Origin of the sequence: Paenibacillus sp. FSL R5-0407, assembly GCF_038009185.1 — a bacterium.
Classification (GTDB): Bacteria; Bacillota; Bacilli; order Paenibacillales; family Paenibacillaceae; genus Fontibacillus; species Fontibacillus vini.
Map to the genome: position 1 here is coordinate 1702574 of NZ_JBBPAX010000001.1, position 56773 is coordinate 1759346.

The 56773-nt window shown below is 46.0% G+C and carries 62 protein-coding genes and 4 tRNA genes (2 of these 66 cut by a window edge); 25 read left to right on the forward strand and 41 right to left on the reverse strand.

Annotation, left to right across the window (positions count from 1 at the left end):
* The 5 genes from NYE70_RS08300 to NYE70_RS08320 form a co-directional block, all read right to left on the reverse strand.
* Positions 1-408, reverse strand: partial view of a CoA-binding protein gene (locus NYE70_RS08300; protein WP_211019720.1) — the 5' portion only. It extends 18 nt beyond the left edge of the window; 408 of the gene's 426 nt are visible here — the first part of the coding sequence; its start codon is at positions 406-408; its stop codon lies off the left edge, out of view.
* Between the two features lie 24 nt (positions 409-432).
* Positions 433-1725 (reverse strand): 3-phosphoshikimate 1-carboxyvinyltransferase, encoded by a 1293-nt coding sequence (gene aroA, locus NYE70_RS08305; protein WP_213653919.1) that lies wholly within the window; start codon positions 1723-1725, stop codon positions 433-435.
* A 33-nt stretch (positions 1726-1758) separates the two neighbouring features.
* Complete coding sequence (locus tag NYE70_RS08310) at positions 1759-2271, reverse strand: shikimate kinase (protein WP_247681490.1); 513 nt, start codon at positions 2269-2271, stop codon at positions 1759-1761.
* 219 nt (positions 2272-2490) lie between these two features.
* The gene (gene gndA, locus NYE70_RS08315) at positions 2491-3900 is read right to left on the reverse strand and encodes an NADP-dependent phosphogluconate dehydrogenase (protein WP_211019723.1); all 1410 of its coding nucleotides are present in this window, start codon (positions 3898-3900) and stop codon (positions 2491-2493) included.
* 158 nt (positions 3901-4058) lie between these two features.
* Positions 4059-4655 (reverse strand): hypothetical protein, encoded by a 597-nt coding sequence (locus tag NYE70_RS08320; protein ID WP_341045640.1) that lies wholly within the window; start codon positions 4653-4655, stop codon positions 4059-4061.
* Between the two features lie 292 nt (positions 4656-4947).
* On the opposite strand from NYE70_RS08320, the gene NYE70_RS08325 reads away from it, so the two are divergent.
* The gene (locus NYE70_RS08325; protein ID WP_341045641.1) at positions 4948-5571 is read left to right on the forward strand and encodes a YktB family protein; all 624 of its coding nucleotides are present in this window, start codon (positions 4948-4950) and stop codon (positions 5569-5571) included.
* Positions 5572-6364: 793 nt separating this feature from the next.
* On the opposite strand, the gene NYE70_RS08330 is transcribed toward NYE70_RS08325, so the two are convergent.
* Entirely contained in the window at positions 6365-7651 is a 1287-nt protein-coding gene (locus NYE70_RS08330) for an MFS transporter (RefSeq protein ID WP_213653915.1), read from the reverse strand.
* A 189-nt stretch (positions 7652-7840) separates the two neighbouring features.
* Between NYE70_RS08330 and NYE70_RS08335 the strand changes: the two genes are divergently transcribed.
* Positions 7841-9316 carry an aminotransferase class I/II-fold pyridoxal phosphate-dependent enzyme gene (locus NYE70_RS08335; protein WP_211019728.1) on the forward strand — a complete coding sequence of 492 codons (1476 nt, stop codon included), beginning with the start codon at positions 7841-7843 and terminating at the stop codon, positions 9314-9316.
* 70 nt (positions 9317-9386) lie between these two features.
* Here NYE70_RS08335 and NYE70_RS08340 read toward each other — a convergent pair whose 3' ends face one another.
* Both NYE70_RS08340 and NYE70_RS08345 read right to left on the reverse strand, forming a co-directional pair.
* Positions 9387-9710 carry a DUF1292 domain-containing protein gene (locus tag NYE70_RS08340; RefSeq protein WP_211019729.1) on the reverse strand — a complete coding sequence of 108 codons (324 nt, stop codon included), beginning with the start codon at positions 9708-9710 and terminating at the stop codon, positions 9387-9389.
* A gap of 108 nt (positions 9711-9818) precedes the next feature.
* Positions 9819-10373: a copper amine oxidase gene (locus tag NYE70_RS08345; RefSeq protein ID WP_211019730.1), complete on the reverse strand. Its 555-nt coding sequence runs from the start codon at positions 10371-10373 to the stop codon at positions 9819-9821.
* 181 nt (positions 10374-10554) lie between these two features.
* Here NYE70_RS08345 and NYE70_RS08350 point away from each other — a divergent pair, with 181 nt between their 5' ends.
* Positions 10555-11292 carry an MBL fold metallo-hydrolase gene (locus NYE70_RS08350; protein ID WP_211019731.1) on the forward strand — a complete coding sequence of 246 codons (738 nt, stop codon included), beginning with the start codon at positions 10555-10557 and terminating at the stop codon, positions 11290-11292.
* A gap of 69 nt (positions 11293-11361) precedes the next feature.
* On the opposite strand, the gene NYE70_RS08355 is transcribed toward NYE70_RS08350, so the two are convergent.
* The 7 genes from NYE70_RS08355 to NYE70_RS08385 all read right to left on the reverse strand — a co-directional run bounded on the left by NYE70_RS08355 (position 11362) and on the right by NYE70_RS08385 (position 16285).
* Positions 11362-11604, reverse strand: a complete 243-nt coding sequence (locus NYE70_RS08355; protein WP_341045642.1) for a DUF3892 domain-containing protein — start codon at positions 11602-11604, stop codon at positions 11362-11364.
* Between the two features lie 80 nt (positions 11605-11684).
* Complete coding sequence (locus tag NYE70_RS08360; protein WP_341045643.1) at positions 11685-12134, reverse strand: GNAT family N-acetyltransferase; 450 nt, start codon at positions 12132-12134, stop codon at positions 11685-11687.
* Between the two features lie 275 nt (positions 12135-12409).
* Complete coding sequence (locus NYE70_RS08365; protein ID WP_341045646.1) at positions 12410-12661, reverse strand: hypothetical protein; 252 nt, start codon at positions 12659-12661, stop codon at positions 12410-12412.
* Between the two features lie 84 nt (positions 12662-12745).
* Entirely contained in the window at positions 12746-14041 is a 1296-nt protein-coding gene (locus NYE70_RS08370) for a glycosyltransferase family 2 protein (protein WP_341045648.1), read from the reverse strand.
* On the reverse strand, positions 14034-14177 hold the full coding sequence (locus NYE70_RS08375; protein ID WP_211019736.1) for a hypothetical protein: 144 nt from the start codon (positions 14175-14177) through the stop codon (positions 14034-14036). Before NYE70_RS08375 ends, NYE70_RS08370 begins: the two co-directional genes overlap by 8 nt.
* 32 nt (positions 14178-14209) lie before the next feature.
* Complete coding sequence (locus NYE70_RS08380) at positions 14210-15085, reverse strand: diguanylate cyclase domain-containing protein (RefSeq protein ID WP_244861392.1); 876 nt, start codon at positions 15083-15085, stop codon at positions 14210-14212.
* Between the two features lie 75 nt (positions 15086-15160).
* Positions 15161-16285, reverse strand: a complete 1125-nt coding sequence (locus NYE70_RS08385; protein ID WP_341045653.1) for a glycosyl hydrolase — start codon at positions 16283-16285, stop codon at positions 15161-15163.
* A gap of 185 nt (positions 16286-16470) precedes the next feature.
* On the opposite strand from NYE70_RS08385, the gene NYE70_RS08390 reads away from it, so the two are divergent.
* From NYE70_RS08390 to NYE70_RS08410, 5 genes are all read left to right on the forward strand, one after another.
* Positions 16471-16821: a PH domain-containing protein gene (locus NYE70_RS08390; RefSeq protein ID WP_213653913.1), complete on the forward strand. Its 351-nt coding sequence runs from the start codon at positions 16471-16473 to the stop codon at positions 16819-16821.
* Between the two features lie 302 nt (positions 16822-17123).
* Positions 17124-17552 (forward strand): ferritin-like domain-containing protein, encoded by a 429-nt coding sequence (locus NYE70_RS08395; RefSeq protein ID WP_213653912.1) that lies wholly within the window; start codon positions 17124-17126, stop codon positions 17550-17552.
* 189 nt (positions 17553-17741) lie between these two features.
* Positions 17742-17954, forward strand: a complete 213-nt coding sequence (locus NYE70_RS08400) for a hypothetical protein (RefSeq protein ID WP_341045654.1) — start codon at positions 17742-17744, stop codon at positions 17952-17954.
* 280 nt (positions 17955-18234) lie between these two features.
* Positions 18235-18603 (forward strand): hypothetical protein, encoded by a 369-nt coding sequence (locus tag NYE70_RS08405; protein ID WP_341045655.1) that lies wholly within the window; start codon positions 18235-18237, stop codon positions 18601-18603.
* Between the two features lie 368 nt (positions 18604-18971).
* Positions 18972-19604, forward strand: a complete 633-nt coding sequence (locus NYE70_RS08410; RefSeq protein WP_341045656.1) for a SurA N-terminal domain-containing protein — start codon at positions 18972-18974, stop codon at positions 19602-19604.
* Positions 19605-19725: 121 nt separating this feature from the next.
* Here NYE70_RS08410 and NYE70_RS08415 read toward each other — a convergent pair whose 3' ends face one another.
* Entirely contained in the window at positions 19726-20334 is a 609-nt protein-coding gene (locus NYE70_RS08415; RefSeq protein WP_341045658.1) for a hypothetical protein, read from the reverse strand.
* A 660-nt stretch (positions 20335-20994) separates the two neighbouring features.
* Here NYE70_RS08415 and NYE70_RS08420 point away from each other — a divergent pair.
* The 3 genes from NYE70_RS08420 (at position 20995) to NYE70_RS08430 (ending at position 24669) form a co-directional block, all read left to right on the forward strand.
* On the forward strand, positions 20995-23079 hold the full coding sequence (locus tag NYE70_RS08420; protein WP_341045659.1) for a hypothetical protein: 2085 nt from the start codon (positions 20995-20997) through the stop codon (positions 23077-23079).
* Between the two features lie 281 nt (positions 23080-23360).
* A complete protein-coding gene (locus NYE70_RS08425) occupies positions 23361-23603 on the forward strand; it encodes a hypothetical protein (protein ID WP_341045661.1) in 243 nt (80 codons plus the stop codon).
* A gap of 64 nt (positions 23604-23667) precedes the next feature.
* Positions 23668-24669 carry a hypothetical protein gene (locus NYE70_RS08430; RefSeq protein WP_341045663.1) on the forward strand — a complete coding sequence of 334 codons (1002 nt, stop codon included), beginning with the start codon at positions 23668-23670 and terminating at the stop codon, positions 24667-24669.
* 351 nt (positions 24670-25020) lie between these two features.
* On the opposite strand, the gene NYE70_RS08435 is transcribed toward NYE70_RS08430, so the two are convergent.
* Together NYE70_RS08435 and NYE70_RS08440 are read right to left on the reverse strand one after the other, a co-directional pair.
* Positions 25021-26583, reverse strand: coding sequence for an ATP-binding protein (locus NYE70_RS08435; protein WP_341045664.1), 1563 nt, complete (start codon positions 26581-26583; stop codon positions 25021-25023).
* Between the two features lie 190 nt (positions 26584-26773).
* A complete protein-coding gene (locus NYE70_RS08440) occupies positions 26774-27982 on the reverse strand; it encodes a hypothetical protein (protein ID WP_341045665.1) in 1209 nt (402 codons plus the stop codon).
* A gap of 233 nt (positions 27983-28215) precedes the next feature.
* Between NYE70_RS08440 and NYE70_RS08445 the strand changes: the two genes are divergently transcribed.
* On the forward strand, positions 28216-29328 hold the full coding sequence (locus NYE70_RS08445; RefSeq protein ID WP_341045666.1) for a site-specific integrase: 1113 nt from the start codon (positions 28216-28218) through the stop codon (positions 29326-29328).
* A 108-nt stretch (positions 29329-29436) separates the two neighbouring features.
* On the opposite strand, the gene NYE70_RS08450 is transcribed toward NYE70_RS08445, so the two are convergent.
* Positions 29437-29509, reverse strand: a tRNA-Val gene (locus tag NYE70_RS08450).
* A gap of 175 nt (positions 29510-29684) precedes the next feature.
* Here NYE70_RS08450 and NYE70_RS08455 point away from each other — a divergent pair.
* From NYE70_RS08455 to NYE70_RS08465, 3 genes are all read left to right on the forward strand, one after another.
* The gene (locus NYE70_RS08455; protein ID WP_341045667.1) at positions 29685-30455 is read left to right on the forward strand and encodes a polysaccharide deacetylase family protein; all 771 of its coding nucleotides are present in this window, start codon (positions 29685-29687) and stop codon (positions 30453-30455) included.
* Positions 30456-30584: 129 nt separating this feature from the next.
* Complete coding sequence (locus NYE70_RS08460; RefSeq protein WP_341045668.1) at positions 30585-30950, forward strand: YidH family protein; 366 nt, start codon at positions 30585-30587, stop codon at positions 30948-30950.
* Positions 30951-31058: 108 nt separating this feature from the next.
* A complete protein-coding gene (locus NYE70_RS08465; RefSeq protein ID WP_341045669.1) occupies positions 31059-31262 on the forward strand; it encodes a hypothetical protein in 204 nt (67 codons plus the stop codon).
* Between the two features lie 48 nt (positions 31263-31310).
* Here the strand turns inward: NYE70_RS08465 and NYE70_RS08470 are convergent, their stop codons facing one another.
* Positions 31311-32063 (reverse strand): glucose 1-dehydrogenase, encoded by a 753-nt coding sequence (locus tag NYE70_RS08470; RefSeq protein ID WP_341045670.1) that lies wholly within the window; start codon positions 32061-32063, stop codon positions 31311-31313.
* Between the two features lie 230 nt (positions 32064-32293).
* Here NYE70_RS08470 and NYE70_RS08475 point away from each other — a divergent pair, with 230 nt between their 5' ends.
* A complete protein-coding gene (locus tag NYE70_RS08475) occupies positions 32294-32833 on the forward strand; it encodes a DoxX family membrane protein (RefSeq protein ID WP_213653883.1) in 540 nt (179 codons plus the stop codon).
* A gap of 88 nt (positions 32834-32921) precedes the next feature.
* Here NYE70_RS08475 and NYE70_RS08480 read toward each other — a convergent pair whose 3' ends face one another.
* Both NYE70_RS08480 and NYE70_RS08485 read right to left on the reverse strand, forming a co-directional pair.
* Positions 32922-33533: a phosphatase PAP2 family protein gene (locus NYE70_RS08480; protein WP_341045672.1), complete on the reverse strand. Its 612-nt coding sequence runs from the start codon at positions 33531-33533 to the stop codon at positions 32922-32924.
* Between the two features lie 51 nt (positions 33534-33584).
* Complete coding sequence (locus tag NYE70_RS08485; RefSeq protein WP_341045673.1) at positions 33585-34286, reverse strand: PIG-L deacetylase family protein; 702 nt, start codon at positions 34284-34286, stop codon at positions 33585-33587.
* A gap of 121 nt (positions 34287-34407) precedes the next feature.
* On the opposite strand from NYE70_RS08485, the gene trhO reads away from it, so the two are divergent.
* Together trhO and NYE70_RS08495 are read left to right on the forward strand one after the other, a co-directional pair.
* Positions 34408-35301: an oxygen-dependent tRNA uridine(34) hydroxylase TrhO gene (gene trhO / locus NYE70_RS08490; RefSeq protein ID WP_211019748.1), complete on the forward strand. Its 894-nt coding sequence runs from the start codon at positions 34408-34410 to the stop codon at positions 35299-35301.
* Positions 35302-35328: 27 nt separating this feature from the next.
* A complete protein-coding gene (locus NYE70_RS08495; RefSeq protein WP_341045675.1) occupies positions 35329-35958 on the forward strand; it encodes a helix-turn-helix transcriptional regulator in 630 nt (209 codons plus the stop codon).
* A gap of 80 nt (positions 35959-36038) precedes the next feature.
* On the opposite strand, the gene NYE70_RS08500 is transcribed toward NYE70_RS08495, so the two are convergent.
* On the reverse strand, positions 36039-36287 hold the full coding sequence (locus tag NYE70_RS08500; RefSeq protein ID WP_341047550.1) for a DUF1450 domain-containing protein: 249 nt from the start codon (positions 36285-36287) through the stop codon (positions 36039-36041).
* 195 nt (positions 36288-36482) lie between these two features.
* Here NYE70_RS08500 and NYE70_RS08505 point away from each other — a divergent pair, with 195 nt between their 5' ends.
* Complete coding sequence (locus tag NYE70_RS08505) at positions 36483-37100, forward strand: superoxide dismutase (protein ID WP_211019750.1); 618 nt, start codon at positions 36483-36485, stop codon at positions 37098-37100.
* A gap of 75 nt (positions 37101-37175) precedes the next feature.
* On the opposite strand, the gene NYE70_RS08510 is transcribed toward NYE70_RS08505, so the two are convergent.
* Positions 37176-38204 (reverse strand): LacI family DNA-binding transcriptional regulator, encoded by a 1029-nt coding sequence (locus NYE70_RS08510; protein WP_341045676.1) that lies wholly within the window; start codon positions 38202-38204, stop codon positions 37176-37178.
* Between the two features lie 123 nt (positions 38205-38327).
* Here NYE70_RS08510 and NYE70_RS08515 point away from each other — a divergent pair, with 123 nt between their 5' ends.
* Together NYE70_RS08515 and manA are read left to right on the forward strand one after the other, a co-directional pair.
* Entirely contained in the window at positions 38328-39245 is a 918-nt protein-coding gene (locus NYE70_RS08515) for an ROK family protein (RefSeq protein ID WP_341045677.1), read from the forward strand.
* 20 nt (positions 39246-39265) lie between these two features.
* Positions 39266-40216, forward strand: a complete 951-nt coding sequence (manA, locus tag NYE70_RS08520) for a mannose-6-phosphate isomerase, class I (protein WP_341045678.1) — start codon at positions 39266-39268, stop codon at positions 40214-40216.
* Between the two features lie 90 nt (positions 40217-40306).
* On the opposite strand, the gene NYE70_RS08525 is transcribed toward manA, so the two are convergent.
* The 6 genes from NYE70_RS08525 to NYE70_RS08550 form a co-directional block, all read right to left on the reverse strand.
* On the reverse strand, positions 40307-40825 hold the full coding sequence (locus NYE70_RS08525; RefSeq protein WP_213653875.1) for a DinB family protein: 519 nt from the start codon (positions 40823-40825) through the stop codon (positions 40307-40309).
* Between the two features lie 27 nt (positions 40826-40852).
* Positions 40853-41065 carry a DUF3006 domain-containing protein gene (locus NYE70_RS08530; protein ID WP_290407980.1) on the reverse strand — a complete coding sequence of 71 codons (213 nt, stop codon included), beginning with the start codon at positions 41063-41065 and terminating at the stop codon, positions 40853-40855.
* Positions 41066-41072: 7 nt separating this feature from the next.
* Positions 41073-41846, reverse strand: coding sequence for a ComEC/Rec2 family competence protein (locus NYE70_RS08535; RefSeq protein ID WP_341045679.1), 774 nt, complete (start codon positions 41844-41846; stop codon positions 41073-41075).
* Between the two features lie 276 nt (positions 41847-42122).
* Positions 42123-44363, reverse strand: coding sequence for an Ig-like domain-containing protein (locus NYE70_RS08540; RefSeq protein WP_341045680.1), 2241 nt, complete (start codon positions 44361-44363; stop codon positions 42123-42125).
* A 131-nt stretch (positions 44364-44494) separates the two neighbouring features.
* Entirely contained in the window at positions 44495-45169 is a 675-nt protein-coding gene (locus NYE70_RS08545) for a uracil-DNA glycosylase (RefSeq protein ID WP_211020211.1), read from the reverse strand.
* 162 nt (positions 45170-45331) lie between these two features.
* Positions 45332-45417, reverse strand: a tRNA-Leu gene (locus tag NYE70_RS08550).
* A gap of 132 nt (positions 45418-45549) precedes the next feature.
* Here NYE70_RS08550 and NYE70_RS08555 point away from each other — a divergent pair.
* On the forward strand, positions 45550-45705 hold the full coding sequence (locus tag NYE70_RS08555; protein WP_341045681.1) for a hypothetical protein: 156 nt from the start codon (positions 45550-45552) through the stop codon (positions 45703-45705).
* 84 nt (positions 45706-45789) lie between these two features.
* Here NYE70_RS08555 and NYE70_RS08560 read toward each other — a convergent pair whose 3' ends face one another.
* Positions 45790-46047: a WGxxGxxG family protein gene (locus tag NYE70_RS08560; RefSeq protein WP_341045682.1), complete on the reverse strand. Its 258-nt coding sequence runs from the start codon at positions 46045-46047 to the stop codon at positions 45790-45792.
* Between the two features lie 147 nt (positions 46048-46194).
* On the opposite strand from NYE70_RS08560, the gene NYE70_RS08565 reads away from it, so the two are divergent.
* Complete coding sequence (locus NYE70_RS08565) at positions 46195-46986, forward strand: PhzF family phenazine biosynthesis protein (protein ID WP_341045683.1); 792 nt, start codon at positions 46195-46197, stop codon at positions 46984-46986.
* On the opposite strand, the gene NYE70_RS08570 is transcribed toward NYE70_RS08565, so the two are convergent.
* Together NYE70_RS08570 and NYE70_RS08575 are read right to left on the reverse strand one after the other, a co-directional pair.
* Complete coding sequence (locus tag NYE70_RS08570) at positions 46983-47204, reverse strand: phage holin (protein ID WP_341045684.1); 222 nt, start codon at positions 47202-47204, stop codon at positions 46983-46985. The genes NYE70_RS08565 and NYE70_RS08570 overlap by 4 nt on opposite strands.
* A 128-nt stretch (positions 47205-47332) precedes the next feature.
* Positions 47333-47785: an ASCH domain-containing protein gene (locus NYE70_RS08575; RefSeq protein ID WP_341045685.1), complete on the reverse strand. Its 453-nt coding sequence runs from the start codon at positions 47783-47785 to the stop codon at positions 47333-47335.
* A gap of 112 nt (positions 47786-47897) precedes the next feature.
* On the opposite strand from NYE70_RS08575, the gene NYE70_RS08580 reads away from it, so the two are divergent.
* On the forward strand, positions 47898-48236 hold the full coding sequence (locus NYE70_RS08580) for a L,D-transpeptidase (protein WP_213653865.1): 339 nt from the start codon (positions 47898-47900) through the stop codon (positions 48234-48236).
* A 108-nt stretch (positions 48237-48344) separates the two neighbouring features.
* Entirely contained in the window at positions 48345-49016 is a 672-nt protein-coding gene (locus NYE70_RS08585; protein WP_341045686.1) for an SOS response-associated peptidase, read from the forward strand.
* 87 nt (positions 49017-49103) lie between these two features.
* Here the strand turns inward: NYE70_RS08585 and NYE70_RS08590 are convergent.
* From NYE70_RS08590 to NYE70_RS08625, 8 genes are all read right to left on the reverse strand, one after another.
* Positions 49104-49177: transfer RNA gene (locus NYE70_RS08590), tRNA-Ile, on the reverse strand.
* Positions 49178-49199: 22 nt separating this feature from the next.
* Positions 49200-49273, reverse strand: a tRNA-Met gene (locus NYE70_RS08595).
* Between the two features lie 56 nt (positions 49274-49329).
* Positions 49330-49494, reverse strand: coding sequence for a hypothetical protein (locus NYE70_RS08600; protein WP_211019763.1), 165 nt, complete (start codon positions 49492-49494; stop codon positions 49330-49332).
* A 103-nt stretch (positions 49495-49597) separates the two neighbouring features.
* Positions 49598-51103 (reverse strand): ABC transporter substrate-binding protein, encoded by a 1506-nt coding sequence (locus NYE70_RS08605; RefSeq protein ID WP_211019764.1) that lies wholly within the window; start codon positions 51101-51103, stop codon positions 49598-49600.
* Positions 51100-51993, reverse strand: coding sequence for an ABC transporter ATP-binding protein (locus NYE70_RS08610; protein ID WP_211020215.1), 894 nt, complete (start codon positions 51991-51993; stop codon positions 51100-51102). The genes NYE70_RS08605 and NYE70_RS08610 overlap by 4 nt, the downstream gene beginning before the upstream one ends.
* Positions 51994-52054: 61 nt before the next feature.
* Positions 52055-54967: an ABC transporter permease gene (locus NYE70_RS08615; protein ID WP_211019765.1), complete on the reverse strand. Its 2913-nt coding sequence runs from the start codon at positions 54965-54967 to the stop codon at positions 52055-52057.
* Positions 54967-56064 (reverse strand): efflux RND transporter periplasmic adaptor subunit, encoded by a 1098-nt coding sequence (locus NYE70_RS08620; protein WP_211019766.1) that lies wholly within the window; start codon positions 56062-56064, stop codon positions 54967-54969. The genes NYE70_RS08615 and NYE70_RS08620 overlap by 1 nt, the downstream gene beginning before the upstream one ends.
* A protein-coding gene (locus tag NYE70_RS08625; RefSeq protein ID WP_211019767.1) for an ABC transporter ATP-binding protein crosses the window boundary here: on the reverse strand, positions 56027-56773 show its 3' portion. The gene runs 90 nt beyond the window's last position; 747 of the gene's 837 nt are visible here — the last part of the coding sequence; its start codon lies beyond the right edge, outside the window; the stop codon is at positions 56027-56029. Before NYE70_RS08625 ends, NYE70_RS08620 begins: the two co-directional genes overlap by 38 nt.

Consider the following 56773-nt stretch of genomic DNA (forward strand, 5'->3'; position numbering starts at 1 on the left):
AATACTGTCTTCCACCTTGATGCAGCGGTCCATGATGACCGTTAAACCGCCTTGGGAAGCAATCTCATAAGCCTCGTCGCTCTCGATGCCAAGCTGAAGCCAGAGCACGTTGGCTCCGATCTCCACCGCTTCGCGGGCCACCTCCGGCGTATATTCGCTTCGGCGGAACACATTGACGATATCCACCGGCTCGGGGATGTCCTTCAAAGCGGCATAGACCTTCTCGCCGAGAATTTCGCCGCTGGCTGCCGGGTTGACCGGAATGATCCGGTAACCGTTGTTCTGGAGCGCCTGGGCTACCATATAAGAAGTCCGGTCACTTTTATCGGATAAACCGACGACAGCGATATTGCCCGCATTTTGCAAAATACCCTTGATTTCCTCACGGCTCGGATTTTCAAATGCCATTTGGGATCACACCTTTCTTTACCGTTATTTTACCCACTCGACCGAAGCGCCAAGCGCAGTCAAGTGATCGAAATATTGCGGATAAGATTTGGCTACATGATGCGCGTCCTTGATAAGGAGCGGTTCCTTGCAGCGTAGACCGACGACGGTCAAAGCCATGATCACCCGGTGATCGTAGTGAGCGTTGATCGTCGCTCCGCCTTCGAGGCCCGAAGGACGGCCATGAACGATGATTTCCGATTGGCGCTCTTCCACCTGGGCGCCCGCCTTTTTCAACTCATTGAGATAGTCTGTAATGCGGTCGCATTCCTTATACCGTAAATTTTCCACGTTGTAGAATCTTGAGGTGCCGTCAGCAAATACGGCTGCAGCCACCATAGCCAGCACCGCATCGGTCGCGGCATCGCCGTCGAACTCAACCGGGCGAAGCCGCCCGTTGCCGAGCACATGGACCGTGCCGTCCTTATGGCTAAGCGGAACGTCCATCATTTGCAGCACATCGACAATGGCACGTTCCCCTTGTTTGCTGCGTTCCATCAGGCGGTGCACCTTCACATCGGATTTCGTAACGGCTGCCGCGGCGAGAATAGCCGCCGAGCCGGGATAATCCCCCTGAACCGTATAGTTCTTGGCCTGGTAAGCTTGCCGTCCCGGAACCCGGAAGCTCATATAATCGCTGGCGGCGTCGATCTTAATACCCGCCTGCTCAAGCACTTCCAGCGTCTGCCCGATGACGACCTTCGATTTCAAGTCGCCAAGCACTTCAATCTCGCTGTCTTCCTCAAGCAGCGGGGTCAGAAATAACAAGGCGCTCAAATATTGCGAACTGACTTCGCCGGACACTTTAATCTTCCCGCCTTTAGGATTGCCGCCGCGGATGGTGATCGGCAGCCGGCCTTCTTGATGCTCAATCTCCACGCCCATCGATTCCAGCGCCTCGATCAAGTCGCTGTGCGGACGTTTACCGAGGGAGTCCGGATAGGTGTTTACAAAGGTCACATCCGGGCAAAGCGCTGCAATCGCCATCAAAAACCGCAGCACCGCTCCCGCGTTGCCAACGTTCAGTTCCTTCACATCCCGCGGGTTCTTGCCGAAGCCGGTGATGACGATCTTCTCGTCATCTTCCTGCAATACTGCGCCGAGATCCTGAATACACCGGCGCATCGCATCGCTGTCCTCGCTGTGGGCGGGGTAGTACACCGTGCTTGTACCTTCCGCCAGAGCGGCTACCAGCAGATAGCGGGTCGTATAGTTTTTGGAGGACAGCGCTCCGATTTCTCCTTTTAGTTCCGCAGTGGGCCTAACGATCATATCCATATGTATATCCCCTTTGTATGTGTTGTTGATTGATTAACCGCGGTAATGCATTAAAATCTCCGCAGACACTTCTTCCGCACTTTTGCCGGAAGTATCGATGGTTACATGTGCAAAGTCATAAGCATGCTTCCGTTCTTCCAGCAGCGCCGTGACGCGTTGTCTGGCCCCGCCGGCAAGCAGCGGTCTTCCCTTATCTTCTCCGACCCTGGCAACGATTTCGTCCACTGTAGCCGCAAGCGCGACAACCCAGCCGTATTTCAGCATTTCCCCGCAATTGCTTTCCCGAAGCACCGCTCCGCCACCTGTGGCCAGGATCGATCCCGGAACTTTAAGCGCTTCAACCAGAACAGCCGATTCCAGCTCGCGGAAATAGGACTCGCCCTTCTCTTCAAACAACTCGGGAATGGAGCAGCCCGCCTTCTCCGCAATCATTGCGTCCAAATCCAGCATACGGTATCCCGTCTCTGCGGCAAGATGTGCCCCGACCGTAGATTTCCCGGTCCCCATCATCCCGATCAGTACGATAACATCGCTTTTTTTTGTCAAATTTTCACCTACTTTGTTTCCTGATCCCATGGTTCTCAAATTAACTTTTTCATATCATAACACAGGCTGGTAACTTTGGCACTTCTCCCCTGAAAAATATCACTTTTCTAAGACTCCGCAACCTGCCCCTATGAAAAAAGAGCGCCGCAGCAAACGGAATGTCCGTTGCCTTGGCGCCCTTGTTCGAGCCGTTCAATACATGATTCCAAAGTTTGGTTCTTAGAACCATTGGTGATGGAATACGCCTTCTTTGTCCACACGTTTAAAGGTATGAGCTCCGAAGTAGTCGCGCTGCGCCTGAAGCAGGTTGGCAGGCAGACGTTCCGTACGGTAGCTGTCGTAGTAGGACAATGCGCTGGAGAAGCCTGGAACCGGAATTCCGTTCTCAACAGCGGCTGCAACCACTTTGCGCCATGCATCCTGGTAGCTTTCCACGACATTTTTGAAGTACGAGTCCAGAAGCAGGTTTTTGAGAGCAGGATCACGGTCATACGCTTCTTTGATGTTATGCAGGAACTGCGAACGGATAATGCAGCCGCCGCGGAAAATCATAGCGATATTGCCGTATTTCAAGTCCCAGCCGTACTCATCCGAAGCGGAGCGCATTTGTGCGAAGCCTTGGGCATAGGACACGATTTTACTTGCGAACAGCGCTTTACGCACGTTCTCGATAAATTCCGCTTTGTCGCCGCTGAACGATTTCTTAGCCGGGCCGCTCAAAATTTTGCTGGCCGCCACGCGCTCTTCCTTCATCGCGGACAAGAAGCGGGAGAATACGGATTCCGTAATCATGGACAACGGAACGCCGAGATCGAGGGCGCTTTGGCTTGTCCATTTGCCGGTGCCTTTTTGTCCGGCTGCGTCGAGGATCACGTCAACCATAGGTTTGCCTGTTTCTTCGTCATATTGCGAGAAGATGTCGGCGGTAATTTCGATGAGGTAGCTGTCCAGCTCGCCTTTGTTCCAGTCAGTGAAAATTTCATGCAATTCTTTGGCGTCCACGCCAAGCACGTCTTTCAACAGATGGTAAGCTTCGCCGATCAACTGCATGTCGCCGTATTCGATGCCGTTGTGAACCATCTTCACATAGTGTCCGGCACCGTCCGGTCCGATATATGTACAGCAAGGATCGCCGTTTACTTTGGCGGAAATCGCCGTCAAAATCGGCTCTACCAATTTATAAGCACTCTCTTGTCCGCCCGGCATAATTGCAGGGCCTTTAAGCGCGCCTTCTTCGCCGCCCGATACGCCTGTACCGATGAAACGGAAGCCCTTGGCTTCAAGTTCTTTGCTGCGACGTTGAGTGTCAGGGAAATAAGCGTTACCGCCGTCGATAATGATGTCGCCTTGATCCAGATAAGGAAGCAAGCTCTCAATGGTCGCGTCGGTCGCGGAACCGGCTTGTACCATGATCAAAATTTTGCGTGGCGTTTCCAGGGATTGCACAAACTCTTCTACCGAGAAAGTACCGACAAGATTTTTGCCTTTGGCTTCGTTCTCAAGTAGGTCATGCGTTTTTTGCGGGGAGCGGTTGAATACCGAAACGGTAAAGCCTCTGCTTTCGATATTGAGGGCCAAATTTTTGCCCATAACGGCCAGGCCGATAACGCCAATCTGTTGTTTTGACATGGTCTCCATCCTTTGCAAACTTTATTTTTATCAATAATATCATTTTAACTCTTTTGAGTACAGAAGTGAACCCCTTGAACCCGGTACCCACAAAACAACCCCCCATAAATCAGGGGGCCTTACAATGATTTATATCCTAGTTTGCGTTAAAAAGAAGGCTACCATTCAAGCCGGATCAATTTGATCCGCAGTTTGCGAAGCTTCTCTTTGCAAATCTCGGCCAGTTCTTTGTCTCCCTTTTGCAGCGCCTCGTATAGCATCTCCAACTCCCGGTCGAGCTCCTGCTGCAAGCTTTCAAGCTGCTGCTCCGCCGATTGTGAGGCGAACATTTCCGCCATTTTTCCCGTATCGAGAACAGGGCCTTTCTGAAAAATCACACGATGCTCCATACCGTTGATCTCTACCAGCCTGATCACTTCGCCGAACAGGATATTCTCGATCAGAATCTGCCGGTCTTTAAAGCGCTTAACCACGGCGTGACCGCGAAGATCCCCGATCAGCTTCTCCAGCCATTCGGCCAACTTGGCATCCTTGATTACGTAATCGCCCACCAGCTTGTATCCTTTCGCCAGACGCTGAAAACGAAGCTTCGTTAGCTTGCGGCCCGTTCGCACGGAAATAATGAAAATGGATTCTTTCTCGCTCCAATATAAAGAATATCCGTCTTGGATCAAATCACGGATCAGCTGCTGTATATGCCGGCGGTCGAATCGGAGTTCCAGGTTGCAGTATTCCACTTCATAGCTTTTATTCATGGCACTCCCTCCCTTTCTTGATCAAACCCGAACCGGGCTTCAGGGCGTCGGCCGGGCCTCGCATTTCTCCCACTTGCGGCTTACCATTTCCTATTCTTCATCTTATGTAGCGGAACTTGGATTATTGATTATTTTTACCCGTTTCGGGCTGGGTCTGACTCAAAAGGGCGGTATTTCATCCTCCGGGGAGCTAGGAAGCCAGGGATTCGCCCTCAGGCGGGACCGTTCTGCAAAATATGCTATAATCGGTTAGTAAGCCAAGCCAGCAAGAGCCAGTGATGGAGGTATTAAAATGACGTTTAACGGTTTTACCGAGCAGGATTTCGATAGTTTGACAGTTCCCGGGCTTGAGCCCCGGATGGAAGCCATCATCAGTCGGGTCAGACCCAAGCTTGAAGCCTTGGGCGGCGCGCTCTCTCCATATCTCTCCGTGTTGTGCGGCGAGGACATGTATCCGCATGTTGCCAAGCACGCCCGCCGGAAAGTAAATCCGCCGATCGACACCTGGATCGCCTGGGCGAGCAGCAAACGCGGTTATAAGGCGCTCCCGCATTTCGAGGTCGGTATGTTTTCGACTCATTTGTTTATTATTTTTGCGGTCATTTATGAAAGTCCGAATAAAGCGGTATTCGCCGATTATGTGCAGAAGCACACCGCCAGAATAAAAAAAGCCGTACCAGGCGAGTTCTACTGGTCCATGGATCACATGGATCCGGGCGGTAAGCTTCATACCGACACGAGCTCCCAAACGCTTAAGGACATGGCTGAGAAGCTGAAAACAGTAAAGAAAGCAGAGATCATGTGCGGTCTGCGCATTGAGCGGGATGATCCGATCTTGGGTGACGGTGAGAAGCTTACGGCAAAAATCGAAGAAACCTTCGGTTCCCTGCTTCCGCTGTATCAGGCTTCTTTCTGATAATTAAGGGAGCCGAAAGTGGAACATGAAATAACTTAACTGTATTTTCTACAGCTAATTAGCGAGTATCCATTAGAATATTAAAAATAACTGTAAAACCTCCATCTAAATTTGGCTATTTCCCCCTCAGCAGGTGGTAACAGCTCAATTAACTGGAGGTTTTACAGTTAATGGGGTTAGAAAGCCGGGATTGCCGAAATTAACTGCAGGTTTTACAGCTAAATGAGTTGGAAAGTCCGATATGATGAATGTCAGAAAACTTAGAGTGGCACTGGTTGCTGAAGCTGTTTCGGATGATTGCTTTGTGCCTTTTAGCTGCTGATGCTGTGACTGTGACGGAAAGATTCTAGTTGGCATTAGTTGCTGATACAATGTCGGATTGATTACTGTTGAATATAATTTAACTGTATTTTCTACAGCTAATTAGCCGGTATCCAGTAAAATATTGAAAATAACTGTATAACCTGCATCTAAATTTGACTTTTCCCCCATCTTCAAGCGATAACAGCTTAATTAACTGTAGGCTTTACAGCTAATTTGGTTAGAAAGCCGAGATTGTTGAAATTAACTGCAGGTTTTACAGCTAAATGAGCCAGCACACACCTAGCTAGCCGAAACTAACCGGAGGTTTTCAAGTTAATCCAAGCGGCTAAGTAGTGGGCGACCGGACGCCGTCATGCAGCGAAACAGCGCGAGCTGTAAGCGCGCATGTGTAAAACTGCGTGCTTACAGCTCGCGGTGCGAAGCGACGTGGGACGATCACTTGTACAGTATCTCGCTCCTCCCCCCGCTCTTACCGGGTCGAAACTCCGGCAGAAGCGGGTTGTTTGCGTGATAAATACAAGTGCAGGAAGAACAGCAGGGCCATGGAGATCGAACTCGCCACGAAGGGAGCGGGGGCCCCAAGAGCGTCCCACATTTTGCCGGAGGCGATCGGCCCTACGATCATGCCGGTGCCCTGGATCGTCAGGAAAAGCCCCCACACGGTACCCTTCTCCCCCTCCGGGAGCAGGTGAGAGATCATCGTATCCCACGTGGGCAGGATCAGCGCATAGCTGACTCCAATCAGCATGACCAGCGTCCACACGACGGGTAGCGGCCGGATAAAGGCAAACAGTCCGACGGATACGGCGGCCAGCGCAAAGCCGGCGTTCAAAAACCGTCGAGTCCCGTACCGGTCAACGAGTTTGCCGACGGGAATCAACCCGAGCACGGTGACCCCGCCACCCGAGATCAGCATCAGGCTGAACGCTTCCGGCGAGAGGCCCAGCTCGGAGCGGACAAACAGCGTAATGACCGGGGTAAGCAGCCCGACGGCAAAGGATTGAAGGAACAGCGCCGGATAAAGCAGCGGGCTCACCTTCAGATGAGTCCGGATATGACGGTGCGTCTCCTTGATATTTTGCCAGATCCGGGCTGCTCCGCCTTGCCATAACGCTGCGGTGGCAGACGTGTCCGCCACGGTCTCGGTACCTGTGCCCGTGTTACGGTTCCCCGCATGTCTAGGCAGAAACAGCGATACCAGGACCACAAGCCCCATGCAGCTCAGCAGCACCCAGAATACGACTGTATAAGATACGCTGACCAGAAAATTGATGATAACCGGCCCCAGGCCTGTCCCCCCCAGGCTCGAGATCTGGATGACCCCCATGGCGGTGCCGAAATTTTTGTTTTCCTCCGTCACCGCCGTTATGCCCATCAGGACGCAGGGCCATAGCGGCGCTGTGCCGATCCCGAGCAGGGCGCATCCCAACACGATAAAGCCCATTGTTTTCATAACCGTAATGATAAAAACGGCTCCCAAAGTAATGCACAGCCCGATCGTCATCGTCAATCGGAACCCGATGCGCTCGATCAGCCAGCCTGCCGGGCTGCGGAACAGATTGTCTCCTATGTACTGGCACGAGAAGGATAAGCCGATCGCAAATGCGCTAAGCTGCAATACGTCTCCCATATACACGGGAAGAATGGCGACGATCAGGGCACCTTTTACAAATTCCACCAAAAACATAATAATCCATAGACTGACGAAGGTTGGTGTGAGCAATTTTTTGTTTACAAACTTTGTTGCCAATTCCATCGGCGTTCCTCCCCTTTCCCCTGTTTATCCCGCTACTGTGCTTTCTCCTAGTCTTTCCAGTTAGGCCCTGAACTTAACCTCCCGCTAACGTTTCGATCAGCACTCTCTAAACTTCGCTTGCATTCCGGGCCCATTTTGCTATACTCAACCTTGTTGAAAATTTACATTACGAAAGGCAGGGACGGCCCTATGGATCATCAACAAACGCCGCTATTTAACGCTCTTAAAAAGCATGCGGCCGGCAATCCCGTTCAATTTCACATTCCCGGGCACAAAAAAGGGCTCGGAACCGATAAAGAATTTCGCGAATTCATTGGCGATAACGCCCTATCCATCGACCTTATCAATATCGCGCCGCTGGACGACCTTCATCAGCCTACGGGCGTGATCGAAGAGGCGCAGAAGCTTGCGGCCGATGCGTTCGGCGCGGACTATACTTATTTCTCCGTGCAAGGGACCAGCGGAGCCATCATGACTATGGTACTATCCATTTGTTCTCCCGGTGATAAAATTATCGTCCCGAGAAACATTCATAAATCGGTTATGTCGGCCATTATTTTTGCCGGCGCCAAGCCGGTATTCGTCTCTCCCGCGCAGGACGAGAACCTGGGAATCGATCACGGCATTACGACCTCGTCGGTTCACCGCGCCCTCAAGCGCCATCCCGATGCGAAAGCCGTGCTTGTCATTAACCCGACCTATTTCGGCGTATGCGCCCACTTGAAAGAAATCGTGGATTTGGCGCACAGCTTCAACGTGCCTGTATTGGTGGACGAAGCCCACGGCGTGCATATCCAGTTTCACGAGGAGCTTCCGATGTCGGCTATGCAGGCCGGTGCGGACATGGCCGCTACCAGCGTACACAAGCTGGGCGGTTCGATGACGCAAAGTTCGGTACTGAACCTGAACGTCAAGAACGGCTTCGTCAACCCGCAACGAGTACAGACGATCATCAGTATGCTGACGACGACTTCGACGTCTTATTTGCTGCTCGCTTCGCTGGACACCGCCCGCAGAAACTTGGCCTTGAACGGCCGGCAAATGGTGCAGGAGGCGCTTGACCTGGCCCATTACCTCCGCGGCGAGATCAACAACATCGAAGGCTTGTACAGCTTCGGACGGGAGATTCTGGGCGGCGAAGCCACCTATGATCTGGACCCGACCAAGGTGACGATTCATGTGCGTCATTTGGGCATTACCGGTTATGAAACGGAGAATTGGCTGCGTGAGCATTACAATATCGAAGTCGAGCTCAGCGACATGTACAACATTCTTTGTATCATTACCCCGGGAGATACAAAGGAATCGGTAAATACCCTGCTGTCCGCGCTTCGGCATTTGTCCGAAACTTACTACAAAGAAAATAACGCGAACGAGCTGATCGTCAAAATTCCGGAGATTCCGCAGCTGTCGCTAATTCCAAGAGACGCCTTCTATGCGGATACGGAAGTCATTCCGTTCAAGGAATCGGCTGGCCGGATCATCGCCGAATTTATCTATGTTTATCCGCCGGGTATTCCGATTCTGCTGCCTGGCGAGGTCATCTCCCAGAGCAACATCGATTACATCGTCGACCACGTGGAAGTCGGACTGCCGGTAAAAGGTCCCGAGGACCGTTATATCAATAAGGTCAAGGTCATCGTGGAAGCCGACCCGATCTTCTAACAGAGAACACGCAAAAAAGGTGATCCCGAGCTGAATGCTTGGGACCACCTTTTTGATTATGGAACGGTTATTAAGCTTCACCTTGTTGTGCAACAAGCTCGTTATAAGCTTCTTCCACTTGACGCCATTCGTTTTCGTCTTCGATATTGTAAAGCACCATTTCCTCGTTCTCTTCTTCCATACGAAGGATGATGCCGTCCGCTTCCGGATTGTTGCGTTCCAGCAGAAGCGCATATACTTTTTCGCCTACATCGAATGTCTCGACAAGAACCATTTCTACGTCATTGCCTTCCTCATCCGTCAGCGTCAATACGAACTCTTCATGCTCGTGGTCATGATCATGGTCGTGTCCGCAGCCGCAAGCTTCACCATGTTCGTGATTGTGGTCGCTCATTGAAATACCTCGCTTTGATTAATTTAATGTGTTGAACCCTGTCGGTTTCCCTCGTATCGTAACATTTTCAGGATGGCAGGTCAATTTTGGAATAGAGGTTCACGAGGCTTATTTGAGCACATTGATGCTTTTCTCCGAGACGAGCGTAAAGTCCGAGCCACCGCTAGGTTTCATGTAGAAGCCTACGGTATATTTTCCGGCCGATTTGAAATCATAGGTGTAATCTTCCGTCCGGAACCAGAAGTTATCCCGCTGCTCTTTGATATCGCTCGTTTGAATCACTTTGGAAGCGCCGTCCGGAGCCGTAATGGAGACCCGCACCGCTGAAATGTCCGTCCGCAAATTATCGATTTGGGAAAATACGTTAAACTTCAGTTTCCCGGTCTTCTTAATATCTCCAAATACCGCCTCGTCCGTAAACAAAAACATGTGGACGTTCGGTTTATAGTATTTTACCGTTTTGGTGGAGTCGTCGTATTCTATCAAACCTTCAAGCTCGCGCACAGGGATATAGGTTTTTCCGTCGATCATATACCCCCCGTCTTCCAATTCACGGCCGTTAAGAAGCGTTTTGACTTTCTGGGATGCGGAATCAGCAAACAGCAGTGAACCTCCCATCAAGGAGAACGCAACGACTAGCAAGGCAACTCTTCTCCATCTCATTTTATAACCCTCCAATTGATTCGTGTTGATGTAAATTTATACTCCATGCAGAGAATCAAGTTGCGGTGATTTACCAAAAGATTGAACATTTTTTACAAACGCAGACTTTCACTGCGATTCGAAATTGTGTAAATTAGGTGGAACAAGGAAAATAACAGCATTACAGCTCAGGAGGGATTATATGACACTACGTCTCCAAATGCTTGGTACGGGCGGTGCTTTTGCCAAGAAATACTACAATAATAACGGGTTTATCTATGCCGATGATTTCACTCTGCTGATCGACTGCGGCATTACCGCACCGCTCTCTTTGCATCAACTCGGGAAACCGGCGCTGGAGGAAATCGATGCTATCCTCGTAACCCATATTCATGGGGACCATGTGGGCGGTCTGGAAGAGCTTGTGTTCAGAATGAAATACGGAGCCGGGCGCAAGCCAGTGCTCTACATTGCCGAACAGCTGATCACTCCGCTTTGGGAGAATACGTTGAAGGGCGGACTTGGCCAGGACGGGATTTCATCGCTGGAGGATGCCTTTGAGGTCCGGCCGCTGACGGAAGGAAATGCCTGCAGCCTGTCGCCGAATTTGAGCGTGGAAATCATCCGGACGCCCCATATTCCGGGCAAAGCGAGCTATTCGCTCTATATTAACGATGAAATTTTCTATAGTGCGGACAAAGTGTTTCAACCCGAACTGCTGACCCACCTGGTGAAGGATAGAAACTGCCGGAAAATCTTGCACGAGGTCCAGCTGACCGGTGCTGGCGAAGTGCATACGACACTGGAGGAACTGTTGTCCCTGCCGCCGGAAATCCGCAGCAAAATTATGCTCATGCACTATGGAGATGAAATGGAAGACTATATCGGACGTACCGCAGAAATGGAGTTTCTTCGCCAGCATGAAATCTATGACCTATAAAAAAACAGCCCCCCGGAAGTGATCCGCGGGGCTGTTTCGCTGTGTTTGGTTCAGCAGCAAAACGGCAAACTATGCATCAAAACGGGGCAGCGCGTCCAGGTTGTTGGTAGGGTCGCCGTCGGCATCCCCCCGGATGTACATCTCCCCGTCTCTTCCTTTGAATAAATTTACACTGGCAATCGCACCGGCCTGAACTTCCTGCTTTGCCTGATCATAATCCAGAATGCGGCCGCTTGACGTTTTAAAGGCTGTCAAATCCCCATCGCCGTTTTTTTGAACCGCAATAAAGTGTTCTCTCGCATCGAGTGCCATGCTGCATCACTTCTCCTCTTCGTGGATTCCCCCTGAGGAAGGGATGTGTATAGCATGTCCTTTTTCGCAAAATCTATGAACTATGCCTTTAGCGGCTTTACCATTCGCACATGCGGGATTCCTGCGTCATCAAATGGTTCCGTGGAGATCGTCTCATATCCCAGTTTGCGATAGAACTCCTCTGCTTGGCATTGTGCGTCAAGTACCGATTGACTCAGGCCCAGTTCCCTGGCGAGCTCTTCCATAGCGATCAGCAGGATTTTACCGATCCCCTGGGAACGAAAGCTTTGACGTACTGCGATCCGCTGCATTTTAGCCGAATTGTCTTTATAGTAAGTCAATCTTCCCGTTGCCGCATATGTACCATCCACGTCCACAAGCACATGATGTGCATCCGGGCCGATCCGGTCAAATTCGTCAATTTCCAAATCGATAGGAACCTTCTGCTCCTCCACGAATACCTCTTTGCGGATATTCAAGCATTGTTCCAGTTGCTGTTCCGATTCTACATGTATAATGACAGCAGCCATTTCTCAGCCTCCCATGTACCTTTTCTATGAAAAACAATTGAACTGCAACATTATACAAAAAAACGGTTTTCATGTATAGTTGGGACAGTATCCGATGATGAAAGGAGCTTACCAATGGTCATGGGCGTTACCATCGCGGCTGCCGTGCTAATCGCTATCTTGCTGATTGTCTCCATGTTTTATGTCACCAAGAAGGGCTACTCCCGAAAATGGGACGAAGATTGAACGAAAATTCGGGGCCGAGCCCGAACCCGAGTCCAATTCCGTCCCGTTTATTAGGGATGACTCAGCGTTTCTTTGGAATAGACTTCGTCCCTCACAGCCGGTGAATAGACTCCCTCCGATATCGAAGGGCCGACGAACCACCAGGGCGAAGACGCCTGTCTGCGCAGCGTGGCCTCGTCGGCCTTTAGGCCGCATCCCACGATTAAAGATAGCGCGCTGAAACCGACGATCAGGCAGAGCAACCGGTTTCTGGTTCTGTCGTTACCTTTGGACGGTGCATCCTTGCTATAATCGCTAATCAAGGCGGAATTCCCCCTTCGCAACTGTTCTCATATATTATGATTCCAGTGTTGCCCGGAAAGCTTTACGCTAAACGAATGCTCTCTTCAGTCAAAGCGCTCCGTTTTATACCATTTTGTTTTTCTCCTAAATAATTTATCCATAATCAAGGAATAAAATGCCCGTACGGAAATAACGAGGAACAGTTGGGAATAGGTGAAGTACGATACCACGGAAACAATGAAATTTCGAATGTTGCTCTGACCGATATCCGCTGCCAAGGCCAGGTTAATCTGCAGGACATAAATGTAATACATCAATGCCCATGCGATCATTAAGAATACAAAAATATCGCCTCCGAAAATAAAAGGAGATACGATCGACGGAACAAACAGAGCTATGATCTGATAAACGATATTCGTAATAAAAATAATGTCCGAGATGATAATAGCGATCATGAACCAGAAATAACTGGCCGCATAATACAGGACATGCAGCTTGATCCGCCAGCTTGACCTGTTAAACAGATGATGGATGTTGTCGATAATGACATGATAATTCCCTTTGGACCACCGTTCCCGCTGCCGCATGTATACACCGAGCCGCTCCGGCTCTTGCTGATAAGCCTCCGCCTGTGGCGCTAAAGCGATAAGCTGGCCCCGCGTCAAAATCTCGAAAGAAATCGCGGTATCCTCCGTTATCGCCTCCTCGTCCCAGCCTCCAATTTCCTGGATCAACGCCGACTTGACGATAAAATTAGTTCCAGGAATAGTACCGATTTCGAACAATTCCCATAAACCCGTATGATGAACCCGTTGCACAGTTACAAGCTCCAGGTTAATGCATTGGGTCAGGAAATTCTGGCTTCGGTTTCTCGCCTTGTTCCTGCCAAAGACGGCGCCATACAGCTCGGGTTCCTCCATCGCTTTCTGCACAAGGAAGGCTAATGCGTTACGTTCCGGTGCGGCATCCGCATCATAGATGCAAAGCCACTCCCCGGTGGCCAGTTGTCGAGCATCGTTCAACGCTCCGGACTTGCCGCCCTTCCCCGTTCGTTCAAGAATCATAAAATCTCGGTCGCGATAAGCTTCCTTGTTCTTCAATACCTTCAAATTGTGGGCCGTCCGATCCGTACAGTTGTCGGCAATCACGATGATTTGTATTTTATCGGACGGATAATTAAGCTGCAGGATGTGCTCTACCGTAGATGCTATTACGATTTCCTCGTTGTGGGCCGGTACAAGTACGCTGACCGTCGGGTAATTGTCCATATTTTCCGGGATCGTCAGCGGAGATCGATTCTGCCTGAAAATAAATTTAATCGCACCCGCCATAATTACGATAGCTTCCAGGACCGCAATCCAAATACTGATCACGGAGAAAATCAAGAAGAAATCAGACATTCGGCTTCCCCCGATCGTATTTTTCAATGACTCTGACACGAAATACGAGTGTGAAGATCGTTAATATAATGACCGCAAGGGTAAATATCGAGGAGACGATGATGCAAAGAATGATGAACCATTGATAGTCAATCATGCTGCCACTTCCTTTCGACCGCTACTGGTAGTCTATATATACTCCGCAATCAGGTCCGTCTCCGTGCCTCTTTCCAATGCGTTAATGACATCATCGGTTTGCAAAAAGAAATCGGCCCGATCCAATTGGAATCCTAGCGTTGCCGAACGTACCACGAGTTTCAGGGGCTGCCCCTTTTTATCTTGAAAATCAAGGCTCATCATCGCGTTTTTCACTCGCTCCGCCACCACCGAAAAGAAGCTGCGGTCCGTCAGCGGACAGAGGATGATGAAGCGTCCCATATCGATCGAAAACTTGGAATCCTCCATCCGGATTTGCTGTTGGATGGTGTTGGAGATCTCAAGCAGAAATCTCGAATAACGCTCCGGACCTAGCGATTCCAAAACGAGCGGCAAAAACTCAATTTTAAATATAGCTAGGGAGAAATCATATTTCTCCGGATATCGTCTAGCTAAATTGGTTTGCTTGGACAACAGGTCCGCAAAGGCTTCTTTGTTCCCGAGCCCCGTGTCCAGATCAATGGTCGGGTTCTTATCATTCAAATCTTTCAATCGAACCATCATATTTTTCGTCCGGATCAGTCCATTGTTTAAAAACGAGGCTACAAGTACATTCGCGGGAATAAGTAGCAGCCAAGACACTTCAAGCAGGTCGCTGCGTCCATGGGTTGTCAGCCACACCAGATACGTGACGGCAAAAATAAAAACCAGTACGACCGAGTAGCCGACCGGCAATAGCAAGCCCATGGCGATCGCCGCGATCGCCCCAATGCTTGCGGCCATTTCCCAGCCAGAAAAACTCTGATCCATGTACAGATTTGCATATACCGCCAATTGTTCAAGCAGTAAAAGGGCCATCAGGCTGAGGAAACCGATATCTATTCTCCGAAGCTTCTTTTGATGTTCCAAGATATACCTCCTTACCAGTCGGGTGAACCCACATATTACCTTCGCTGGAAGACTGTTTTCTATTAAATTAAACTTTTATTCACGTTCTGATGCATTTTTCATATAGACGTTTTCAGCCAAAAGAGGTACCAGATTATCGAATAAATGCGAATTTCGATCAAACACATAGCCGCCTTCAAATCGGGGGTCATTATCCCGCATGGCGATCATGTGAGGGTAAAGCTGCTCCGCCCAAGCGCGATCTTTAATTTCGCAGGCCAGCAATATAGCCAATCCGTATACAGCCGGAGATTCGTAATTCACCGACGGTTCCCTGTTCTCGCGGTCATAACGCCCGGGGAGCATGTCCCGCGCGGTCAGTTCCTGTTTAAGAAACGCGGTAAGCGGCTCCACGGATTTCCCCAGCTCCGCCAGGTGAATTCCCACGATTAATTGATCGATTAAATTGATCTCCTGGTCGTAGCGGTACATGCGTGAAGTGACTTGAAACGCTTTAGGAAAGAACGTCCCGTCATTAGGCATGTTGAGCAGCAAATCCGTATGCTTGTCCAGCATACCGCGGTCTATCAGCCCGTGCCGCTGCATCGCCTGCAACGCTGCCGTATCCACGTAAACCAAGCTCAGCTCACCTGCTGAAGTCTCATGCTTGAAGTCATGATAATCGACAAAATAACCCTCTACCCTCAACGAGGACCGCAGCGTTTTCGTTAATTTTTTGGCCGTATCCAGAACCTCCTTCTCCTGCCAGAGGTCATAGGCGTCCAGGAGAGCACCTATGATTCTGAAATCATCACCAAGTGCACTGGTGTTCACCTCGGCCTTTCCGTCGGGTTGGAGCTTCCAGTACACGTAATTTTGAGGCGAAATAAATAGCTCCTGCAACAGCTTGAAGCTTCCGTCAAAGCGCTGCTTATCCTTATTAAGGACCGCCGCTTGCATCCACAGTCCCAATGACTCCGACAAAGCTTCGTGTCCGGCCACAACATCCGGATTGTCGGATTCGAAATCCTGAAGATACGAGGCTAACGTCCCGTTCGGATTCGTCATGTATTTCTCTACGAATGTGATGGTCGACGAAAGCTCCCGCCGATCATTTTGCCGGATATATATGAAAGTTACCAAAGCCAGAACCAAGGCCAAGATCATGAATATAAAAATAGTGTTTTTTCTTCGTTCGGCAATAAACGGTCTTAGTTTCATCTTCCCGCCCCTTTCGTGTATTAATAATGATATAAACTTCCAATTGTTATATATAACTTTTATATCCTTCGTTTGAACTTATCCCCTGTAGCTTGATAGGAAGGACATTCATCTGAAGTTGGCGAACAACTTAGGTATGGTAAAAAAATATCTGAACAGGAATATTTCAAGACGGAGGGTATACGATGGCATTTTTTAAAAGCGGGGAAAATCGGGAAAAGCATTTACAGCAGGTGCAAGAGTTTCTATTTGAAGGCGAGCAAGTTAATCATACATATGGACTTTCATCTGATTTCGTAGCACTTACCAACAAAAGAATGATCTACGTCGGAAAACTCCCGCTTAGCAAGCAAATCCAGGTCACTACAATCCCTTACAGCAAGATCGAAGAGATAGGCTTTGAAATTACCGGCACTTTCTCTTTGACGAATAAAATAAACGTGATCACTAAAGCTGGTAAACATGAATTAGAGTTTGATAAAGCAGCAAATATTAAAGAGTTTTATTTAAACCTGTCTAAACACATCTGCCAATAAGTTGATTCTCAAACAGCTCTGGTCGCCCAGAGCTTGTTTGTTATTTAGAATATTTTTGCTCGGCTTGATCAATGAATGTATTTAAAACTTCGAACTTATTTTCAGGGTCAAGTCCGAAGAATACCCCCGAATTCATATCTTTAAAGAATCTCTCTTGCCCACCAAACTCCAGTAACGTCTTGGTCCCGTCTTACTAGTTATCTCCATTATTCGGTTGCAGAGGTGTTTTGACTGAAATGGAACAGACAAGGTTCGGTAATTTGGGCTGGAGCATACATTGATGCAAAAGGAGTGATCGCAAGGTGAATTACTACTACACCTGGCAGCCCTCTACTAACACAAAAATTGTTACCGATTTAACCAAGGCTCTAAACGGTGAGTATCATGCTATTCACTGCTATGAGCAGTTAGCAAATCAGGCTCCAAATCAAGAGATAAAAAATCGAATCCTTGAAATAAGGAATGATGAAATAATACACTATCACTTGATCTCCCCTATCTATATATCTCTTACGGGGAATAAATTCTCCCCTCAACTAACTGAACCTTGTGCTGCTGACTTTAGAAGCGGAGTGCTTGCCTCATTTAAGGATGAGCAAGAAACGGTAGATTTTTATCATAGAATCGCAAGGGAATCCAATGATTCTCTTATCATGGATACGTTTCAACAAGCCGCAGCCGACGAACAAAATCATGCGGTATGGTTTTTGTACTTTATGAATCATCAGTAGTTTGCAGGAAAACCCTTGAGGCATATGGGCTTCAAGGGTTTTTCATTACCAAATAAACCGCATTAATTAAGCTTTAATGATTCGTTATCTTCTTTTGTGTTTAAATCATTAGTTACTGGTTCAACTCAAGTTTGTCGTTCGGAGTGATTACGGTTTTAGAAGAGTTAGTATAAAACAAGGAGATATTCTATGAGTAAGGAAGACAAAATATTCTATAGTGGGCTTGGGCTTGTTATCTTTAGTTTTATTCTGACGTTACTCTTCGGAAAAGAATCGATCCCTATCTTTTTATTTTCAGCCTGTTCACTTTTTGTACTGGGGTATGGCTATTATTTCAAGTCGAAAGCAGATAAAAAAAGATCTGAACTTCAAGCTGAAGCAGAGCTAAACGGAAAGGAGTAACGGCAACACGGACCCTATTCGTATCATATTCGTATCAATGCACCCGCCTGCATCACCAAAATAGCGGTGTATTTTTCGCATAAAATAACCTTGACGCCGAACGCCTCAAGGCTTTTTAGTATGATCTGAAGTAGGCTAACCCCTTGATGTCCCCATCCTGTTAAAAGGAACATTCCATAGGACTAGCATTAATGTAGTACAATTTAAAAAGATAAAGAAAATAAGATTCATTGATTGGGGAATAAAACATATATAATAATTCAGAAACGAAGGTGGAAATATGGAGGATATCTCTAGTTTAGATAAATTGGAGTCCATAAAATCTTTAGAATCGACTATCAGAAAACTCGAAAATGCTTTCTCCCAGATGGCTCAAAAAGGCGCAAACACCACACTAGTAGAGAAACGTCAGAAAGCTGTTACTATTGGCTTGGCTATGCTTGAACAAGTTTGGAATCAAAAGCCTCATGATTACACCCAACACGATTTAATAGAAGCTCGGAACGTTCTTATTGGTTTAACCCCATCCGTTGAAACTAGTTATGCTAAATCAAAAGAAGGCAGTCCACAAAGAACGCTTTTAGAAAGAAGACTTAAATCGTTAGGTTTAGTTGTTCAAGCGATTGACAAGCTATTGAATAGCTATTAAGTTGAGGACAATCATGGCTGCTTAAACTCCCATAATCTCAGCGATTGTGGAACGCCCTGGGTGATCTAATACTTCCCTCTTCAAACAGGTGTTACTAAGGTTTTAAATCTTTAATAATTGATACCAACTTTTTAGCAAAAACTATCGTATTCTCCATTGACTCTACATGTACGTACCATAAGACGTGTTGTATCGAACATTCAATGATTGTGAACAGCCGTTACTTTTGCCCAAGTTAAGTTACTTTCCTAATAAATTGCTGAACTTCTCGTTGAAGCAAAGCAATTCCTCCTAGGCTCAACCATCACATTCTTAATTGGACCGCTCATACTTGTGTAATTAGTAACTAATAATAAGGAGGGGAAAAAATGAATAAACCGAGATTTCTTATAATATCTTTTATAGTATTACTTGTAGCAGTTAGTTCGTCTTTATATGCATTTGGTGAACTGAAAGATCAAAATAGTTCTATGGACAAAAGCAATTATATTATCTCAGAAGGTGACATTGTAATAAGCAAACCGGAATTTGATTTTTACAAAGTAAACATTAAACTTATGAATCAGTTGAACGCAACATTAGACAACTCTTCAGACAAAATAGCCAGTCTTCCTAGAGACCAGGAATTAATAGATGAGATGCTGAAAAAACGAATTTCGGTACAACATGCTAAAGAAATAGGTATTACCGTAACAGAAGGTGAAGTTAAAGAGGTTATAAATCGAGAAAAAAATATGCTTAATAGTGAAGAGGTTGATGCTCAAAATCAAGCTATTATTAGAGAGATTATGGACCAGAGAATTAAATTAACTGGACTTTCTGAAGAGGAATTTTGGGACAGTGATTTAGTATTTAAAGAATATGAAAAAACTCTTTATATAGACAAATTATATAACAAATTGATTGGCGAAAAGGTAATAAATGATATCCAAGGTTTTGAAGAATTTCAGATTAATTTACTCAAAGAATATAAGAATTCTCATAGTATAAACTTAGAATAAATTCAGCCCGATACTCTCACATTAACAAGGAACTTGGGGCCATGTCCAAAAAGCAATAAAAAACAAAGAACCCTTACGCGTAAGGGTTCTTTAAATATGATCTGTAGTGGACCCTCATATTCTATTGAAAGGTTTGTGCAAACAAATAATCCATTATGTATATATTCAACTTGTTACCTTCACCGTATGTAAAGTCAATAATAAATGTAGTAGTACGCTTGTCTCTATCACTTGGCAATGAATCAATAAGTCTATAGGTTTCATTATCTTTGTTAAGGAAATAGTCAACTATTTCGTTGTTATCACTACTGGGATTTCCATATGCTACTTTGACTTCCCCTTGGTTGTTTTGTTTGCTTATATTTCTAGGTGTTAAATATCTATCGCCATCAGTATCGTCGCCAATTCTAATTGCACAAACTTGATCCAATCTATATTTTATTTGTAATTTTCCGGGGTACTCATGCATTTTAACCATATCATTAACTTCTTCACCTTTTCCCAGGATCTTATCAACTTCCTCTTTCTTCATTCCAAGATAAATGGTTTTCCCTGTCTTTCTATCGAAGATTCCCAAATCTTCTTTTTTAAATTCACCAATCGTATAATGATAACCAGGCGTCTTTGGTCCGCCAAAAGATATTACTTTGAACTTGTCATTTAATAACCAAAGAACTGCAATAATTAATACTAAAATAACAAAGAAAAAAACAAAACGTTTGGCTTTCATACTTCACATCCTCTAATTAATATAAAATTAGGCTTGAGATATTATATTTCATCTATAATAAACCTTTTCCCTAAGTTTTAATAGGTACGTATTTCCATTTGGGAGAAGTCTGACCGATTAATTTTCAGGCTATTTGAAATATTAGTACAATCTCGCCTCAAAATAACGGTATCGCCTAAGTTCCGGCAATCGTTTTGTCCCCGGTTTGTCCCCATTCGCCTTTGCCAGACTGGTCACAAAAAAGCAAAGAACCCTTACGCCGTAAGGGTTCTTTAAGTATGATCTGTAGTGGGCTCGAACCACTGACCCCCACCCTGTCAAAATTGGGGATATGTTATTGATTACAACATATGTACAGATATTAACTTTATAAAATAAAATTTAGTTTTTTTAGTACGAGTTTCTTAATTAATTATGGTAAGGTAACACCTAATTTAATAATATGTGAGCATTATGTGAGCACAGAAATTTTTATTTTCATTACTGGTTTCGCTTCTTGATTATGAAAATCCACGAATAACTTTGTGGATTTTTTTGTCGCCTAGATACATCATTTAATTAAATATAATTATTCCACTTTATGGTATAATATCAATGTATCATTATATTAATACATTTCAGAAAACTTGTAGTTTTAATATTATTTTAGGAGAGAAGTTCATGAGTACGCAACCGACTAATGCTGGGATAGACTTTCAACAAAGAATCTCTGCATGGATTATGATAAATATGTTGTTTGACATTGACCTATCCAACTCATTTGATATCGCAAACAATACTTTAATAGAAAAAATTGCTTTCGAAACTAATGATGTTATTGATGATTTGGTTGTTACAACAAATACTAATCAAAAACTTTATTACCAGATGAAACGAACAGTAAATTTATCCGATAGAAACAACAGCGATTTCTTTAAAGCTATTAATCAATTTGTAAAGCAGTATATTAAGGTAGAAAATGATAATACGAATTACGTATTGGTTACTTCTTCCAATTCCTCTTCTCCCGTTACAAGTGAATTGAAGAGGATTTTGGAAAGTATCAGAATTAACCCATTGAGTTTTATTGAAAATCCTCTTAGTCAAAAAGAAAGAAATACATATGATAAATTTAAATCAATGGTTCTCGATATTTATAGGGAAAATACAAACTTAGAAATGACTGATCAAAAATTTCTTAGCTTTGCTACTAAGGTAATAATTACGGTTCTAGATATTGAAGAAGGCATGCCGTTTGAAAAAGTTGTTCTTCTTACGTTGAATAATAATGCTCCAAACACTCCTCCAAAACTATTATGGTCATATATAATAAAAAGTTGCATAAACTTCGCTTCCAACAGGATGTCTGTTTTAAAAAATGAACTAAAAGAAAATTGGAAGAGTTATATAAGTAATTCAAATTCATCCAACACAGATGAACAAATAGATGAAGAACTTATGGAGGAGTATGTTAATGTTTCTTTTGGAGATTTAGATTTTTCTGTAGGCAAAGATGTTGTGTTGGTAGAAGGAAATTATGAGTTAGGTGAAGATGCTGCAGATAAACTCTTGATTATGGAGTTATATAGGTTTGATGATGACGGAACCAAGAGAGTTGAATATCAAGGTAACCAGATAATTCTAAAAAATGGTCTAAAATTTAATGTATTACATAGAACAGCTACAATGGTCGGTATGATAAGGTATGTTGAGGAAAATGAAAGTCTACTTCCAAGATCAAAGGATGTAGTTATTTTTAATGTTAAGGATATTGAAAATGTTGAAGGGGAGCCATTTGTAAAAATACACCTTGAACATTGTAAGAAATATGTAGAGACAAATAAACAAAAATTCTACAATTGCATTCATTGTGCTAAAGGGATTTCTGAAAACTCTTTAATAGTGGAGATTGATGATTTTTATGAGCATTCAATACTTGGACTTGTTCATAAAGATTGTTTAAGACCTGTTGACAGAGTTTTAGGAGAAGCAAAAAGTGACTTATTTGATCATTTTGAATATCTTAAAAAATTCGATTACAATTTATGGATTAAAAGTCTAAAAGAATCTCAAGCATTGGTGGGTGGCCTTATTGGTGGCAATTATCCATCTGTAATAAGGATGGCATGGGATCCTTTTGGAGGAACCAATGAACAGTTCAAACATTGTATTAAGATGAATCTCTCAAATGGTGATTTTACTTATTTAAAAGAAAGAGGAAAAATAAATAGAGTAAATAAGAGTGAGGCCAAAAAAATAGTTAAAGATTTTAATCAAATGATAGAGAAACAGAAAAAACTAGATGATCCTTTAGGTTATACATCTAAGAAAATGACTTTTGGGAGCTATTCTCTCTTAATACGCACTAAGGGTGATGATGAAGATATTATTGAATGTGTATCAGCGGAAGTGGACAATTATATAGATCATTTAGGTAATCTATATAATACAAACAAAAATTATTATGCACCTTTATTAACTATTACTCAATTAGATGTAGAAGAGCATCTGGTAATTGATAATAGATTGGTTTTTATCAGTGACCCTCTTAGCTTAAATAATTTTATAAATAATTGGACAAATGCCAACATTGTGTTAAGTAATTATGAATTAAATATCATTGCTGATGACAATGAATTTGATATGTTATTAAGAGGAAATTTTAGAGATGGTATTAAGGGTGTAATCGATCCAATTGTTGATAGGAAAGGAAAAATTGTAAAAGGCATCTTGCTTGAAAGTATTTATGAAATGCAACGACGGTAAATAACAAATTAATCATAGACCATAATGACTCCTAATAGAGTTGTTTGGTCTTTTTTTTATGTAAGAATATAACCTACTTACTTTCAGAAAATATTACATGAGTGAGTAAATTTAGTTAGATATCATCTTTGGTTTGGTGAAATTAGCTATCTTCGCTTTATCACAATTTTTCTGGATTTAAGTCTAAAACAGAAAAATGTACAGAAACTTGATAATAAGACCAATAATTCCTGGCTAATTGCCAGTTAATATAGATATCCCACACGGAAGGAGTTAGGCAGATGTTAGATTTAATTTCGCTGAAAACGGAGCGTACCTTAAATGATCATGCCCATGTGTATTACTTTATCAAAAGTTATTACATCGAAGATCAAGGTTTTGCTTACGTTCCATATAACAATTTGGCGATCTATTTGTACCCGTTAGATTTCGAAACGATTATTGACTCGCTCTGCAAATCAAACTTGATCCGTAGAAGTTCTAATGCGGGTGAGCATCCCAATTCTTATTTTATTTTAACCTAGTCTAAAGGTGCTCTTACTAATAGTTTGGGCACCATCTCATAACTTATAGGGGGAAACTATTCAAATGCTATTTAATGTAGAACAATATGCCAAGAGAGCAATCAATGATTTTGCTGTTACCAAGGGGTACACACGTACCCTTAACGCTGTTATTTTGTGTGACAGTTTTTATAAACACCTTCCTTTGATACAAATTATCTTTAATGCAGCTTCGACTCAAAAAGCTGAGGTTATAAGATTAAATAAGCGGATTCTGCGCAAAGCGTTAGGAAAATGCACAGAGAAGAGTGTAGATAATCATGTTCAAGAATTGATGAAGCTAGGTTTAATTGATCATTATGAGAAAACTAAAGGAGTGAACGGTGAGTTCATCTTTTTACTTAATAAATCAATAGATAAGAATCCTTATCTTTTACTCTCAGAAGCTGAGAATTTTGTAATGACAACTTATAAACCTATCAAAGAATCAACAATAGACAGATTTGATTCCATAATTAAGAATATTTCTGAAGAGAAAGGTGATGAGTTTGTTGAGATGATAAAAAGTACATCCGATATAAATCATGTGCTCAATGAATATGTGACTGTGATTATAAATAAATGTCAACAAGAGGGCATTGTCTTTATGCCAGAGAAAAGAAAATACAAAAGTACTCCGTTGTCTAAAGGTTCTTCTACTGCGGAGAGTACAATAAAAGAAATTGCTAATTGGAAACTCGAAGATTTCACGACTTATTATATAAATAAGTATGAGGAACTGACAGGCCAACCTCATACCGCTACTAGACAAGTTGTTGAAAACGAACTGTACAAAGTCTATAAATACTGGGATAATCGACAACAAGTCAAAGAGCACATTGACACATTTTTTAATATTTACACTAAAGATAAAGGGTATGATCCAAAAGCATTTCTCATAGGAAATGATGAGAATATTTATCAAGTGTATTCATACTTAAACAAAAGTGGATCTAATAAACAACAAGACTCTGAAGATTCTAATACTATAAATGAGGTCTGCGTTACAGCCCCAAAATCTCAACTTATTAGATCACTACCCTTTTAAATATACTTTTGGGACTGCTTTTACTTTTAGAAGCAGTTTTCTTTTTTTTAGAAAATTTAATCTATAACAAAGAAAATAATTTCTAGATAATTGAAAAAAATTCCACATAAATCACAGTTTTATACAGATGTTATCTACTGAGAAATCTCTATAACAAATAAATAAACAAAATAAAACAAATGTTTTAACTTCCGCCCTCGGCGGAGATTACTCATAAAATTAAATTAGGTGGGATTAATACCCCACCCGGTATCGAATACATATTTATATATTGACTGTTTATTAGTGACTCTCATTAGCTCCGTATAAATTTTGGCTTAACTTATGTACGTACACTAAATGTAAATATCATTATTCTTTTCGCCATCTTTTTATTACTTCTGAGAAAACAACATCTTTCCAAGACGTTTGCCATTCTTTATGGAAATTTATACTTTGGGATTTTGGCTCTGGATCTGGCTTGTCGAGTTGGACAATTGTTGGCATTAATACTGCATCCCCTACCACTAAACACTCGCCTGGAGATAAGTTTGGTAATACGTCTGCAATTGCGCTAGAATTTTCGGGCATTAATTTTTTTACAAAAGTTTGATCGGTATGATTTGTTAGTCTAAGCGATACGAAGTTATTGCATTGTGCAAAAATTGTTTCTGAAACCTCGGAAGGACGTTGACTAACAACCATTATGCTTAGGCCGTATTTTCTACCCTCTTTTGCTATACGTTCAATAGATTTTTTAGATGAGTTGTACTCAGCGCCTCCTAATCTAGGAACATAATTATGTGCTTCCTCACAAACAATTAGAACTGGAACATCATTTAGTTCATTGTTGTTATGTTTTAGCTTAGAATAATGAAAACAGAAATCAAATACTAACCTCGAAACCAGACTAACGGTAATGCTGAGCACCTCGAATGGGATACCACTTAAATCGACAATAGTTACGTTAGCTTTATTTAAATAACCCAAAAACTGCTTAAGGATGTTTTCAAAATCATTTGTTTGAAACGGTGTGTTATCACTTTTCAAAGGTTCTAGAAGGAACGATAATCTTTTATCTGCAAGTTTAGTTTCTAACCTTGAGATAAATCTATTAAATTCCCCATTAAATGGTCCATTACTAGCTTTGGATTCCTTAGACTGTGATGGTTGGATGAATTCATGGATCTTATCGAAATAATGATCTAATCGATTTCTTACTAATGTTCCATCAGCTAACTTTGGGCAGTTTTCATTCTCAATTTTACTAATCACTTCCTTATTTACATTTTCAATGTAGTAATATACTTCTTTGATGCTAAAGTAAACAGGAGTATCGTATGTAATCTCAGATACAGTCGAATTATACTTTTGTTTATTCAAGATCACAGCTTGTTTGAATTGTGAGACCTGGTTATGGGAGTTACTTTCATTACTCTCAATAAATATAGACTCTAACTCTTCGGAGTTCATCAACCAGTAGGGTAACTTAAGTTCATCTATAGTTAGATTATTTAAATTGAAGTTTTGTTGTGAATCTAATGAAAAGGCTGAAGCGTATTCAGAATGTATATCAAAGATAATTATATGAGAATTCTTCTGTTCTTGGATATTTGTATTAGTACTCCGGCTTATCCCTACTGCATCTTGAAGTATTTTTGCAACTGTACATGATTTTCCTGCTCCTGTAGATCCCACAACTGCAATATGTTTACCAAAAAACTTATCTCCGTTTATTTTCAATTCAATATTTTTATTTTGAGAAAGAACGCCAAATGGAAAGTGAAATTCGTCATCAGATTTAAAGATTCTATCCAATGTTCCAGTATCAACTATATATACAGGCTCTGTGGGTACAGGCAACGAAAGGCTTCCCCGCTGAAACTTGCCATCAATTAAGCAACCAATAGGTTGGCTTTCAATGATGAATTTCAACCCAGCTGTAATCTCATAATTAACAGCTTTTAGATTTTGAATAATTGATATTACAAAATTGCGATTACCATCAGATATTTACAAATACTTCCCAATCTGCAGATGTTCTTTATTTTCTTCTAGTGTTGATAGACTCTCTACAGAAATAATGATTGAATTAGGAGCACTTGAAAGTACTTTACCGATGACATTACTCATAAGTATCACTCATCCCTAGAACGAATTTTATTTGATTAATGTTATTAAGTCCTATTTTCTCTATGTTTATATCTCTTTGGTCAAGATCAATCAAATCTTTATCCCCAAACAAAAAGAAGTCTTGGCATTTATTTTCATTTAATAAGTCTTCATTACTGTTATAACGTAAAAGTCGTATTGAAAATTCTATTTGGACTGACTTTCCAATTTTACTTCGAATAGGTTCAATAAAAAGTTTGTTTTTATCAAAGTATTGATCAGTAATAAACCCATCGTTAAATTTGATACCTTTTTTATAGAGCCTGATACGTATATCATTGTATGAATCTACTGAACAATCTAACAGGAATAATGGAGTTTTATCATGAAGATCTTTAAAATGATATTTCTCTATATATTCAGAAATAAAAGTAACGATACATTCTTGAAAATCTTCTAACTCACATTCATTTATGTAAAAATACCTTAACCTTGAATTTTTACTTAAATTCGTATGTAGTTGTTTTCTTCTTTGTTTAACAATTTGTTCAAACGATTTAAGAGCCCTAGTCCATCTGGTAACTGCTGTCTTTTTTATTTTGGATAAATGTTGTAGTAATATTTTCTTAGTAATTTTTCTATCTGATTCGTTATGTTTAATACTTAATTCAGATATGACTTGAATAGCATTTGGATATATTAGAGTCTCAATGTCGTCTGGTGCGATCCCGTTTTGCTCAAACGATGTGTAGACACTATCAATTAATTCATCCAAAGTAGGACCAAATTCAAAAACGAACTTGGTTAGAAATAAATCTATATCTACTTTACCCTTCAATTTCTGAGTATACTTTTGTAGTTTTTGATTATTAGAATCCAAGATTGTTACTATCTCTTCTTTAGTTATGGTTCTATGGCTGCCTGTTAATTCAGAAGGGAAGTGAGTAAATAGTCTATATTCAATATTAGATGCATTGTTATCGAAGTGATGTTCGATCATTTGTAATATTGGTTTATAAATAGTGCTTAAATTAAATTGTTCTTGTCCCTCATGATACTTACATTGAATAGCTTTTAAATCGTCCTGATCGGATACCTCTATATCTTCTATGATACCTTCAACAGTGATTTCAGCATCTTCATTTGCTTGTAAGATTTCAAGCAAGGTCTTATTAAATTGATAGAGAAAACCAGAAATTGTATAGTCCGCTGATCGACTCACGACACCCTCCTTTGACACCTCTCAACATTTTACCATATTTTTCAACATAAGTGACAGAGTTATCATCAATAAAATATGATTGGAACCACAACTATATCAATATCCAAAACGATAGGGAGGATGAAGAGGTTTTAGTACAAAGTGACTTAGTTGACAACCGATCTTTATTGTCCTAACGTGTTCTTAGAAGCGAAACCTCTCAAGCATATTCATAAGTTGCGGAGGGGACAACAATGTCAATTAGAAAAGATAAAAAGACAAACACATGGTTTTATGTTTTAGAAATGGGTAAAGACGATAACGGAAAGAGGAAACAACAGTTTAGACGAGGCTTCAAAACCAAAAAAGAGGCTGAGGAGGCATACAATAAGGTCAAGTACGAGATGAAATCAGGTACTTATCTAGACGCTTCTAAGATGCTGTACAAGGACTTTTTAGACGATTGGTTAAGTACTAAGCAACACTCGTTGGAAGCCCACACAATCGAAATATATAAGGGATACATTAAGAATTATTTAATACCCGAATTGGGTAATATCCCTTTGGCTAAGCTGTCTGCAATACACATCGAGCGGTTTATTTCGGTTTTGAAGAGTAAAGGTCTGGCACACTCAACAATAGAGCGCATTTACTCTGTGTTGAATACCTCCCTTAACAATGCTTATAAGAAAGAAATGGTAATAAAAAATGTAGCATCCTTAATTGATAAACCAAAAGTACCAAAGAATGAACTAATTGTCTGGGATGTGGATCAAGCCCAAGCATTCTTAAAAACAGTTCAGCAAAGTGATTCGAGGTTTTATGTCGCATTTCATTTAGCTATTATGACTGGAATGAGACAAGGTGAGATTCTCGGACTGCGTTGGTCTGATATTGATTTTGATAATCAAAATTTGGTGGTTTGTCAAACGCTTAGTCATAACGGTAAATCGTTTAAGCAAGGCGGAAAAACAAAGAGTAGTACTCGGTCAATTGCAATTGACGAGAAGACAACTTTAGTTTTGAAGAAGCATCGAACACGGATTTTATCAGAGAAACTTAATGTAGGAGAACACTATAAAGATCTGAATTTGGTTGTCTGTACTAGCAAAGGGACTCCTGTTACACCAAGAAATCTTTCTAGAACATGGTATACGTTCTTAAAGAAAGCCGATCTACCTCAGATTAGATTCCACGATTTACGTCATACTCATGCATCTTTATTACTAAAGATCGGACAGCATCCAAAAGTTGTTCAAGAGAGACTGGGACACTCAACAATTAAAATGACATTAGATACGTACTCCCATCTCCTGCCGAACATGCAGGAAGACGCTGCAAAAGAACTTGGGAAGCTGATTCTATAGGGTATGTGATCAAAATGTGAGCATTTGACTTAAATGAGTTATCCCGCTCCGAATAAGTGAACTTATAAACAGCAAAAAAGCCCTTAATAATCAAGGACTTTTTCGGTATGATCTGTAGTGGGCTCGAACCACTGACCCCCACCCTGTCAAGATGGTGCTCTCCCAGCTGAGCTAACAGATCAGATATATAGTGAAGACAAAATTTATCTTATCAGGGCGGGGAGCGGATGTCAAACCTTTTTTACCGCTATCTTGGATAAAATCACCCCCGTGAAGCAAAATAAAGAAATCTTGAGGATGGCCGCATCCAGCTGTGTTGGATGACAACATGTTCTGTAATGGAGGAAAATGTATCAATGTTTAAAAAACGAACTGTGCTCGCCCTCGTTATTGCCTTGTCCGCAGTTTCGTCTCCGCTGCAGGCTAAAGCCGCTCCCTACCCCGCTACTCAGATGAAAGACCGCAGCTATTATGAGGAGCGGGGCGACATTGTCTGGGAGGTGCCGACCGAAGAGAAATATATGGCCCTGACTTTTGACGATGGCCCCGACCCCCAGCAAACTTTAAAAATCATGGAAGTTCTGAAGCAATACGAAGCTAAAGCGACCTTCTTCCTGGTCGGCGACCGGGTGGAGCGATACCCCGAAGTTGTCCGTCAGGAGTTGCAGGAAGGGCACGAAATCGCCAATCATTCTTTCCGCCACCCCTCCTTTCAGGGCCTGCCCGGTAATGTTATGGAAGATGAACTCATCAAGACCCAAGACGCCATCTATAAGGCAACGGGGCAAAAGCCGGTGCTCTTCCGGCCACCTGGAGGCTACTATAATGAAAAGATCATTCATCTTTCCAAGGAACATCATTTACAGATGGTGCTATGGTCTTGGCATCAGGATACGAATGATTGGAGATCCCCCGGTGTCGCGCGGATCGCGAACAAGGTGCTGAACAATGCTAGGAACGGCGATATTATTTTGATGCATGATTTTGTCTATAACAGCAATCAAACCACAGAAGCATTAAAAATCATTCTCCCCGAGCTAAAAAAACGCGGATACTCATTCGTTACAATCTCGGAATTGCTTTCACACAAGGTTGCGCCGAAGAACCATATCAAGGTCAGCCATTAATGCCTTAACAGGCTCACATGAAATTCATTGATGGAGAAGGCACCCCCTTCTCCATTTCCATGCCAACCGTTCATAAGGAGAACATGACGGAGAATATGGTTAATGTATAGGTGACAAAGGAGGGATAGCATGGAAGATCAATCTTCTGCCGAAAATCGCTTTGTTCAGCAACACTTGGCGAATGAGCGGACTTTCCTCGCTTGGATCCGTACGAGCATCTCCATCATCGGTATAGGTTTTCTGGCCGCCGGGCTTGTTTTTAACTCTACCTATAGCGGAATCGCCAGGCTGTTCTCCATTATAACGGGCATGGGTTCCCTTATATTCGGAACGTCGATCATTATTGCAGCGACCCTGGAGTACCGGCTCAAACGGGGACAAATCAACCGGAATATCTTCCGGTCTTCTTATATTATCGTAAGCCTCATGCTTATTTTGATGCTGATCATATTTGGCCTGCTCTTTTTCCTGATGTATTTTCTACTGTTTGCGTAAACGAAGCTCCATTGATTCAAGGCTCACTCTGGGGGTTATCGGTTTACATAGAAGTGGAAGGCTGCGCACACCCTAAGATGAGGATTTTTCGGAAAGGAAGAGGATGCTATGAGTAAGGAAAAAGATAAGTTTGAAGGTCTGGACCGCGGTCCAGGCGTAAACCCGATCCCCGTCCCGGACAATTCCGTGTCCTCCACAGATATGCTGGCGGAGGTAGTCGACGTCTTACTGAATAATCCGAAGGAAAATCAACAAGACAAGAATCAACGACAGGAACAAGCGGATGTATCAAACCGGACTGCGGATAAATGAAAAATAGAGCCCGGCGCAAATCCTGCGCCGGGCTTCTATCATATTGATTCAATGTGCGGTCCAACCGCCGTCAGCCGTAAGCACGGCTCCGTTTATGAAGCTGGCCTCATTGGATGCCAGGAACAGTGCGGCATAGGCGATTTCTTCCGCTTCGCCCATAGGAGCGTTTCCGGCCCGCCCGATAGCCTCCATGCCAAGCTGATTCGGCGCGGTAATCGTTCCGCTGATGGCCGTGTTCACGCCGCCCGGAGCTATGGCATTCGCGCGAATTCCTTTCGTACCGTATACGGCAGCCGTATTTTTCGTAAGACCGATCAAACCGTGTTTAGAAGCCACATAAGCTGCACCGCCTCTTGCTCCAAACAGTCCGCCGACGGAGGCATTGTTGACGATGACACCCTTCCCTTTGTCCAACATAATCCGGATTGCTGCGCGCGAAGCGTACATCGGCCCATTGAGATTGACTCCAAGGACTCGTTCCCAGTGTTCGTTCGTGATTTCTCCGACCGGGATAAAGTTGTCCATGATTCCCGCATTGTTGACCAAAATATCTATAGTGCCATAAGCATCCACAGTCCGGTCTATCAATTGCTGCACATCGGATTCCTTGGCCATATTGGCCATGACCCCTAATACCTCGCCTCCAGCCTCCTTTATGGAAGCCGTAACTTCATTAATTCGTTCCTCATTGACATCCGACGCTACCACCATGGCTCCCTCTTTGGCAAACAATTCCGCAATTGCTCTTCCCATACCGGAACCCGCACCGGTCACGATCGCCACTTTGTTGGACAGTCTCATCTAGGCTTACCTCCCGTTTGGTGTTTTTGATCATATGTTAAATATAGCCAACTACCGTAAAACAATCCAAAATTTAAACTTTCAATTCAATGTTAAATCAAATTAAAATACTAAAATTTTTATAATTGTGATTTAAATCACATATCATGTGAAAATAATCACTTATACTTAAGACATCAAAGATGATCATCCAAAAAACAAACAAATACAAATCACAAGGAGTGGTAATTATGTTTAACAATTTCCTCAGAACTAACAAATACGCAATGTGGTTTTTAACCGTACTTCGGATATACCTTGGATACCAATGGATCACAGCCGGTTGGCACAAAATCACAGGCGGATTCGACGCCGCGGGCTTCCTGAATGGAGCGATCGCTAACAGTACCGGAGAACACGCAGCCGTTCAAGGATGGTGGGCCACATTCCTGCAACATGTAGCACTTCCTAACGTAGACATCTTCAACGTTATGGTTCCTTACGGTGAATTCTTGGTAGGCCTGGGCCTGTTGCTCGGAACATTCACTACTTTCGCAGCCTTGATGGGACTGGTCATGAACGCAGCCTTCCTATTCTCGGGTACAGTAAGCACCAACGCACAAATGCTCTTGCTTGAAGTACTTATCGTCGTAGCTGCCGCCAACGCCGGAAAAATCGGTCTTGACCGTTATGTTCTCCCTTACCTCCGTGGGTTATTCCACAAAAAAGAAACTGCTAATCCCGTAATCCCGGCACCAAAACAAGGGATGAAAGTAAAACATACGGCATAACGCCTCAGTCCACATAAACAATACAAAAAGCCAGGGATCCTAGTCCCTGGCTTTTTTATTGCCTATTTTAGTCGAAGGCAGATTCCCTTCACTTCATACTGTCAGAGCTGCTTCGCCATCCCTTATAGCATAGAGCTGCGATACAACCTCCCGCCAGAAAGCCGCCGACAATGTCGCTGGTGTAATGCACGCCTAAATACAACCTGCTTAGTCCAATCAACAGGATAATCACAAACACCGCTACTCCGCAGACTCGAATCCATCTTCTACCGGATCGCAGCAGAATCAGGCCGATCAATCCGTAAAAAGCGATCGAAACCATAGCGTTTCCGCTCGGAAAGCTGAACCCGTCCGGTTCCACCAGGCTATCCCATAGCTGGGGTCTCTCCCGATGATACAGTACTTTTAAACCTTTATTGACGAGCCAGCCGGCTGCGAGGCTGACCGTCAGCCAGATGGCTGTCCGCCACCGCCGGAGGAGCAGCGTAATGATCAGCACAAAGGCAAGAACAACTATATAACCCGTTGTAGAACCCAGTTCCGACATCGCTTTTATTGCCGGATTTAAACTCTCCGTCCTGAGACCAAAGAAAAAATCACCGATCCCCCGGTCGATCGAATGTAAACCTTCTATATGTATACCGAGTCCAAGCAAAATAAAACAGATAGCCATTAATCCGGCCGCAAGCCAAATTTTCACCTAGTACTTCCTCCCTCATGTTAACGCCTAGCTTATTGCACATAACTTTCTCTAATTCAGGTCATCAAAAATCGTGCGCTCCGCTTTAACCGGAAAATGAACTCCCCGCTCCCACGCCAACTCAAATGCTTCAACCTGTTGGCTTGGCGGAACGTCCGGCCCAAGTTTACCAAATACCCGCTCAATGCTGAGAATTTGCGATTCATGAGCCGCCAGCGCCCAGCGCTTGACATCCCAGTTTCCGTTCTCCGCAATTTTGATGACGCTCGAGGAATTCGTTGCGAATGAGCTCAATTGGTTATAGTACAATTTTTGTACCGAGGGAGCCTGCACTCCGAATACGACATCATTCACGGCATGATGAATCACGATATGATCCGCGTGGCCGGAAATGCCGTCCTCCGGGAAAGTAACGACCACATCCGCCTCGTGGCGCCGCAAAAAGTCGGCGATCAGCTCCCGCAACGCGGCCGGATCCGCTTCCTTCAGCTTCCCGTCCCCCATCCCCGCCTGCTCCAACGTAGTTATGCCCAGAATTTCAACCGCCTTATCCAGCTCGATATCCCGCTTTGCCGCCAATTCTTCACGCGTCATTTCGCCTAAACGTCCGGTCTTTCCGGCATCTCCCCGGGTCGCCGTAAACAAGACCGGAAGGTCGCCTCCATCGGCGATTTCCCGGATCAGATAAGAACAGCCGAATGTCTCGTCATCGGGATGCGCATAAATGAAGGCCACGGTTCTGTTTTTTTTCATCTTTAATTTCCTCCTTTAATCTTCTGTGCAATATTTACTATACTTACTATACTTTAATATTGACTAAGTTGATAAAATTCACTACAATTCAGTAGAATCTAATATAGACGGGTGATCTAACATGAGTCAACATGCATATCGCATTTTGTTATTTTATAAATTCACGCCGATCGCTTCCCCGGAAACTTTCACGGCGGAGCATCTGCAGTATTGCAAGGATTTAGGCCTGAAAGGCCGAATTCTCATCGCTTCCGAAGGAATTAACGGCACCGTCTCCGGTACGATCGAGCAAACGGAGCGTTATATGGCCGATCTTCGCGCCATGCCGGAGTTTAAAGATATCGTGTTCAAGATTGATGAATCCGAAGGCCATGCGTTCAAGAAAATGTTCGTCCGCCATAAGCAGGAGCTGGTTACCTTCCGGTACGAGCACGAATTGGATCCGAATACGCTGAGCGGCAAACGCTTGTCTCCGACTCAGTTCTACGAGCAGCTTCAAGATGAAGATGTGATCGTGATCGACGGAAGAAATGATTACGAATTCGACATCGGCCATTTCCGCGGAGCGATCCGTCCCGAAGTGGAGTCTTTCCGGGAATTCCCTCAGTGGATCCGCGAAAACTTGAGCGAGCATAAAGACAAGAAGATTTTGACTTACTGCACGGGCGGCATCCGCTGCGAAAAACTGACCGGCTTCTTGCTCAAAGAAGGATTTGAGGACGTTGCCCAGCTGGAAGGTGGAATTGTTACCTACGGGAAGGATCCCGAGGTTCAAGGTCGGTTGTTTGACGGTAAATGCTACGTGTTCGACGAACGTATTTCCGTTCCCATCAACCAAACGGATGAAGATATCGTTATTGCCAGCTGCCATCACTGCGGGGTTACACATGATCGTTATATCAACTGTCCAGTATGTAACCTCCAATATGTATGCTGTGAAGATTGCGAAGATGAGCATCAGGGCTTCTGCTCCGACGCGTGCATGGAAGCCGTGCAGGCTGTTAAGCACGGCTGATCTTGCGCCCCGAGAGGAGTGTATGTCTTGAATCAACCAAAGGATTTGTCTACCCGCGACCGGATATTGCAAATGATGAAAACCTCCGGTCCCCTCAGCACCAAAGAAATCACAGGACAGCTCGGCATTACGGAAATGGCGGTCCGCCGCCATCTGGGAACGATGGAGCGCGACGGTCTGATCGAGTCGAAGATGGTGCGTCAGACACTTGGCCGACCTACCGCCGTATACGGGCTGACCGAACTGGCTGAAGGGTTGTTTCCTAAAAAGTATCATACCCTGACACTGGATCTGCTTGATGAATTGGAACAGGAGTACGGCGAAGAAACTGTAAATCGCCTGTTTGACCGTCGTAAAGATAAGCTTAACCGGCAGTACGAAGCCGATATGCAGGGTAAAGACCTCTTGGAGAAAGTCCGAAGGCTGGCGGAGATCCAAAACGAAAACGGGTATATGACAGAATGCGAAACCCAGGAAAACGGCCATTTCGTTCTCATGGAGCACAACTGTCCCATTTCCCAGATTGCAAACCGTTATAACCACGCTTGCGAATGCGAGCTCAAGCTGTTCGAATCGCTATTGGATGCCAAAGTAGAGCGCACGGAATGCCTGGCACAGGAAGGTCGTAAATGCGTCTATGTAATTAAGCCGTCATAAAATGAAATCCCTACAAAAAACAACCTCCGATCATCCGCAACAGCGGCTTCGGAGGTTGTTTTGTATATCTGTATTTTCGTTTATATATTATGAAATGCCTTTAACTCTTCCTCGATCGATTGCCTGATCAGCGCAATGCATTCTTCGGTTGTCTTGGCGAATACCTTATTCCCGTTGACCATTGCGTAAGGTCTAAGTTTACACAAGCCGCATAAATTCATACAGTCCGACCGCAGCACGGCGATCTCCGGATATTCTTCCTCCAGATCCTCCAGCTCCAACGCGCTCATCAGATTGCTGTCGCACACTTCCACGACAACGATGCCCATACTCAATTTTCATTCACCTCAAACTGAAATTATCTATATCCGATGACTCATTATGATAAAACAAGCTCCGTTTGTCAATGCATGACATGATTTAACATACTTAATATACATTTATGTTGACTAAGCCGTAATGGATAATTATAATAGGGAGTGTTCAAAATAACTTTTACATATCTATGGAGAGGATGATAAACAATGGCACATCAATTACCAGCACTTCCTTATGCAAACAACGCACTTGAACCGCATATCGACGAACAAACTATGATGATTCACCATGACCGTCACCATAATACTTACGTAACGAACCTGAATGCGGCGCTTGAATCCGCACCTGAGCTTCAATCGAAATCCGTAGAGGAACTGATCGCCGATCTGGACAGCGTACCAGAAAGCATCCGTACAGCAGTCCGCAACAACGGCGGCGGCCATGCAAACCACTCCCTGTTCTGGGAAACGATCGGACCAAACGGCGGCGGCCAACCGTCCGGTAAGCTTGCTGACGCCATCAACAGCGAACTCGGCGGCTTTGACAAATTCAAAGAAGATTTCTCGAAAGCAGCTACGACTCGTTTCGGTAGCGGCTGGGCATTCCTTGCGGTAGACGCTGCAGGCAAATTGTCCGTATACAGCTTGCCGAACCAAGACTCCCCGATCATGGAAGGCAAAACGCCAATCCTTGGCCTCGACGTTTGGGAGCATGCTTACTATTTGAAATATCAAAACAAACGTCCAGATTACATCGCTGCCTTCTTCAACGTAGTCAACTGGTCTGAAGTTGAGAAACGTTATGAAGCTGCTTTGAACAAATAATATTGACGTAAACAAGAAGACGGTTGGTCCGGGTATTATGCCCGTGTCCAACCGCCTTTTATATTTCCGCCCCTTTCAATGAACCGGCCCTTGTACGGAATTGCCGAGAACTAAGGTTGGCCGCACATACTGATGGATCGCATCCCGGGATGTCCCGGACAGCGACAATAGCAAGTTTGCCGCGGCATCGCACATTTCCTCTTTTTCTACCCGCATTGTGGTCATTTTGAGGCCGCCCTCTTCCTCATATTTGAGATCATCGAAACCGACAATGGATATGTCGGCAGGGACATGAAGTCCTCTCTTCCTCATCTGTCTCGCGAGTAAATACGCAATCCGGTCGTTGCCGCAGAAGAATGCGCCCGGTTTCTTTTCCAGCCCGTCCAGAAACATCCCGATCTCCTGCTCCGTGTAATCAAAACCCGGTGAAGATGTCAAAATAAAACGTTCACTGATGATAAGCCCATTATCTTGCATCGCCTTCCAGTATCCGAACCAACGCTCCTCATGGCTGGTCGTCAAATTGGTCGGCCCGATAAATCCGATCTCCCTGTGGCCGGCCTGAATCAGGACCGATACCGCCTCATAAGCCCCCTCGATATTCGCCGAGGCAACTACCGGACAAGGAAGATCCCGATGGTAAGAATCAAGCATAACCAATGGGGTGTCCAGTTCCCAAACGGTCCTGGCGTATCCCCTGTCCACGATTCCAAATAAAATAATACCGTGATAGGAAATTTCAGCGCAATGCCGTGGCAGCTCAAGCCGGGACTCCATATCCCGGTCGACGGGCGCAATCACCGCGTTCAGTCCTTTTTTACGGATGCTTCGTTCCAAGCCCCAGATCATATCATGGTAAAACTGAAAATGATCGTTATCCTGGTAACTCATAATTCGCTCGGGAACCAGCACCAGAATATTCCCGCTCTCGGGTGGCTTATCCGAATATGAACCATAACCCATCTCCCGGGCCGTTTGCAGCACCCGGTTACGCATCTCCTCGCTGACGCCTTTCTTGTTCAACAGGGCCAGCGATACTGCATTTTTCGATATTTCCAGGTGATTGGCGATATCTTGCATGGATACTTTCTTTTTACGGCCCATGTTCTTTTCAATCCTTCCGAAACATGATAAACTATGCTCAATATTACTTTACAAATTTAAGTTTTGTCAAGTTTGTCAAGTAACGAAACTAAACTAGTACCGTACATCTGGAGGTAATAACTTTTGAGTTACGCAGTTGGCATTGACATCGGAGGTACGAAAACCGCCATCGGTCTCGTCGACCAAAGCGGGCAGGTCCTTGCAAAGAACACGCTGCCCACAGATCAATCCGTTGCTCCATCCGAAATGGTGGACCGGATCGCGGCGGCCGTCAAACAGCTCGCTCAGGCGGCCGGAATCAAGGAATCGGATATTCTCGGCATCGGCATCGGGGCCCCCGGGCCGCTGAACACCAAACTTGGCCAGATCACGGAACCGCCGAATATGCGGGGATGGTGGGGCTTCCCCATCGTTGAGTCCTTCAAACGGCATTTTGAACTGCCGATATCGTTTCAGAATGACGCCACGGCCGCAGCTTTGGCAGAGAAGTGGATCGGCGCCGCTAAGAATGCCGAAAATTTCGTCTACATCACGATCAGCACGGGCATCGGCGCAGGTATTTATAGCCATGGCAAGCTGATTACCGGTGCAACCGGAAATGCCGGAGACGTCGGTCATTTGGTGGTCGATCCTACAGTCGGTACTTGCGTTTGCGGACAGCAAGGCTGTTGGGAATTCGTAGCCTCGGGCACGGCCATCGCCAGACAAGCCAGCGAGCTATTGGGACGCACCGTCACCTCGAAAGAAGTGTTCGATTTGGCCTTGAACGATAAAGATCCCGACATGGAACGGCTGGTCAATCAGGTGTTCCGCAATATCGGCATCGGCTGTGTCACACTGATCAACACGCTGGACCCCGAGTTGCTTGTGATCGGCGGTGGCGTGTCGCAAATCGGAAGCCCGTTGTTTGACACTGTAAAGGATTATGTCTCACACCATGCCCTGAATCCTTCGGGTCGCAATACACCGGTCATTCCGGCAGCTTTACAGCAGGAGGCCGGCCTGATCGGCGCGGCGGCTCTTGTTCATTTGAATTATTAATACGAGGAGGAACTTTATCCATGAATCAACCTATTTTTTTGGAACCCGTATTTCAAGAACGAATCTGGGGCGGTACCAAGCTGCAGCAATTGTTCGGCTACGAAATTCCTAATGACCGCACGGGCGAGTGCTGGGCGATATCCGCTCATCCTAACGGCCAAAGCGTTGTTAAGAGCGGCCCATATCAAGGCCTGAAACTCGGCGAGCTGTGGAATTCCCACAAAGAGCTGTTCCGTTCGGATTCCGCCGTATTCCCCTTGCTCACCAAAATTTTGGATGCCTCTGACGATCTTTCGGTCCAAGTCCATCCGGATGACGAATATGCGGGCAAACACGAGAACGGCGAGCTGGGCAAAACCGAGTGCTGGTATATCGTCGATGCCGAGCCGGGAGCCGTCATCATTTACGGACATGAAGCCAAGTCGAAGGAACAGCTCGTACAAATGATCGAGGACGGCGAATGGAACGATTTGCTGACCCAGGTCCCTGTAAAAGCCGGAGATTTCTTCTACGTGCCGAGCGGTACCATTCATGCGTTAGGCAAAGGAATCGTGGTCCTGGAAACCCAACAAAGCTCGGACACGACTTACCGGGTATACGATTATGACCGCCGGGATAAAGACGGCAACCTGCGCGACCTCCATTTGGAGAAAGCCATTGACGTTACATCCATTCCTCAGGCGTACGAGCCGGTCCAATACAGCAGTAAGGAATCCGACGGACTGTCCGTGACTACCTTTGTATCCAATTCCTTCTTCACCGTGGAAAAATGGAACGTAACCGGAACCGCAAATGTACCGGCTAATGAGAAATATACGATTTGCAGCGTAATTGAAGGCCAAGGCAAGCTCTCCGTCGAGGATCAGGAATATTCGCTGGCTAAGGGCGACCATTTCATCCTGCCGGTCGATTTCGGACCTTTCCAAATCGAGGGCGAACTCATGCTGATTATTTCTCGCGAAGGCGAGTAAAAACGAAACTTCCTTCTCATATAAAAAAGACGCCCAAGCTGTCTACGGAGACAGCCGGGCGTCTTTTTTGAGTTGACTTAATTCAGCAGTTTAACGTCGCAAATAACGTTCCTCAATGATATCAAAATGATGAATGGAATGACCGGCGATAATATAGGCCAGTGCCCGTGCCGATCCCGGATGGTCGCTAAACGTGCCGATACGTGCCCAAGCTTCGTCATCGAGCTGCCGAATCAGAGATAGAGTCGCGATCCTTACGGCAGCAAAATCCTGCAGCAAAGCGTTTACCGTCTGGCGGTCCGCATGCGCATGGCTCACAAACAGATTTTCCTCAAACCCTGGCAGCGGCGTCGTATCGCCCCGGGCAATCCGAAGAAGGCGGTAGCTCATAATGCGTTCCGTATCCGAAATATGCCCCAGCACTTCTTTAAGACTCCATTTCCCTTCCGCATACCGGTAGGATCCTTGTTCCTCCGTAATTTGCCCCAGCCGCTGAATCACTTCGTCAACCTGTTTTTCCAGAAGGGAAGGCAGATTATCTTCCGGTACCTTTTGAATATAAGGTTCGAAATGTACTGCATATTCCCCCGCTTGCGGTTTTTCCAACATCGTTCATCTCTCCCTTTGTTTATGTAGTCAATCTTCCCAAACTTCATCCATCAACTTTCCGATTTGCCTTGTTCGGTCTTCGGTCTGCTTCAGATCCGGTATCCACTTCTCTCCGTTCCAAACCACGATATCCCCGGCCTTTGCTTTTTCATCCATCTGCTGCCGCGGAACATCCTTCGTCTGTCCATCGATCTCGAGAATGCAGAAATCCCCTTCGAAGCCCTCCACAATCGCCTGCATAGGCGGTTCACCTCTCTGTCGTGATCTCGTAGTTTTGTCCATCCGATGCAATTTCGATCGTCCCCTGCAAGTCATTCCGATAAACCTGGACTCCGTTTTTGTTCAAACGATTCAGAATTTCCTGTTTGGGGTGACCATAAGAATTGTCTCCAACCTGAATTACGGCAAACTTCGGAGATACCTGCTGCAAAAAAGAAAGCGACGTGGACGACTTCGATCCGTGATGCCCTACAAGCAGTACATCAGCCCGTAAGTCCTTGCCTGAAGTCATCATGGCCTTCTCGCTCTCGCGTTCGGCATCACCCGTCAGCAAGAAGGACGTTCCGCCATAAGACACTTTGAGTACAGCGCTCATGTTGTTGCTGTCATCGCTAGCTTCTACCGGAGCAAGCATCTCTACCTTTACCTCGTCATCCCAGTCTAGGCTGAGGCCGCTTCGGGCGCTCTTGACCTTAAGACCTTTACTCCGAATCGATTGGAGCAATGACTCGAAGGTCTTCGTGTTGCTCTGGATTTTCGGCATGTAAATGGCGCCAATCTCATGATGATCAATCACGGCATCCAACCCGCCGATATGATCCGCGTCAGGATGCGTGCCCACCATGATATCGATCTGATCAACGCCAAACTGCCTTAAGTAATCCAGCATTTGCTGCTCCATGTTGTTATTGCCTGCATCCACCAGCATCGTCCGTCCCGAAGGGCTGATCAGCAGTTGTGATGCGCCCTGGCCGACATCCAGAAAAATGACGCGAAGCTTGTTCCCGGACGATGAGGACACAGGAGACGAACCATTGCCCCCTTGAACTGAAAAATCCCCCAGATTTAAAGCACATCCGGATAACAAAGACCAAATAACAACCGTGCAAATTCCCGTTAAAATACGTGTCCGCCAAAAACTTTTACGTCTAATCATAGATGATTTAATTCCTCTTCCTCTTCCTAAAATCCCTTTTTTATACTATAGCACAGGCAAGCCGCTGCGTTACAGTCATAGATGGCAAATAAAAAGACAGCCCGCCTTCATATTGGAAGGCAAGCTGCCGTAACTTGAAATCTATTTGACCGTTACTCTAACCGTAACCGTCTTCCCGTCATACACGCCTTTAATTGTAGCGCTGCCTTTGGCAACCGCTTCGATTTTACCTGCCGTAACTTTGGCCACGGAAGGCTTCGAGCTTGTCCAAGAAGCACTACCTGTTACGGTAGACTTCTTGCCGTTGTCATACTCCGCCGTCACAACTACCGTTTTTGCGGAGCCTGGCGCCAGTTTCAAACTCTTCTCATCCACGGTAAGCTTCATCAGCTTCGGTACTACGCTGACCTTCACGCTTACGTCATACCCCTGGTAAGAGCCTTTAAGCGTCGCGGTACCTTCCGCCACAGCTTTAACGGAAGTCGAAGAGATTGTCGCTACCTCCGGATCGGAAGATTCCCATCCTACTTTGCTTGACAGATTCACGGTTTTTCCGTCTTTATAGAATCCGGTTACTTTAATTGCCTTGGTCTTCTTAACATTCAAAGTGATATTGACCGGATCAACGACGACCTTGACGATCTTTTGTTCGATCGTAACCGGAATGCTGATCGTCTTGTTCGAGTACGTTCCTTTCAGGGAAGCCGTACCTTTGGTCAGTCCTTTAATCACTTTTCCGGTAGTCGTCGTTTTGATGACGGCATTGGAACCCGAGACACTCCATTCGATAGAATCGGATATGCTTGCCTCTTCTCCGTCTTCCCAAACAGCGTTCACTTCAGGAAGCTTCGTTTCTTCTCCGATAACGATGCTAAGCTTCTCGTCTTCCGTGATCAGCGCCAGCACCTTTTCCTTTACGGTAAGCGTTACTGTAATTTCCGTACTGCGGATTTGCGCCGGCGAGGTTACTCCCGTCTCCGGCAGCTTCGCGGTCAAGGTTACCGTGCCTTTATCTTCCGCAACGATCTTGCCGTCTTTGATTTTGGCAACTTCTTCATTGCTTGACGTCCATTTTACTTCCTTGCTGAAATCCACTTCTTCTTCATCCAGCTTCGTTGCCGTTACTTTCGGCAAACTGATCGATTCGCCCTTAAAGAGATCCAGTTCCTTCTTCTCAATAGCCAACTTGGTGATCGTCGGGTTCACGGTAACTTTGAAGGACTTGCTGATCCCTTTATAACTTACCTTAACCGTAGTTGTTCCAGCCGTCTTGGCGGAAATGTCCCCGCCGGAGACTGTAGCCACAAGCGGATTGGAGGAAGTCCAGGTCGCATCCGAACTCACGATAACCGATTCGTTCACGCCGCTTCTAACTTCAGCGTCGACTTCCAGCGTCTCGCCGATGAACATCGACTGATCGCCGGAAGGATCAAGCAGAATAGCTTCAAAAGGTGTACGAACATACACGTCGGTTTGAGCTTTTACGCCGAGATAATCGACGGTGATCGTTGTTTTACCAACGGTCAGTGCCTTGATTTTACCCTTCTCGACCGTAGCAACCGCCGTATCGGATGAAGTCCAATTCGCTTTATCGCTCACGTCCGACTTGGAGGTGCTGTCGCTAGCCAACGTGGATTCCGCCTTCAACGTAGCTTCGCTGTCGCCAACGACCAGCTCGATATCCTCGGCAGGCAGTTCCTTAACTACGTCATCGCTGCCTTTAACGAGATATTTCAGTGTCAATTCGGAATAAGGCGAGCTAACGGTAGCTTTGTAAGTCGCCGTAAGGCCTGAATATTTCGCGGTAATGGTCGCCGTTCCTTCGCCTACAAGGGTGATTTGCCCTTTCTCAATGGTCAGGACGCCGGAGTTGGAACTGGACCAGTCCGTATCCGCGGATACGTCCTTCGTAGCGCCGTCAGAGCCTTCGATCGCGGCCAGCGCTTTTACGGTCAGGTTTTTATCGCTGGTCCCCAGCATGTATTTCCCTTTTTGGGAATATTCGAGCGTTAATTCCTTGTAGGAATCTTTTGCAGTGACTTGAATGCTGGACTTAGGGCCTTGTGCGTGATCCGCCCAGATCGTTACCGTCCCCGCTTTTAACGGTGTCAAAAATCCATTCGTTACTTTAACGATTTCGCTGTCACTCGATGACCAGCTTACCGCATTCGTCAAATCTTTCTTTACGGTGGAGCCTTCGGTTGTTCCCCATACTTTAAGCTGTTTTGTCTTGCCTACCGTAAGTTCAACCGTGGTTCCCGAACCCTCGATGTCAATCGACACTACATCGCCGGTTGCCGCAAATGCGCCGCTTGGAAATGCTGCGGTAAGCAGCAGTACCATCGCCAGGAGCCAACCTGTCATCTTCCTCTTAGCAGTCATTCATTTCTCTCCTTTAATTCCATCTTTGCCGGAAAACCTTCCTTTCCGGGCCTATGCGTTTTATATCGGTTTTTAGGATATTTTCAGTAACCTTTTTAGCCAAAAACGAGACCTTGGTCCTATTAATATTTTTAATCCTCCGTCATATTCGCCGACCAATCGATGGGTGCTTCCCCCTGCTGTTCCAAAAAAGTATTCATTCGCGAAAACGGACGGCTTCCGAAGAAGCCTCTTCTTGCCGCCAGCGGGCTGGGATGTGCCGAAGTTATAATTTCATGCCGGGTCGTATCGATCATCTGCCCTTTTTTCTGGGCATGGCTCCCCCACAGCACAAACACAACCGGCCGTTCGCGGCGGTTCAATGCTTCGATCACGGCATCCGTAAATCTCTCCCAACCCTTTCCCTGGTGGGAACCGGGCTGTCCGTCCCGTACCGTCAGCACTGTATTCAGCAGCAGCACTCCCTGCTGCGCCCATGGCGTCAACGTTCCCGTCGTCGGAGCCGGGCAATCGAGATCGGTCGCCAACTCCTTATACATATTGCGGAGCGACGGAGGAATCCGGACTCCCGGCAGTACGGAAAAGCTGAGCCCATGCGCCTGACCCGGTCCGTGGTATGGATCCTGTCCCAAAACAACCGCCTTCGTATCTTCATAGCTTGTCAGCTTCAGCGCCTGGAATAAAAACTCCCTAGGCGGATATACTGTGTGCTCCTCATATTCCCCGTCAAGCCAGTTCATCAGCTCTTTAAAATAGGGCTTGCCCAATTCTTCCTTAAGCACCTCGTCCCAATCGTTTCCGAACATCATCCAGTCTCCTCCCCGGCTGTTATTGAAAATAAATTCACGTATCAATTAAGATTACAACAGCATTTTACCACGTTAGTAGATGTCAGACGCGATAAAAAAAGAAAAAGGTCACAAAACGGCGCTTTCGCGCAGTCTTGCGACCTTTAACTCTTTCATAGATGCCGAGGACCGGGATCGAACCGGTACGGTAGTCACCTACCGCAGGATTTTAAGTCCTGTGCGTCTGCCAATTCCGCCACCCCGGCAAGGGTGATCGAGAAAAATTCCCGTAGGTATGATTATATACGGAAATTCATTTAGATTCAACTCTTTTTATTTTCATGAAACTAACCACCTGTGGATAGACTAAGCTTTATCCTTAAATGGAGGGAAACGCAATGGAAATTTCAACGGATAAATATAAGGTAGCCCCGCTGGATAAGGGCGCCGAGGCGGTTGTCATTATCAAAGAGGCGGAAGAATCCCTTAAGCGTATGACCGGTGAGAAAATCACGTTGATCGCCTACGAAGAAACCGAGAAGGAATACAGGTAATGCCGACCGGCTCCTGGCGTCAAAACAAAAGGCTTCCATATTGGAAGCCTTTTTGTTCGATGTGTCATTACCAAGTATGGACTCCTAAGAACGGTCGGTTTCTCTTCTCCGCATACCGGCAAGACCGAGCAAGCCGATCAGACCGAGCCATCCCCAATTAGAGCCGTTATTGTTGCCGTTCACCGCGTGAGCCCGGACTTTATTCGTCGAATAATTGCCCCCGGTCGTGTTGTTATTATTCATATCGCGGACGTTCGTATTGTTTCCATAAGCCGAAGCGGGCAGAACCAGCACTGCGGAAATCAATGCTGTAACGAGCATTGCGGTCAAACTCTTTTTCAAAGGAAGGCACCTCCTGAATTAGTGACTACATCCCGTAAGTTTCCCGAGAATCAGGACCTTTATGCGGCGGGTAATTTCCTCTGTTCTATTTTGAAAATATGTTTTATGCTGTTTTATTAAAAGCTGCAGAATTGGAGGAGAACAATAATGAAGTACTATGTGGTGGATGCATTTACGGATCAAATATTTAAGGGTAATCCGGCTGGTGTATGCGTTGTGGACGAGTTCCCTGATACTTCGTTCATGCAAAGCATTGCCTACGAGAATAACTTGTCGGAAACCGCCTTTGTCGTGCCTCGTGACGGGTATTTTGACTTGAAATGGTTTACGCCTGAGCTTGAAATGGATCTTTGCGGACATGCGACATTGGCAAGCGCTTATGTGGTTCACCATTATGTCTATCCCGGTCTGATGGAGATGAATTTCCATACGTTGAGCGGTATATTGAACGTCGTAAAAAAGGAGGACCTCTTTGAATTAAACTTTCCTGCCCGAATTTCGGAAAAGATCGACTCCTTCCCTTTGATCGAGGAAATTTTGGGAGCAGCGCCGATTGAATTGTACGCAACCCGGAATCAGGGGGGAACTCGTTACTATGCCGTGCTTGCTGCGGAGGAACAGGTCGAACAGTTTGTACCCGACTTCGAGCTAATAAAAAAACTGCCGCAATCCTTCGGGCTGGTCATTACCGCCAAGGGAAGCAGCAGTGATTTTGTTTCAAGATTTTTCGCTCCCCATGCCGGAGTTAATGAAGATCCCGTAACGGGTTCCGTACACTGCACACTCATTCCTTACTGGTCGGAAAAGCTCGGAAAGAACAAGCTGCTCGCCAGACAACTATCCAAGCGGGGCGGAGTTCTCTATTGCGAAAATCTTGCGGACAGAGTCTCTATAGGCGGGCACGCCGTACTTTACTTAGAGGGAAATTTACAGATCTAAAGATTATAGCCCTTTGAATCCGGCTTGGTCGGGTTTGAAATAATGCCAAGTGTCGCGAGGATTCCAAGTAAAATATCGACAGCCGTTAAAATCTCCTGTGCCATCACGTCCGTCAATATAAAAAGTCCGGTTAAATGACCGATCAACTGGATAAGCAATACAACTTGCGAGGCCACACTCACCCAAAGTGCATAATTCCGCCACCGTTTCTTTTTCATACTCGTTCCCCCTTTTGATATGACCATTTTTAATATATATGCGCCCTATCGGATTTTTAATATAAACGAAGTTATGAAAAAAAAGAAGAACCGTCCGGATAGATCCGGTCGGTTCTCTTCTATTCATATCAGATTAGGGCCTCCCAAGTCCATAGCCCTTGTCTCCCCGTAGCCGGAACCGGCTCGGGCAGCCGCTGAACATGACTTAATTCCCAAGCATATCGCCCATCGCTGTAATCTCCGAAGATTTCTTCTTGCTTTCCTATAGATGTTTCCTTTGAAATGTCAGGTCTATCGTAACTTAAGAGAATTTCTGTTTCCGAAGATCGGGAAACGGACCAGCATTCCTCGAGCCTGCATATCGCAACAATGGCCCCGGTCGGCAAATTATCCTCATTATATCCGTGCTTGGCAAGCACGCTGCGAAAAGGTTCCAATCGACATACCTTCTTATCGATTTTCTTTCCTGCATGGATCGCCAGCTCGCCCCGATAAGCTATCTTCCAACTGCGGGTCTCGAATTTTTTCTGTTCAAGAGCTATAAGCGTAGCCCAGGGTTGGTGTATAGTAATGGCTTTCAATCCGTCCCCTCCTAACCTGCATAGACTTCCAAAACACATACTATATCATTTCGCCCAATCAACTCTAGCCTAATTATCATACATTAAATGCAGAAAAGGAGGCCTGACGAAAATGCCTAATTACCGAATCATCGTTGACCTGTCCGATCGAATGCTCTATCTACTGGATAATAATACTGTTGTACGGGGATTCCCGGTGGGTATCGGAACTATGCTGACGCAAACACCCGAGGGAGTCTACACGATTGTCAACAAGGCGCCTAATCCAGGCGGACCGTTTGGAGCGTACTGGATGGGATTATCTAGGCCTCACTATGGTATTCATGGAACTAATGATCCCACATCAATCGGAAAACAGGTTTCCCACGGATGTATTCGCATGCACAATCAGGATGTCATTCAACTGGCGAATCTTGTTTCCATCGGAACGAGCGTTACGATTCGACAATAAAAACTAGCTGTACTACTAACTCTACGGTTTGTTCAGCTAATAATTACTTGTTTTTCTCTTTCCTCTGAATGGTTACAATAGACATAGTAACCTTAAGGAGGGACGGATATGTGCGGACGGTATACGATAACAATCCCACTCGACGAATTAATCATTCTTTACCTCATTGAGAAAGCTACGACTGCCAACTATAAACCATCATATAACGTCGCCCCGATGCAGTATGTTCCTGCGGTGGTGGCTGGAAATAACGGTAATCGACTCGGGGAGCTGCGCTGGGGCCTCGTTCCGTCTTGGTCCAAAGACCCGAAAATCGGAAGTAAAATGATTAACGCAAGGGCGGAAACCCTTACGGAAAAACCGGCATTTAATCGCTTACCATTATCCCGCCGCTGTATTGTTCCAGCCGACGGGTTTTACGAATGGAAGCAAGACTCAGGAACGAAACAACCGTACAGAATTGTTCTGCGTGATGAGAGCGTATTTTCCTTCGCGGGCTTGTACGATATATGGGCGGATGAAGACGGAAATAAACTCGCAACTTGCACGATCATTACGACGGAGCCGAACTCCCTTATGGCAGATATTCATAACCGGATGCCGGTTATATTGCGCAAGGAAGACGAAGGCGAATGGCTAGCGCGCGATAACCACGACGAATCCACGCTTTTGCGCCTGCTACGACCTTATGATGCGGATAAAATGCGCGCCTACCCCGTGTCTGCAACTGTCGGGAATGTCCGGAATAACTCCGAAGAGCTCATTAAAAGCATCATATAACCGCTAGAATACCTTGCATGACTCAGCATCCATATCAACTTCAAAACAAAGCAAAAACCCCTTGCTACGCAAGGGGTTTTCAAACTATGGGCCCTGAGGGACTTGAACCCCCGACCAATCGGTTATGAGCCGACCGCTCTAACCAACTGAGCTAAGGGCCCGGATTCCAGGAACTAAAATGGATTGCGGGGGCAGGATTTGAACCTGCGGCCTTCGGGTTATGAGCCCGACGAGCTACCGGGCTGCTCCACCCCGCGTCAGTAAATAGCGACAATTAATAATATACACTATTTAAGCATACTACGTCAAGGGTTTATGGAATAAATCGTACGCCGTATTTCCCTCTTCGGGAACGAAATATTTCTATTACCCTCATCTCGTCGAATCCGTAAATCCATCCATCATGCTCCAGTCTCCGGGCCAGGCAGCCTGCTTGAAATTTGGTTCTGTACAATTTATTAAAGTAGATCCAGCGCATACCCTAAACTCCTTTCTTTATAATAGGTATGATCTCCACCTTATCTATAGATTACCCAAAAACACACAAAAAAAGCCGCCGAAACAAATCGGCGGCCCTGTTATTAATATCTGATATTTCCTGATTCGTCAGGAACGAACGGAGTACCGTCCTCCTGGAACTGTGTTTTCGGATTAAGCTTAATTTCTTGAAGCATCTTATTCCCCTTCTCCGCCCATTCCTTGAGCGCTTCGTCAGGGGTCTTCTTATTCTCCAGCACCTGTTGGAAATAGGTCCGGCCCATATTGGTGACGTTGTAAAGTCCCGGCTTATCGGCCATCATCTTATCGTCCTTAGGATTGGTTGGCGGAAGCGGCTTGAGCAGATAGAACGCCTGGATGTTATAAGACAGCCCTTGTTTCGGCTGAATGTAAGACTTCCGCGACACCATTTCATACGTATTGCTCCGCGATTTCAGCTTAGCGTACTCTTCGCCGTTAATAAACTTGATATAATCCCATGCAGTATCGGCATTCGGAGCGCTGCTGTTGATCGAGAACGTATTGCTCAGATAAATGTTTCCGCCCACGTCCGGTTTCTCAGGATGAACCGGTACAGTTACTACGTCCCAGTCCACAGGCGTAAAGTTTTTAATTTTAGAGGCATTGTTATTGGCGTCCGCAACTTCATTCACATAATTGCTTTCCCCAATCGTCATAGCCACTTTCCCGGACAAGAACAAGTCGCTGCTTACCGCTGTCCATACTTCGTTGTCGTTCATGCCGGAGTTGCTGTCAGGAATGATCTTATCTTTAGCCAGCTTGCTGATTGTCTCCCAAACTTTAACCCATTGCGGTGAGCTGACCGTCATGTTTTCCGCTTTATCGTCAAACGTCTTCAATTGCAAGCCGCCGACATAGGTATACTGCATATCCCAGAACGGGTCATTGCCTTTGTAACGGTTAAAGGAGAAGCCGTATACGCGATCTTTACCTTCGCCTTTAGCGACCAGACGGGCTTTCGCAAAAATATCGTCCCAGGTCGACTTATCGGTCGGAGGTTCTACGCCAGCATCCGTAAAAATCTTCTTGTTATAATACAAGGCTGAGGATGAGAACGAAGGCGCTAATGCAAAGATGTTGCCTTCTCCCAAATCCTTGATCCCGTCAATAACGGATGGAACATAATCGGTCGTATCAAATTTATCCTCTTGGATCATCGGATCAAGCTGCTTCAACAAGTTTTCTTGAATCAACTGCTTCAGCGTACCGGTATCGGCCACAACGACGTCCACCGGATTGCTGCCGGTCATAATCTTCTTCATGCTCTCCAGGTAATCCGGCTGAACATACGGTTCTGTTCCGTCGTTATATCTGTATTGGTTGTTATCAACCGCCGGAACGATTTCAATTTTAATATTTTTGTTCGTATACTCGAAAATATCCGTGTACTGCTGACGGAACCAGGAATCATCCGTACTTCCGTACAGCACCCCGATGCGAAGTACCTTCTCTTCTTGTTTGTCCGCCGCTTTGCCGCCGGAGCAGCCTGCCAGAAGCCCCAGTGTCAAAGCAGCAGCCAGAGATACCGTTACAGCCTTGCGCAGTTTCCCAAATCCCCTCTTCATCATGACTTATCCCCCTCCAGTGATTTCGGTGCAGTAATTACGATCTTCTCTCCATCAAATTCCATGCTCGCGCGACCGCCGATGCCCACGGCTTCCAAATACTCCTTAGGCACCTGAAGCCGTCCAACCCGATCGACTACGACAAACGCTTCATGCACTTCTTGCAAACCGCCGCCCCCGAATCCGGGATCTGCGGCCGCCAAATCCAGATTCGGATTCCGCTTTACAAATTCCGTGCTCGTTAAGCCGTCGCGAATCGCAACGACACGGTCCACTTTACCCGCTAATGTGAGGTCATGGGTAACGATGACAATCGTTATTCCAAGCTCCCGGTTTACCTTCCGGAAAATCGACATGATCTGGTCGGAAGTAGCGGTGTCTACCGAGCCGGTAGGTTCGTCGGCCAGCAGCATTTTCGGCTTGTTGGATAGCGAGATTGCGATGGCAACGCGCTGTTGTTCACCGCCGGAAAGCTGATGCAGCTTGTTATGCATCCGGTCCTTCAATCCAACCCATTCGAGCAATTGTTTGGCATATGCGCGATCCAGCTTGCCCGTCAGCAGCATGGGCATCTCAACGTTTTCCAGTGCCGATAAATACGGCAGCAGGTTACGGGCATTGTTCTGCCACACGAAGCCGACGGTATTGCGTTTGTATTCCACAAGCTGATCGTCGCGGATCTTGAGCAGATCCCAGCCTCCGACGCTCACCTGCCCGGCGGAAGGCCGGTCAAGGCCTCCGAGCATGTTCAGCAGCGTAGATTTACCGCTTCCGCTGTTGCCGATGATCGCCATCATCTCTCCCTGCTCCACCGTCAGATTTAGACCTTGGAGCGCGACGACCTCAATTTCGTCGGATTTAAAAATTTTGACAAGTCCCTCACAGCTAATCATAGGTTCGGTTGAGTTCTTGTCAGAATTTTCATTCACGTTGTCATCCATGTTGTCACTCATCTTACCGCTCCTCTCCCATCTTCACGGCTTGATGCACGCGCAGACGTCTGATTTGCCAGAACAACAGGCCGGCCCCCATGATCAGCATCACGAGTACGACCACGTACAGCTTCATCGTATCCGAAGAGTTAAAGATGATGCGGAACGGCGGTACCTGGGTCGTTACGTTATCCGTCGTTTGCAGGAACGGCAGATACAGCTTGCCGGCGACTTTCCCGATCACGATCCCTAATATGATCGAAAGTCCTGCGGTCAATATTTGCTCGGTCAGCAGCATGAAAGTCAGCTGCTTGCGCGATAGTCCCATCGCGCGCAGGATCCCGAATTGCACTACTCTGCCGGAAAGATTAAAGAACCAATACAATACATAGCCGATCAGCGATACGATGACCGATACAATGAATCCTAAGCTTAGAATCCCGAAGACACCGCCGCGGGTCGGATGCTTGCTCTGAGCAGCCAGTTCGCTGCGCACATCCTTGACGGAATACAGCTCGACATCCTGTTCGGCCAGCTTTGTAACAAGCGGAGCCACTTTGGCGTCTGGTTTCATTTTCAGCCAAACCTCATACGGAACGAGCGGGGATTGATCGTAAATATAGTCCAGATTGGCTATAATAAACGGCTTCTCGTCCGGGTATTGGCTAGGCCAGTACGGAAGAATACCATATACCGCAAATTCCAATGAAGCTTCGCCCATGGAGACTGTAAATACATCGCCCGGTTTAAGCTTATATTTCTCAGCCATATTCGACGGCACCAGCGCGGCGCTCTCGTTCATCCCCAATAAATTCAAATACTGATACGGATGTGCCGGGAATAAATCGTTTCGGAACCAGGCCACCTTCGCAAAATCGACATTATCGATCCCCATAATGTTGCCCTGGCCCGCGGAACGGCCGGAAATAATGATATTGCCTTTGGTTTGCAGCACGCGTGCGGCATGCTCCACGCCTTCAAGCTTACGAAACACCTCAAACGGCGGCTCCGAGTAAATCAGTTTGGTCGGCTGTTGACCGCCGCCCTGGCCTCCACCTTGGCCACCGCCCTGTCCGCCGCCACCTTGGCCGCCTCCAGCTCCGCCTTGGCCGCCGCCCGAACCTGAACCGCCTTGACCGGAGCCGCCTTGCTGCGGCTTTTTGGTCATTTCGGGAGTTGCCTCCCAAACGGTTTGCATGACTACGTCAGCTCCGTATTTGTATAGCGTCCGTTCCGTCGAGTTCAGATCGATCGTCCGAGCCGCGGAGGCGTTATACACCCCGAGCCCCAGTGTAAGAACAAGCAGAATCATCAAAGGATAATAGGAAGCTGCAGACCGTGACAACTGCGTCAAACTCAAATAGTACGGTACCGGAAGCCATTTTTTGCCGATCCACCCGATCAGCTTCAGCAGCCACGGGAAGACACGTAAAAAGAATAAGCCAATCGAGAAAATAGCCAACGCCGGTACAAAAAACAGAAACGGCTGCACTTGGAGCTCATCCGTGGTCATCCCGGTCTGGAACGTCAGCATTTGGCGTTCGACGAATAAATAATATCCGTAACCGGCAACTCCCATCAACACGATATCGATGAACCACTTCTGCCATCCGGGACGCTGATCCGACCGCGCTTGCTTCTGCTTCGCTTTTACAATGGAAGCACGGGCATAGGAGACCGCCGGAAGCAGCGTCGCCAAGATCGCGATAATAACCGCGGCAGCTCCCAACAGCAGCGCATCGGAGTTAAATCCAACCGGAATCGACTTCCGGTTGACGAAAGCCAGGAAGCCGTCGGCGGAGCCGATGCTCTTCGACATAAACCAGCCGAGCAACGGCCCGGCGATCATGGCGACCGCCCCCAAAATCAAGCCTTCCAGCAAATAAATGAAAATAATCTGTTTGGTGGATGCCCCCCGGCTTCGCAGTACGGCAATGTCGCTTTGCTGTTTATCCAAGGACTGGCGGGCGTTCATAACGATAAAATAAAACACCATGGCAATCATCGGTGCCGCCAGCGTAAACAACAGCGTTTGCATTTGCAGGCTCTGCTTCCGGAAGTCGTTCAGCAGACTGCCGAACGAAATATCCACTTTTGTATCTTTCAGTTTCTGGTAAAGTTCAATATTCAGCCGATCCAGCGTGCTCGACAACGACGAAAGCTGACCCGTCTGAATTTCGCGCAAATCGAACGCATAGTACCAGCTTGAATTATGAAGCGGAACGTTTAATTGTTTCAGGATACCGTCGTTAAATGCCGCTTCACCGACGTAAAACGTGTTCATCATGCCTTCCATGCCTTGATACCAATAGGCATCCGTATCGTCCAGCGGCTGGAATGCCCCGACGATTTTCACCTTGAGCGTAACATCGACTCCGCTGTATACCGGGTATTCCATTACATCCCCGATATGCAAATCCTGCCGGTACATCGCTTCTTCCAGCATCATGGCTTCGATCATCGGCCCATCGGCTTTATCGGCGAACAATTGCCCCCCTGTCACCGAAACGTGATCTTTCAAGCCGCTCATGGAGGAAATGCTCATGGCTCTGGTCCGGCTGGCGTCAACCTTCGTCGGATCTTCGGGATAAACCTCCGTCCCGCGGATCGAACGTGTATTCACATAACTTTGAAACGGAAACCCGATTTCTTTCGGAACCCCGTCAACGATATATTGATTCACCGCTTCAAGCCCGGCGAGATCCGTCTTTGCGCCTCCCGGGGCCTGGTAGCTCATAATCAGGGAGCCTGCCGGAAGGCCTTCGCTCTCCGCCTTCAGCGTGCTCGACACGACCCGTTTGAGCGAGCCGTCCGAATACATCGGTATGCTGACCGTAAACGAAACCGCGACGATCAGACCGAGTAAGGTGCTGAGCGTCAGCCATTTGGTGTTCCACATTTTGCGGAACAGCAATCGTAATAGAGGAACACCCATTAGCGACCCACTACTTTCTGCCCCGGCGTAAGCCCCTTAACGATTTCAACGTCCGTCGAGGTTTGCAGTCCAACCTCCACGTCGGCTTCGCGCTTCGTCCCGTCTTCTTCGATCACCTGCACGTAAGTACGCGATCCGATCGAGCGAAGTGCGGATATCGGGATCAAAACGGCGTTTTCTTTCCGCTGCGTTACGATGGATACGCTGAGCTGACGCCCGCGCTCCACGTCCTGCGGCCATTTATCAAGCGAAACGATCAAATACTTATCAATCGAATCCTTCTCGGGCGGCGTTCCGCCAATCCCCCCGCCGTTTCCATTGTCCGAGGAGGTCGTAGCGACCGGCATTACTTTGACCTTGCCGTCAAACGTTCCCGCCGCATTGATATCTACCTTCGCCTTCATGCCTACGGAAATCTTCTCCAGATCTTCCTTGGCAAAAGAAGCGGCCACAACTAATGAAGAAGTGTCGGAAATGATTCCGAGCGATTCATATGCTTTTATGGTGCCGCCCTTTTGGGCGCTCATCGAAACGATCGTTCCCGCAAACGGGGCTCTCAGCGTACCGTCCGCGATTTTTTGCTCCAGATCGACCAGTTCCTGACGCTGCTCTTCAAACACGATGGACGCTTTTTCAAAATCGATTTCGCTCATTTCATCCTTTGTGCGCAGCGTTTCCTTCATCGTCAATTCCTGTTGCCGGAAGTCCAGCCGCTTCTTGCGGAGGTCCTTCTGCAAATCCTTCACATCCAGAACGACCAGGACATCGCCCTGGGCTACTTTATCGCCGGCTTTGACCTTGACCTCTTGAATATGAAGTCCGTCTTCCGTAAAATAAAGCGGTTCTTCCCGCTGGCTCATCAGCTTGCCAACCGCGCTGACGCTGAGCTCGATCGTTTCCGAACGAACGTCGTATTCCGGCTTTTTCGAGATCGTAGGCGGCGTAATGACCGGAAGGACCTCTTCCTCATCTTCATTCGGAAGCAAGCCGCATCCTGTAGAAGCGACGACAGCAAGACAAAGAGCTAGCAGCCCCAGCGTCCGACCGATCCCCCCTTTCCTAGCCGATAAATTTTCCATCCACCATTTCGTAAACATGGTCCGCTACCTCCAAGATTGTAGGATCGTGTGTAGTCATACAAATTGTCATATGCTCCGTATGTATGATGTTTTTGAATACAGCCATGACCTGCGCGCCCATTTGGGAATCCAGGTTGGCCGTCGGCTCATCCGCCAATAACAGTTTAGGCCGGTGCGCAATCGCTTTGGCGATCGCCACCCGCTGTTGCTCGCCCCCCGAAAGCTCGAACGGGCGGTGAAACATCCGTTTGCCAAGCCCGACCAGCTCCAGGCAATGGGTTACACGCCGCTTCCACTCTTGAGGAGGAACGCCTGCCATCCTTAGCGACAGCTCGACATTTTCCCAGGCGGACAATAACGGCAGCAAGGCGTAGGCCTGAAAAATAAAGCCGATCTGATTGCGGCGAAGCAGCGTTCGTTTGTCATCATTTAATTGATGCAGCGCTTGCCCTCGAAACAATATTTCACCTGATGAAGGCTGGTCGAGACCGCCCAGCATATTCAGCAAAGTTGTTTTCCCCGAACCGGATCTCCCTTTCAGCATGACCAGTTGGCCAGGCTGTACTTCCATATTGATGCCTTTCAGAACATGAATCTCTCCACCGCCAACGGGAAAAGAACGATGAACATCCCGCACGGACAGCACGGGCCCCTTCTCCATTTCCTGTATTTCAGTGTGATCAATCTCAGGGACGTAGCCGCCCTCATCGATTTCATCTTCCAGAAG

Coding starts and splice junctions, on each gene's coding strand:
- NYE70_RS08555 (WP_341045681.1), top strand. CDS start 45,550: ATGGAAATTTCAACGGATAAATATAAGGTAGCCCCGCTGGATAAGGGC.
- NYE70_RS08335 (WP_211019728.1), top strand. CDS start 7,841: ATGGATCATCAACAAACGCCGCTATTTAACGCTCTTAAAAAGCATGCG.
- NYE70_RS08580 (WP_213653865.1), top strand. CDS start 47,898: ATGCCTAATTACCGAATCATCGTTGACCTGTCCGATCGAATGCTCTAT.
- trhO (WP_211019748.1), top strand. CDS start 34,408: ATGAGTCAACATGCATATCGCATTTTGTTATTTTATAAATTCACGCCG.
- NYE70_RS08525 (WP_213653875.1), bottom strand. CDS start 40,825: ATGTTGGAAAAACCGCAAGCGGGGGAATATGCAGTACATTTCGAACCT.
- NYE70_RS08605 (WP_211019764.1), bottom strand. CDS start 51,103: ATGATGAAGAGGGGATTTGGGAAACTGCGCAAGGCTGTAACGGTATCT.
- NYE70_RS08510 (WP_341045676.1), bottom strand. CDS start 38,204: ATGGGCCGTAAAAAGAAAGTATCCATGCAAGATATCGCCAATCACCTG.
- NYE70_RS08405 (WP_341045655.1), top strand. CDS start 18,235: ATGGAGGATATCTCTAGTTTAGATAAATTGGAGTCCATAAAATCTTTA.
- NYE70_RS08570 (WP_341045684.1), bottom strand. CDS start 47,204: ATGAAAAAGAAACGGTGGCGGAATTATGCACTTTGGGTGAGTGTGGCC.
- NYE70_RS08460 (WP_341045668.1), top strand. CDS start 30,585: ATGGAAGATCAATCTTCTGCCGAAAATCGCTTTGTTCAGCAACACTTG.
- NYE70_RS08330 (WP_213653915.1), bottom strand. CDS start 7,651: ATGGAATTGGCAACAAAGTTTGTAAACAAAAAATTGCTCACACCAACC.
- NYE70_RS08355 (WP_341045642.1), bottom strand. CDS start 11,604: ATGGCACTCGATGCGAGAGAACACTTTATTGCGGTTCAAAAAAACGGC.
- NYE70_RS08350 (WP_211019731.1), top strand. CDS start 10,555: ATGACACTACGTCTCCAAATGCTTGGTACGGGCGGTGCTTTTGCCAAG.
- NYE70_RS08565 (WP_341045683.1), top strand. CDS start 46,195: ATGAAGTACTATGTGGTGGATGCATTTACGGATCAAATATTTAAGGGT.
- NYE70_RS08325 (WP_341045641.1), top strand. CDS start 4,948: ATGACGTTTAACGGTTTTACCGAGCAGGATTTCGATAGTTTGACAGTT.
- NYE70_RS08345 (WP_211019730.1), bottom strand. CDS start 10,373: ATGAGATGGAGAAGAGTTGCCTTGCTAGTCGTTGCGTTCTCCTTGATG.
- NYE70_RS08410 (WP_341045656.1), top strand. CDS start 18,972: ATGAATAAACCGAGATTTCTTATAATATCTTTTATAGTATTACTTGTA.
- NYE70_RS08370 (WP_341045648.1), bottom strand. CDS start 14,041: ATGTCTGATTTCTTCTTGATTTTCTCCGTGATCAGTATTTGGATTGCG.
- NYE70_RS08545 (WP_211020211.1), bottom strand. CDS start 45,169: ATGTTCGGAAACGATTGGGACGAGGTGCTTAAGGAAGAATTGGGCAAG.
- NYE70_RS08470 (WP_341045670.1), bottom strand. CDS start 32,063: ATGAGACTGTCCAACAAAGTGGCGATCGTGACCGGTGCGGGTTCCGGT.
- NYE70_RS08420 (WP_341045659.1), top strand. CDS start 20,995: ATGAGTACGCAACCGACTAATGCTGGGATAGACTTTCAACAAAGAATC.
- NYE70_RS08340 (WP_211019729.1), bottom strand. CDS start 9,710: ATGAGCGACCACAATCACGAACATGGTGAAGCTTGCGGCTGCGGACAC.
- NYE70_RS08390 (WP_213653913.1), top strand. CDS start 16,471: ATGGCATTTTTTAAAAGCGGGGAAAATCGGGAAAAGCATTTACAGCAG.
- NYE70_RS08360 (WP_341045643.1), bottom strand. CDS start 12,134: ATGGCTGCTGTCATTATACATGTAGAATCGGAACAGCAACTGGAACAA.
- NYE70_RS08385 (WP_341045653.1), bottom strand. CDS start 16,285: ATGAAACTAAGACCGTTTATTGCCGAACGAAGAAAAAACACTATTTTT.
- NYE70_RS08415 (WP_341045658.1), bottom strand. CDS start 20,334: ATGAAAGCCAAACGTTTTGTTTTTTTCTTTGTTATTTTAGTATTAATT.
- NYE70_RS08585 (WP_341045686.1), top strand. CDS start 48,345: ATGTGCGGACGGTATACGATAACAATCCCACTCGACGAATTAATCATT.
- NYE70_RS08530 (WP_290407980.1), bottom strand. CDS start 41,065: ATGCAGGCGATTGTGGAGGGCTTCGAAGGGGATTTCTGCATTCTCGAG.
- NYE70_RS08500 (WP_341047550.1), bottom strand. CDS start 36,287: ATGGGCATCGTTGTCGTGGAAGTGTGCGACAGCAATCTGATGAGCGCG.
- NYE70_RS08455 (WP_341045667.1), top strand. CDS start 29,685: ATGTTTAAAAAACGAACTGTGCTCGCCCTCGTTATTGCCTTGTCCGCA.
- gndA (WP_211019723.1), bottom strand. CDS start 3,900: ATGTCAAAACAACAGATTGGCGTTATCGGCCTGGCCGTTATGGGCAAA.
- NYE70_RS08320 (WP_341045640.1), bottom strand. CDS start 4,655: ATGAATAAAAGCTATGAAGTGGAATACTGCAACCTGGAACTCCGATTC.
- NYE70_RS08615 (WP_211019765.1), bottom strand. CDS start 54,967: ATGGGTGTTCCTCTATTACGATTGCTGTTCCGCAAAATGTGGAACACC.
- NYE70_RS08400 (WP_341045654.1), top strand. CDS start 17,742: ATGAGTAAGGAAGACAAAATATTCTATAGTGGGCTTGGGCTTGTTATC.
- NYE70_RS08430 (WP_341045663.1), top strand. CDS start 23,668: ATGCTATTTAATGTAGAACAATATGCCAAGAGAGCAATCAATGATTTT.
- manA (WP_341045678.1), top strand. CDS start 39,266: ATGAATCAACCTATTTTTTTGGAACCCGTATTTCAAGAACGAATCTGG.
- NYE70_RS08375 (WP_211019736.1), bottom strand. CDS start 14,177: ATGATTGACTATCAATGGTTCATCATTCTTTGCATCATCGTCTCCTCG.
- NYE70_RS08475 (WP_213653883.1), top strand. CDS start 32,294: ATGTTTAACAATTTCCTCAGAACTAACAAATACGCAATGTGGTTTTTA.
- NYE70_RS08505 (WP_211019750.1), top strand. CDS start 36,483: ATGGCACATCAATTACCAGCACTTCCTTATGCAAACAACGCACTTGAA.
- NYE70_RS08485 (WP_341045673.1), bottom strand. CDS start 34,286: ATGAAAAAAAACAGAACCGTGGCCTTCATTTATGCGCATCCCGATGAC.
- aroA (WP_213653919.1), bottom strand. CDS start 1,725: ATGGATATGATCGTTAGGCCCACTGCGGAACTAAAAGGAGAAATCGGA.
- NYE70_RS08540 (WP_341045680.1), bottom strand. CDS start 44,363: ATGACTGCTAAGAGGAAGATGACAGGTTGGCTCCTGGCGATGGTACTG.
- NYE70_RS08610 (WP_211020215.1), bottom strand. CDS start 51,993: ATGATTAGCTGTGAGGGACTTGTCAAAATTTTTAAATCCGACGAAATT.
- NYE70_RS08465 (WP_341045669.1), top strand. CDS start 31,059: ATGAGTAAGGAAAAAGATAAGTTTGAAGGTCTGGACCGCGGTCCAGGC.
- NYE70_RS08445 (WP_341045666.1), top strand. CDS start 28,216: ATGTCAATTAGAAAAGATAAAAAGACAAACACATGGTTTTATGTTTTA.
- NYE70_RS08600 (WP_211019763.1), bottom strand. CDS start 49,494: ATGCGCTGGATCTACTTTAATAAATTGTACAGAACCAAATTTCAAGCA.
- NYE70_RS08620 (WP_211019766.1), bottom strand. CDS start 56,064: ATGTTTACGAAATGGTGGATGGAAAATTTATCGGCTAGGAAAGGGGGG.
- NYE70_RS08425 (WP_341045661.1), top strand. CDS start 23,361: ATGTTAGATTTAATTTCGCTGAAAACGGAGCGTACCTTAAATGATCAT.